The 57,671-nt window shown below is 35.9% G+C and carries 52 protein-coding genes, 1 tRNA gene and 1 pseudogene (1 of these 54 running past the window's edge); 29 read left to right on the top strand and 25 right to left on the bottom strand.

All coding sequences use genetic code 11. From position 1 onward, the window contains the following. Both DRF61_RS18430 and DRF61_RS18425 read right to left on the bottom strand, forming a co-directional pair. A protein-coding gene (locus DRF61_RS18430) for a peptidase domain-containing ABC transporter (protein WP_111959774.1) crosses the window boundary here: on the bottom strand, positions 1-195 show its beginning. It extends 2,007 nt beyond the left edge of the window; the window shows 195 of its 2,202 coding nt (coding positions 1-195); the start codon lies at positions 193-195; the stop codon falls past the left edge of the window. Next, the gene (locus DRF61_RS18425) at positions 188-1,576 is read right to left on the bottom strand and encodes a hypothetical protein (protein ID WP_111959772.1); all 1,389 of its coding nucleotides are present in this window, start codon (positions 1,574-1,576) and stop codon (positions 188-190) included. Before DRF61_RS18425 ends, DRF61_RS18430 begins: the two co-directional genes overlap by 8 nt. Before the next feature lie 20 nt (positions 1,577-1,596). Between DRF61_RS18425 and DRF61_RS18420 the strand changes: the two genes are divergently transcribed. From DRF61_RS18420 to DRF61_RS18385, 8 genes are all read left to right on the top strand, one after another. Beyond that, positions 1,597-3,006, top strand: coding sequence for a TolC family protein (locus DRF61_RS18420; RefSeq protein WP_111959770.1), 1,410 nt, complete (start codon positions 1,597-1,599; stop codon positions 3,004-3,006). Between the two features lie 188 nt (positions 3,007-3,194). Beyond that, positions 3,195-4,205, top strand: coding sequence for a hypothetical protein (locus DRF61_RS18415; protein WP_111959768.1), 1,011 nt, complete (start codon positions 3,195-3,197; stop codon positions 4,203-4,205). 99 nt (positions 4,206-4,304) lie between these two features. Beyond that, positions 4,305-4,781 carry a leucine-rich repeat domain-containing protein gene (locus DRF61_RS18410; protein ID WP_157963404.1) on the top strand — a complete coding sequence of 159 codons (477 nt, stop codon included), beginning with the start codon at positions 4,305-4,307 and terminating at the stop codon, positions 4,779-4,781. Positions 4,782-4,890: 109 nt separating this feature from the next. Continuing rightward, on the top strand, positions 4,891-5,745 hold the full coding sequence (locus tag DRF61_RS18405; protein WP_111959764.1) for a hypothetical protein: 855 nt from the start codon (positions 4,891-4,893) through the stop codon (positions 5,743-5,745). Between the two features lie 12 nt (positions 5,746-5,757). Beyond that, positions 5,758-6,627 (top strand): hypothetical protein, encoded by an 870-nt coding sequence (locus tag DRF61_RS18400; RefSeq protein WP_111959762.1) that lies wholly within the window; start codon positions 5,758-5,760, stop codon positions 6,625-6,627. An 18-nt stretch (positions 6,628-6,645) separates the two neighbouring features. Further along, positions 6,646-7,152: a hypothetical protein gene (locus DRF61_RS18395; protein WP_111959759.1), complete on the top strand. Its 507-nt coding sequence runs from the start codon at positions 6,646-6,648 to the stop codon at positions 7,150-7,152. 124 nt (positions 7,153-7,276) lie between these two features. Next, positions 7,277-7,960: a hypothetical protein gene (locus tag DRF61_RS18390; RefSeq protein WP_146897228.1), complete on the top strand. Its 684-nt coding sequence runs from the start codon at positions 7,277-7,279 to the stop codon at positions 7,958-7,960. A gap of 76 nt (positions 7,961-8,036) precedes the next feature. Continuing rightward, positions 8,037-8,447, top strand: coding sequence for a hypothetical protein (locus DRF61_RS18385; protein ID WP_146897231.1), 411 nt, complete (start codon positions 8,037-8,039; stop codon positions 8,445-8,447). Positions 8,448-9,241: 794 nt separating this feature from the next. On the opposite strand, the gene DRF61_RS18375 is transcribed toward DRF61_RS18385, so the two are convergent. The 4 genes from DRF61_RS18375 to DRF61_RS18360 form a co-directional block, all read right to left on the bottom strand. After that, entirely contained in the window at positions 9,242-10,342 is a 1,101-nt protein-coding gene (locus DRF61_RS18375; protein WP_111959751.1) for a serine hydrolase domain-containing protein, read from the bottom strand. Positions 10,343-10,530: 188 nt separating this feature from the next. Continuing rightward, the gene (locus DRF61_RS18370; protein WP_111959749.1) at positions 10,531-11,985 is read right to left on the bottom strand and encodes a lipopolysaccharide biosynthesis protein; all 1,455 of its coding nucleotides are present in this window, start codon (positions 11,983-11,985) and stop codon (positions 10,531-10,533) included. 138 nt (positions 11,986-12,123) lie between these two features. Further along, positions 12,124-13,359 (bottom strand): MutS-related protein, encoded by a 1,236-nt coding sequence (locus DRF61_RS18365; protein ID WP_111959747.1) that lies wholly within the window; start codon positions 13,357-13,359, stop codon positions 12,124-12,126. 166 nt (positions 13,360-13,525) lie between these two features. Beyond that, positions 13,526-14,548, bottom strand: coding sequence for a tetratricopeptide repeat protein (locus DRF61_RS18360; protein ID WP_111959745.1), 1,023 nt, complete (start codon positions 14,546-14,548; stop codon positions 13,526-13,528). Between the two features lie 309 nt (positions 14,549-14,857). Between DRF61_RS18360 and DRF61_RS18355 the strand changes: the two genes are divergently transcribed. Further along, positions 14,858-16,549: an NUMOD4 domain-containing protein gene (locus DRF61_RS18355; RefSeq protein ID WP_111959743.1), complete on the top strand. Its 1,692-nt coding sequence runs from the start codon at positions 14,858-14,860 to the stop codon at positions 16,547-16,549. A gap of 362 nt (positions 16,550-16,911) precedes the next feature. On the opposite strand, the gene DRF61_RS18350 is transcribed toward DRF61_RS18355, so the two are convergent. The 3 genes from DRF61_RS18350 to DRF61_RS18340 all read right to left on the bottom strand — a co-directional run bounded on the left by DRF61_RS18350 (position 16,912) and on the right by DRF61_RS18340 (position 19,156). After that, positions 16,912-18,135 carry a site-specific integrase gene (locus DRF61_RS18350; RefSeq protein ID WP_111959740.1) on the bottom strand — a complete coding sequence of 408 codons (1,224 nt, stop codon included), beginning with the start codon at positions 18,133-18,135 and terminating at the stop codon, positions 16,912-16,914. A 249-nt stretch (positions 18,136-18,384) separates the two neighbouring features. Then, a tRNA-Ser gene (locus tag DRF61_RS18345) sits at positions 18,385-18,469 on the bottom strand. A gap of 117 nt (positions 18,470-18,586) precedes the next feature. Next, complete coding sequence (locus DRF61_RS18340) at positions 18,587-19,156, bottom strand: DUF6624 domain-containing protein (RefSeq protein ID WP_111959738.1); 570 nt, start codon at positions 19,154-19,156, stop codon at positions 18,587-18,589. Positions 19,157-19,229: 73 nt separating this feature from the next. Here DRF61_RS18340 and DRF61_RS18335 point away from each other — a divergent pair, with 73 nt between their 5' ends. The 6 genes from DRF61_RS18335 to DRF61_RS18310 all read left to right on the top strand — a co-directional run bounded on the left by DRF61_RS18335 (position 19,230) and on the right by DRF61_RS18310 (position 25,708). Further along, complete coding sequence (locus tag DRF61_RS18335) at positions 19,230-20,156, top strand: sigma-70 family RNA polymerase sigma factor (protein ID WP_157963403.1); 927 nt, start codon at positions 19,230-19,232, stop codon at positions 20,154-20,156. Positions 20,157-20,233: 77 nt separating this feature from the next. Then, positions 20,234-20,818, top strand: coding sequence for an FMN-dependent NADH-azoreductase (locus DRF61_RS18330; RefSeq protein WP_111959734.1), 585 nt, complete (start codon positions 20,234-20,236; stop codon positions 20,816-20,818). Positions 20,819-20,820: 2 nt separating this feature from the next. Beyond that, on the top strand, positions 20,821-21,177 hold the full coding sequence (locus DRF61_RS18325; protein WP_111959732.1) for a nuclear transport factor 2 family protein: 357 nt from the start codon (positions 20,821-20,823) through the stop codon (positions 21,175-21,177). A gap of 213 nt (positions 21,178-21,390) precedes the next feature. Next, positions 21,391-24,201, top strand: a complete 2,811-nt coding sequence (locus tag DRF61_RS18320) for a TonB-dependent receptor (protein ID WP_111959730.1) — start codon at positions 21,391-21,393, stop codon at positions 24,199-24,201. Between the two features lie 4 nt (positions 24,202-24,205). Then, entirely contained in the window at positions 24,206-25,228 is a 1,023-nt protein-coding gene (locus DRF61_RS18315) for a phytase (RefSeq protein ID WP_111959930.1), read from the top strand. 279 nt (positions 25,229-25,507) lie between these two features. After that, entirely contained in the window at positions 25,508-25,708 is a 201-nt protein-coding gene (locus tag DRF61_RS18310) for a bacteriocin-like protein (protein ID WP_111959728.1), read from the top strand. A 149-nt stretch (positions 25,709-25,857) separates the two neighbouring features. On the opposite strand, the gene DRF61_RS18305 is transcribed toward DRF61_RS18310, so the two are convergent. From DRF61_RS18305 to DRF61_RS18270, 8 genes are all read right to left on the bottom strand, one after another. Next, positions 25,858-26,130 carry a hypothetical protein gene (locus DRF61_RS18305; RefSeq protein ID WP_111959726.1) on the bottom strand — a complete coding sequence of 91 codons (273 nt, stop codon included), beginning with the start codon at positions 26,128-26,130 and terminating at the stop codon, positions 25,858-25,860. 38 nt (positions 26,131-26,168) lie between these two features. Beyond that, positions 26,169-27,518 (bottom strand): S41 family peptidase, encoded by a 1,350-nt coding sequence (locus DRF61_RS18300; RefSeq protein WP_111959928.1) that lies wholly within the window; start codon positions 27,516-27,518, stop codon positions 26,169-26,171. Positions 27,519-27,532: 14 nt separating this feature from the next. Further along, on the bottom strand, positions 27,533-28,273 hold the full coding sequence (locus tag DRF61_RS18295) for a hypothetical protein (protein ID WP_228452725.1): 741 nt from the start codon (positions 28,271-28,273) through the stop codon (positions 27,533-27,535). A gap of 210 nt (positions 28,274-28,483) precedes the next feature. Continuing rightward, positions 28,484-29,410 carry a T9SS-dependent choice-of-anchor J family protein gene (locus tag DRF61_RS18290; protein WP_111959724.1) on the bottom strand — a complete coding sequence of 309 codons (927 nt, stop codon included), beginning with the start codon at positions 29,408-29,410 and terminating at the stop codon, positions 28,484-28,486. Positions 29,411-29,481: 71 nt separating this feature from the next. Beyond that, positions 29,482-30,795 carry a hypothetical protein gene (locus DRF61_RS18285; RefSeq protein ID WP_111959722.1) on the bottom strand — a complete coding sequence of 438 codons (1,314 nt, stop codon included), beginning with the start codon at positions 30,793-30,795 and terminating at the stop codon, positions 29,482-29,484. 50 nt (positions 30,796-30,845) lie between these two features. Further along, positions 30,846-31,061, bottom strand: coding sequence for a hypothetical protein (locus DRF61_RS18280; protein ID WP_111959720.1), 216 nt, complete (start codon positions 31,059-31,061; stop codon positions 30,846-30,848). Positions 31,062-31,097: 36 nt separating this feature from the next. Next, positions 31,098-34,406 (bottom strand): TonB-dependent receptor, encoded by a 3,309-nt coding sequence (locus tag DRF61_RS18275; protein WP_111959718.1) that lies wholly within the window; start codon positions 34,404-34,406, stop codon positions 31,098-31,100. Positions 34,407-34,461: 55 nt separating this feature from the next. Continuing rightward, entirely contained in the window at positions 34,462-35,406 is a 945-nt protein-coding gene (locus DRF61_RS18270) for a FecR family protein (RefSeq protein ID WP_228452727.1), read from the bottom strand. 241 nt (positions 35,407-35,647) lie between these two features. On the opposite strand from DRF61_RS18270, the gene DRF61_RS18265 reads away from it, so the two are divergent. Next, positions 35,648-36,274, top strand: coding sequence for an RNA polymerase sigma factor (locus DRF61_RS18265; protein WP_111959714.1), 627 nt, complete (start codon positions 35,648-35,650; stop codon positions 36,272-36,274). A 79-nt stretch (positions 36,275-36,353) separates the two neighbouring features. Here DRF61_RS18265 and DRF61_RS18260 read toward each other — a convergent pair whose 3' ends face one another. After that, positions 36,354-37,226: an AraC family transcriptional regulator gene (locus DRF61_RS18260; protein WP_111959712.1), complete on the bottom strand. Its 873-nt coding sequence runs from the start codon at positions 37,224-37,226 to the stop codon at positions 36,354-36,356. 73 nt (positions 37,227-37,299) lie between these two features. On the opposite strand from DRF61_RS18260, the gene DRF61_RS18255 reads away from it, so the two are divergent. Further along, complete coding sequence (locus tag DRF61_RS18255) at positions 37,300-38,682, top strand: MFS transporter (protein ID WP_111959710.1); 1,383 nt, start codon at positions 37,300-37,302, stop codon at positions 38,680-38,682. A gap of 49 nt (positions 38,683-38,731) precedes the next feature. After that, positions 38,732-39,118 carry a hypothetical protein gene (locus DRF61_RS18250; protein ID WP_111959708.1) on the top strand — a complete coding sequence of 129 codons (387 nt, stop codon included), beginning with the start codon at positions 38,732-38,734 and terminating at the stop codon, positions 39,116-39,118. 194 nt (positions 39,119-39,312) lie between these two features. On the opposite strand, the gene DRF61_RS18245 is transcribed toward DRF61_RS18250, so the two are convergent. Further along, positions 39,313-39,933 (bottom strand): helix-turn-helix transcriptional regulator, encoded by a 621-nt coding sequence (locus tag DRF61_RS18245; protein WP_111959706.1) that lies wholly within the window; start codon positions 39,931-39,933, stop codon positions 39,313-39,315. Positions 39,934-40,125: 192 nt separating this feature from the next. Here DRF61_RS18245 and DRF61_RS18240 point away from each other — a divergent pair, with 192 nt between their 5' ends. The 4 genes from DRF61_RS18240 (at position 40,126) to DRF61_RS18225 (ending at position 42,301) form a co-directional block, all read left to right on the top strand. After that, entirely contained in the window at positions 40,126-40,752 is a 627-nt protein-coding gene (locus DRF61_RS18240) for a superoxide dismutase (RefSeq protein WP_111959704.1), read from the top strand. A gap of 30 nt (positions 40,753-40,782) precedes the next feature. Further along, positions 40,783-41,283 (top strand): DUF2480 family protein, encoded by a 501-nt coding sequence (locus DRF61_RS18235; protein ID WP_111959702.1) that lies wholly within the window; start codon positions 40,783-40,785, stop codon positions 41,281-41,283. Positions 41,284-41,288: 5 nt separating this feature from the next. Continuing rightward, entirely contained in the window at positions 41,289-41,843 is a 555-nt protein-coding gene (locus DRF61_RS18230) for an NADPH-dependent FMN reductase (RefSeq protein WP_111959700.1), read from the top strand. Between the two features lie 110 nt (positions 41,844-41,953). Continuing rightward, positions 41,954-42,301, top strand: coding sequence for a 4Fe-4S dicluster domain-containing protein (locus DRF61_RS18225; protein ID WP_111959698.1), 348 nt, complete (start codon positions 41,954-41,956; stop codon positions 42,299-42,301). A gap of 93 nt (positions 42,302-42,394) precedes the next feature. Here the strand turns inward: DRF61_RS18225 and DRF61_RS18220 are convergent, their stop codons facing one another. Both DRF61_RS18220 and DRF61_RS18215 read right to left on the bottom strand, forming a co-directional pair. Next, entirely contained in the window at positions 42,395-43,330 is a 936-nt protein-coding gene (locus DRF61_RS18220; protein ID WP_111959696.1) for a ketopantoate reductase family protein, read from the bottom strand. A gap of 253 nt (positions 43,331-43,583) precedes the next feature. Beyond that, a complete protein-coding gene (locus tag DRF61_RS18215; RefSeq protein WP_111959694.1) occupies positions 43,584-44,165 on the bottom strand; it encodes a Crp/Fnr family transcriptional regulator in 582 nt (193 codons plus the stop codon). Between the two features lie 164 nt (positions 44,166-44,329). Between DRF61_RS18215 and DRF61_RS18210 the strand changes: the two genes are divergently transcribed. Then, a complete protein-coding gene (locus DRF61_RS18210) occupies positions 44,330-45,190 on the top strand; it encodes an NAD(P)-dependent oxidoreductase (RefSeq protein WP_111959692.1) in 861 nt (286 codons plus the stop codon). Positions 45,191-45,197: 7 nt separating this feature from the next. On the opposite strand, the gene DRF61_RS18205 is transcribed toward DRF61_RS18210, so the two are convergent. Next, entirely contained in the window at positions 45,198-45,560 is a 363-nt protein-coding gene (locus DRF61_RS18205) for a hypothetical protein (RefSeq protein ID WP_111959688.1), read from the bottom strand. Between the two features lie 13 nt (positions 45,561-45,573). Continuing rightward, the gene (locus DRF61_RS18200; RefSeq protein WP_111959686.1) at positions 45,574-46,569 is read right to left on the bottom strand and encodes an MsnO8 family LLM class oxidoreductase; all 996 of its coding nucleotides are present in this window, start codon (positions 46,567-46,569) and stop codon (positions 45,574-45,576) included. A 170-nt stretch (positions 46,570-46,739) separates the two neighbouring features. On the opposite strand from DRF61_RS18200, the gene DRF61_RS18195 reads away from it, so the two are divergent. The 3 genes from DRF61_RS18195 (at position 46,740) to DRF61_RS18185 (ending at position 52,002) form a co-directional block, all read left to right on the top strand. Beyond that, the gene (locus DRF61_RS18195) at positions 46,740-47,795 is read left to right on the top strand and encodes a helix-turn-helix domain-containing protein (protein WP_111959684.1); all 1,056 of its coding nucleotides are present in this window, start codon (positions 46,740-46,742) and stop codon (positions 47,793-47,795) included. Positions 47,796-47,943: 148 nt separating this feature from the next. Further along, positions 47,944-50,796: a TonB-dependent receptor gene (locus DRF61_RS18190; RefSeq protein ID WP_111959682.1), complete on the top strand. Its 2,853-nt coding sequence runs from the start codon at positions 47,944-47,946 to the stop codon at positions 50,794-50,796. 24 nt (positions 50,797-50,820) lie between these two features. Then, entirely contained in the window at positions 50,821-52,002 is a 1,182-nt protein-coding gene (locus tag DRF61_RS18185; protein WP_111959680.1) for a phosphatidylinositol-specific phospholipase C domain-containing protein, read from the top strand. A 64-nt stretch (positions 52,003-52,066) separates the two neighbouring features. Here DRF61_RS18185 and DRF61_RS18180 read toward each other — a convergent pair whose 3' ends face one another. Beyond that, positions 52,067-53,218, bottom strand: a complete 1,152-nt coding sequence (locus DRF61_RS18180) for a tetratricopeptide repeat protein (RefSeq protein ID WP_111959678.1) — start codon at positions 53,216-53,218, stop codon at positions 52,067-52,069. A 166-nt stretch (positions 53,219-53,384) separates the two neighbouring features. Here DRF61_RS18180 and DRF61_RS18175 point away from each other — a divergent pair, with 166 nt between their 5' ends. From DRF61_RS18175 to DRF61_RS18165, 3 genes are all read left to right on the top strand, one after another. Next, complete coding sequence (locus DRF61_RS18175; protein WP_111959676.1) at positions 53,385-54,143, top strand: helix-turn-helix domain-containing protein; 759 nt, start codon at positions 53,385-53,387, stop codon at positions 54,141-54,143. A 32-nt stretch (positions 54,144-54,175) separates the two neighbouring features. Further along, entirely contained in the window at positions 54,176-55,336 is a 1,161-nt protein-coding gene (locus DRF61_RS18170; RefSeq protein ID WP_111959674.1) for an FAD-dependent oxidoreductase, read from the top strand. Positions 55,337-55,577: 241 nt separating this feature from the next. Then, positions 55,578-55,955, top strand: a complete 378-nt coding sequence (locus tag DRF61_RS18165; protein ID WP_111959672.1) for a VOC family protein — start codon at positions 55,578-55,580, stop codon at positions 55,953-55,955. Between the two features lie 95 nt (positions 55,956-56,050). Here DRF61_RS18165 and DRF61_RS18160 read toward each other — a convergent pair. Then, positions 56,051-57,671 (bottom strand): annotated as a pseudogene (locus DRF61_RS18160) (DUF2723 domain-containing protein); the annotation flags it as partial.

The raw sequence follows: 57,671 nt of genomic DNA, 5'->3' as shown, positions 1-57,671 counted from the left end.
CAATGCTTTTAAACCGATTGTCTCTGCTGATTCACACAGATCATATATTGATATTCCTTCTTTCGTAACACCAGAGATTTCTCTTAGCTCATCTAGGTTGAAAAACTTTCCAAAATGCTTAGAAACTATTTGTAAACACGCAGCACCACAATCTCGAGCTTCTAATTGTGAAAAATGAGGGAATTTACTAAACATATCTAATATTAGTATTTCGTATTAATTCGATAATATGTACTTTTTCTGAGTCTTTTAAAAAAAACATTGAAAGCACATAATCAAAAACTTGCAATCTAATATATTTTGGCATTTGGTTTTGTAGAAAATTAAAATCAATATTATATTGATTTTCAGTATTTTCAAATGAGAGTTTCCGTGTCTTTTTCAACCGCATTATAAATTCTTTTTCTTTTTTTGCTATTTCATCAATTGTTCGGGAGTGGTCATTATTGACAGTTTTATAGAAGTAATAAATAGCGATTTCTTCTAGGGTCAAACTAATATTTTTTATCAGATATTTGATAAACTTCAGTGACTCACTTTTATCATATCTAATACCTTTGATTATTGGTTGAATGGATATAAAGAATTTTTGGCATTTCGAAAAATTACTTCCAAATTTTATCTGGTGGTTAAACGAAAAATTATAAGGGAAAAATACTTTTTTACCTACTAACAATCCTCTTAATTTATCCCCCAATATCTTTATATCATTAGAATATTTACTATCTACAATAAGATAAAATCCTCTATCTTCAATATTATTTGTATCAATAAAAAATGTATAGTAAGCTAGGTTATCGAGTGGGACATTTTGCAATAACTCATCACATTCGATTTCCGGTATGTAAAAAACCAGAGTACTTAGGTCACCCAAATTATCAATCAGATAATCATTATTATATTCATGTATAGCCGGAATATCTAATATATTTCTTAAATTTTCAAGTCCAAACAATTGCTCCTTTTTATTTCTTGATTGTTTAATTATCTTATTTATTTTTATAGCATATTCCAGATGATATTGATGTAAATATCTTGACTTATGTTTCGAAGTTAAAAAATTATATTTGCCGTCCTTTAACAATATAAAATCAATAATAAAGTTTATACAATTAGCAATACCCAAATACTCCTCCAGTAAAGGAAGATTATTTTTAAGTGAATCTATACACTCATTAATTTTAAAAATTCTATTACTAATTTTGTAACGAATTACATCTTTGTTATCCGGATAATCTTTGCAAATATATTGCTTAACGATTTGCAGTATTTTTATTTCGTCTTTTAGAATAAAGCCAGTTTCAAAAATTTCTTTATATATACCCTTGTTAAAATCTTTTGCTAGGATGTTAAAAATATCGTGTGCTGGAATTTTTATTACACTATATAGTTGATTTTGAAATTGAATGCTTGTTTTGGATACATATGAAAATTTCTCATCTACTACTAGGAGATCAATGTCAGTATGGTTATCCGTAGAAAATGAAGCACTCCCAAACAACATTACGCCACTACAGTGTGGGTAAAGTTCGTTGAGAAATTTATTAATTTTATCTAATATATCTTTTTTTTTCATCAATTTGTTACTTTTGCGCAATGAAAAGTTTTGCAAATTTAATTCTTATACTAATACCAACAATATTTTATTCTCAAAATCATCAAGATTCTTTATCAATTGATGATGTTATTGGCTTAGTTATTAAGAATAGTGAAAGGATAAAAAATATTGAATCTAATTATCAAATTAGAAACATTGATTTTGAAAATTATAAGAAATCGTTCCTTCCTCAAGTGACCTTAACAGCGAATTTACCTTACCAGAGATCAATTCAAGAAGTCCTTCAATTTAATGGTAGTACATCTTTAGTTGAAAGAAACTTCTTAAATCCTACCATTAATTTTACAACAAAACAAGTGGTACCTTTCACTGGCGGGGAAATTTCCTTAACTAACTCTATTTCTATGAATAATGATCTACAAAATAAGATCACAAATTATTCTAGTAACTGGGTTAGTTTGACCTATTCACAAACTATTAATGGCTTTAATCCGTACAGGTGGAACAAAAAAAAATACTTTTACAGCAGAAAATTGGACGATATAAATTATAGGAAGGAGATTGCAATGCTAAAGACGGAAGCTGTACAACTATTTTTTGATGCTTATGTTTTACAAAAAAAAATTGAATTGACAAAAAATAATCTTGTCAAGACAGAATCATTATTAAGGCAAATCGAAGAGAAAAAAAAGCTAGGAAGAGCATTAGGAATAGATGTTAATCAAATCGAAATTACTATTAATCAACTTACTCAGAAAGTTAAAAGTGATTCATTTGAATTAACAATGCAAATTTCTAAACTGAAAAATCTGCTAAACATCGAGACTCAGAAAGAATTAAATTTTAAAACAATAAATGATTTTGAATTAGTAATTCCAAAAGAAAAATTAATTAATTCTTTTTTGGAAAATAACTATGAAAATGAAGCCCAGCTTAAGCTACTGCTCGCAGACGAGAAAATTGATAAAACAAAAAAAGATGGCGCTGTAAATTTTTATATACAATTAGGGATAGGTTTAAATAGTTCTGCTGCTGAGTTTGAAAACCTTTATAATAAACCTATACAAAAACAAGCTCTAACGGTGGGAGCGTATATACCATTATTGAATTGGGGTATTCTCAACAATAAAAAGAAAATGGCTGAATTAGAGAAAGACATTTTAAAAAGAGAACTTAAAGAAACTAAGTTTAACGCAACTCAGCAAGCTGAAAACTTATATTACTATATAGAAAACCTAAATGATCAAATTAGGCTAGCAAAGCAGGAATATGGTTTACAAATTGAAACTAATGAATTGTTATTAAATCTATTAGCTTATGATAAACGAACGATTTATGACTATAAAAACCAATTATTTGAGTACGAAAAGAGTTTTCTGAATTATAATGAACTTTTGATAAATAAATATGTTTTAAAGATGAAGTTCAATGAAATTTTTTTGGAATAAATTTGGATATTATCTTTTTTTTTATAAATTCGCAAAAACATAAATGATTAAATGAAATGCTTTTATTTTTATAATTTTATTATCCCCTCTTATGGCCTTGCAAGGCATTACAACTATCTTTTTTCTATAAAAGCTTGTATTTGATATAAATACTTTATTGTATTTTACAATCATATAAATAACAAACAATGACACAAAGAAAGAAATTAAATTTGAAAGAATTAGAATTGCAACTTCCAGCAATTGAAACCAACGAAACAAAAATAATATTAGGTGGTAATGATTATGAAGATGGAATTTTTCACTTAATTAATGAGGATGGAGATACTATCGTTTATATAGTTGATTCTGGTGATAGTGCTCCTGTGGGTGGAAATAATGTGGGTGGAAATAACGCCAATGACGACGATAATGCAGGTGGTGATGATAATTATGTGGATCAAGGTGACCTTGATCATTACTATGATTATGATGGTGATGGTGATGGAATCGAAGATAATGCTGGAGATGGTGATAATAATATTGGAGAAAATCACAATATTCTAGATGGTTTAGACTTAAGTGAATTTAGTAACTTGGTTATTGATACTGGGAATCCTGCTTTTGATGAACAGGTTAAAGAATTAATTACCAGTAACAATGAGTTAGCCGACTTACTTGAAGATCTACTTGCAAATAGCAACCATCAAATTAAATTTGAAATAGCAGATTTAGGGAACGATCCTGTCAAATATACACTAGCAGACACTACTCACGATCCCGATAACCCTAATGGCTCATATATCATTACCTTTAACAGCAATTCTTTTGATGGAAATGGAAACTACATAATAGATGGAACAGGTTTAGCAACTGATGGCACAAACCTAGATAATTTATCACCTACTGAGGAACTTGTTGCAACCATTGCTCATGAATTACTACATGTTAAATATGAGGAAATGGTACGGAACGCATATGACCAAGGTGTAGCTAATGGGGAACAACTCGGACAAATTGCTAATGATCTGCAAGCTTTATATGGTGATGACTTTAGAGATGCCTATTTATATTTTGATGGCAACGAATGGCAGTGGCGTGATCTTACCGATGATGCTCAAAATGCTCTTCATAATCAATATTTACATGAATATATGCACGAACATGATTACGAATTTATTCAACATGTAATACAAGAATATAGAAATGATTTTCCATAAAAATGAAATATGTTACAAAGTAAGATTAAATGTTTAATATGTTCTTTTATATTTTCTGTCTTTATTTGCTGCTCTTTTCAGAGCCAAAAAAGGACAGAATTGAATTTATCAAATAGAAATCTAGATTCAATTCCAAATCTTTCAAAAAATTATAACATAATTAATCTTGACTTATCTGGTAATAATATAAACTTTTGGGACGAAAAAAAATTACCTCCTAATTTAAGAGTCTTGAATCTTTCGAACAACAAGATTAAGGGAGAGGTCAAAATTTCATCAAAGACCTTACCTAATTTGGTTTCTATAAATTTAGCATATAATAAAATTGAAAAATTCTATTCATATTCTTATAGCCTAGATACAATTAGAATAAACAATAATGAAATTACAAATTTATTAATATTTAATACTAATAAAAGTATATCTACTAAAAAGATAGATTATCTTGACATATCTTATAACAAAAAATTATCAAATGCTCTTAATTTTTCACCTTCTAATATAAAATATATCAAGCATGATGGGATTTTAAATGATAAAGAACTATATTATAAACTAATTCGTATCAGAAAGTAATATATTAGAATACAAAAGTAGAATAATATTGACTCTATAAATCTTTCACACAAAATTGTAAAATACTGTAAATCATAAGTACCAAAATTAAAATAACAAAAATGACAAAATGACACAAAGAAAGAAATTAAATTTAAAAGAATTAGAATTGCAACTTCCAGCAATTGAAACCAACGAGACAAAAATTATACTAGGTGGTAATGATTATGAAGATGGAATTTTCCATTTAATTAATGAAGACGGAGATACTATAGTATATATAGTTGAAAATTCTGATGGTGGCCCTATAGGAGGTGGAAATAATGTAGGTGGAAATGACGCAAATGGCGATGATAATAATGTGGATCAAGGTGATCTTGATCATTACTATGACTATGATTACGATGACGGAGGAGGTGATAATGCTGGAGATTGGGATGCTGATGATGGTGGAGCTGTAGGAGAGTTTCATGATGGAAGTTACTATATTTCGGATTTCAATAATCTTCCAGATACTGAAACACAAATCAATCAAAATGCTTGTGTTCAAACAGTTATGGAATACCTACATGAGTTTTTTACTGGTGTCGATGATCAAGGACCTTGGGAAACTTCAGTTATTGATTGGTATCAAGATCAATTTGGAACTAACCCTCTTTTAACTGGTATGTCTAGTGATAATATTCAAGCAACTTTAGACCATTTTTTCAATATAGATGTTTATACCACTCCAATTCTTGAAGACCAAATTAAAAATTCATTAGTTGAAGGACATCCATTTTTTGCCAGTATTGGCGTCGATGGTAACGATAATGGTTTTGACATAAATGACCCTGGTGATTGGGCACATGCTATTTGCATTGTCGGCTGGAACCCAGAACATAATTCATTTATATATTATGACCCAGCTGATGGTTCATACAAAGATACTTACACTTCACCAATTACTTATCTGGGTGGATATTCTATTAGTGGTTTAAAATAATTATTTGTATTGATGAAAGCTATTACACTTTTCTTTTCACTTTGTTTTTCCTTTTATTCATCGCAAAAATTTTATAAAATTTATGATTTTTATTTAAATGCAGAAGATTCCATCTTAATAAGAGAGAATAATTCTATATATATTTCTAATGATAAGGAAGGACAAACAATAAATCTATATAATTCGAATAAGAAAAAAATAGGTTTTTATAAAGGTATGGAAAAAGCAAATAGGCTCAATAGAATTATTGATAGTTTACAAAATAATATCAGATGCAAAAATATATCATTTATCAATCCTTCTTTTTCTTCAAAGATTGTATTAGAGGACATGTATATATTTTGTGAAAAGGATAATTCATACATTGACTTAGATGGAAATACTGTGAACTCTATAAATCATATTTTTTTAAAAAAATTTGGTTCATTAAAGGAATACAAAAAAATACAATCTTGTAATCCAGTGATTAATAATATTGTTCAAAATGATGGAAATACTGCTTATTTCATTGATTCAGTACAAGTAAAAAGCTCTGAAAGCTATTTCTTTGACACTAGTAAAATTATCTCAACTAAAATAATTAAAGACCCCATTAATATAAATGGGGTTCAATTTTCGAGTAGTGTTTATCTTACAAGTGATAAGTCTATAGAATTTGTTAATTTAAAATCCTTGAATGAAAATAAATTATCAAATGATATTTATACAGTTAATGACAAACTCATAGTTTGCCCAAATGAAACTAATATAGATAAAAATTCAATTTTGAATATTGAATCTAAGAAGTTATATGAATATAGTAACACTTGTATCGTAAATTTGATTAGTATAAGGACTAAAAGGCCTTTAAATGAAAAGAATAAGAATATCATAATAAAATAGTTTTATACACCTCTTCAAATGATTACTTTTTATAACCTTTTAGCTATTTTATTTTCGGTTATTAGTTTTTTTTGGGTATTCTTATCAATCTATAAGCAGTTTCGCCCTAACGCAATAGGTAGAAATAAGGATCCTTTTGCATTAGTTCCAATTTGGACTTTATTTTCTCCTAGACCAATGAAGAATTGTTGTCTTTTAGGCTACAGAGAAAAATTACCCGACAATTCTACATCCGAAATAATTATTGTCAATAATTTTACACCGCAATGGTACCTTTCTCTATGGTATGGACAAAGAAGGGATGTAAAGTTTATTATAGGAATTAGAAAGCAATTGATCCTACATAGAAAAACTAAAAATTTATTCATTAGGTCTGCCACATTTAAATTAATTAACAACTATCTTCTTCATTATGACAATCCAAACAAAATAAATGATAGACAATTACTTTACATTATAAAAGGAGGATATTTTTTAGGCAAAAAAGATAAATTATTATTTGTAACACCAATTAAAAGAAATTAGAGTAATGATTTATTTTTACTATTGCATTAGCATAATATCAGTTGGAATCTTTTTTGACACTATCCACTCTCTTTATTATTATAAACAATATTATTCAAAAACTGGAATCTTTAATTTACAATTGATGTTCAATAGAAAAGATAAAGGGTTCTTCATAAAAACAGTTTCTTTTTTAACTCCATTAATGGAGGATAAGCCTTTTTATTATATTCTAGTTGTAAGATTAGTATTATCAGCATTTTTGATAATATCTCCTAGCATTTTTTGTCCGATTATTTTTATAATATTCATTATCCAGTTGCTTTTTAATATTAGAAATAAGCTATCTCTTTCCGGTGCTGACCAAATGAGAACAATATTACTTTTTGGACTTTCAGTTATGTCCCTAAAATCCTCCTCCTTTTTCACTATTGGAATTTTGTTTATTATTTCACAATTATATATTTCTTATTTCTTTACAGGGTATAATAAATTGAAATCTGTATTATGGAGAAGAGGCAGCGCACTTATTTGGGTGTTAAATAGTTCCCTATTTGGCAATGACATCATTCAAAAAAAGCTTATTAGAATGGGAAAGAATATCAATAGAATATTATGCTGGGGGATTATTTTGTTTCAATTGCTTTTTCCAATATTTGCAAGCAATAGTGTCACTGTATTGTATATCTTGGCTGTTGGATTTTTATTTCATCTGTCCTTAGCAATTATCTCAAATCTTAACGATTTTTTCTGGACATATACCTCAACATATCCACTGGTTTATTATTTTGCAACAGAATTTAAGTTTTATGATTCTTTTTCTTACTAAATATTTATTTTACTCTATTTTGAGTTTATGGATAATTTTGACACTAATATTTCAGAACAAGTATTTACGGTCAATTGTGTTAAAATACTTTAAAAATGATTTCAATGTAATACCAGTTTGGACACTTTTTGCTCCAAATCCTATTTCTAACGATTATTATATTGTCTATAGAGACTACTATTCTGACAATACGATCTCCGATTTAAAAGTGTTTCAAAATAACTTCACTGTAATCCTACATGAGAGATTTGAGAAAGCAACATTAACTATGATATTTAATATTCTTAGAGGTAATAAAAAAAATTTAAATATCAATGATGAACAATTTTTATCTGAAAAACCCGAGTACAGAAAATTGAAATATATTCTCAAGAAACACAATCTTTCTAAAGGAGTATCAAGAAGACAGTTTTTGATTATAGATATGAATAAATCTAGAAAAACAGGGATCTTTAAACCCATAATTATTTCAAATATAAAATATTAATCATGCAGGAAGCCTTAGCTTTAAGCTTAATATTTATTTGCTTATATTTAGTTCTAGATTCTATTGAGATTATTATCAACAGGCACTTATACGGATTTGACAGCCCAATTTCTACCAATAGTTTCTCACTTAGAAAAATTTACAGGAAAAAGAAGGTAATAAATATTCTATATAACAAGAAAATACTAATATTAATTACAGTTTCTCGAATTGTAATTTGCTTTTTACTTATCATTAATCTTTTCATTAAAAATAAATTATATTCTGGTGAAAGTTTACTATTATTTCTTTTAATAGTTTTTGAATTATATCTACGATTACGTTGTCAAAATAGGCTTTCTTCCTCAGAACATATAATTCTATTTAACTTGTTTTGCTTTACTGGTTATTTTTTATTTCATGATCAAACAGTCTTTCATTTTATATCACTATTCTCGATTATTTCTTATACCTCCAACGGCATTCAAAAGGTATCATCCGTAAAATGGCGTAGTGGAATTGGATTGAAAAAAATATTAAAAACTAATATCTATGGTAGTGATGTATTAGTTAATATGTTTGGAGAAAATAAGTTTGTATATTTTATATTATCGTGGTTCATAATAATATTTCAGCTTACATTTAGTCTATATCTCATTAATACTCAATTTTGCACTGTATATCTTTCATGCGGAATATTATTCCATTTATTTCTCGCAATTTTCATGAAGCTAAGGGACTTTTTTCTTGCTTTTTTATCAAGTTATCCTTTACTTTTATTCACATTCTCTGAAATTCATAATATTTCCTTTAAACTAATCTTTTTTAATTTTTTTTAAATCTTCAATATATGTATATGCTATCTCAGTTATCAAATCTTCTAACGGAGGCTCCTGATTATTTATAAGTATTGAGATAACCAGATTATACTTAGGATACACTCTGAGAATAGCCCTTGAACCATTTTCTAACCCATTGTGACCTAAAAAAGAATTACCATACATATCTTTAGTAGATATAATTCCTAGTCCATAACCAGTTTTACTTCCTGAAAACAAAACTTGTTGCTTAGTCATAATTTGCAATGGTCTAATATTATTAAAAACTAGGTTAGGCTGAAAAAAAAGATTTCCTAAATGTATTAGATCTTCCGAAGTAGATAGATGGCATCCCTGAGCGTACTTTAATTTACAATCCATATACGGAGCCTGTTGGATAAGCCCATTTTTTTTTAGGTAAAAATTTGTAATATCAGGGCTGAATAAGCCTGTATCAGGAATAGTATTAGTCATATTTAATTTATTAAGGATATACTCTTCCTGACATTCAACTATCGTCTTGTGGCATTTTTTCTCAATTATTAAGCCCAATACTTTATAACCATAATTACTATACGAAAACTGGACTCCTGGTTTACTATCCAAGTCATCATCTTTCAAGCTTTGATATAAATCATCTTCGCTATATGTATTATAACTATCCCATCTTTCTTTACTAGGGTTTCTCTTTAACCCTGAAAGGTGACCTGCAAGCTGTCTTAGTGAAAAATTATATTTGTCATGTGGAAGATTGTCCAAATAAAAATGAATTGAATTGTCTATATTTAGGGAGTCTAATTCATTTAACTTCATTAATGTAAGGGCAGTAATAATCTTTGTGACACTTGCTATTCTAAATTTTGTTGAAGACGGATTTACTTTAATTTTCTTCTCTAAATCTGCAAAGCCTACACCTTCCGATAAAATAAATTTCCCACTATATGAAATAGAAATAGCCATTCCTGGAATATCGTTCTGTTTGCAAAACAGTTCAATTTTTTTCTTACTTATTGCAGTTGCCTTGTCAAGATAATTTTGTGCAACTGCATTTAAGGGACACAACAAAATGAGATTAAACAAAAATAGAAACTTTTTCATAAATTATGTTTTTTCTTAAAATAAAATTAATCAAGTTATACATTACACATCCATACTAATGATATCGGTATTAATTTTAAATACATTTCATTAAGATACAAATTTCATGATTAATTTATAAAATTTTACATTTGCAACTGATAGTTTTTTATAACCTCACATTTAAAAGTTGGGGAACTTTTGTGGGGTTATTTTTTAAAATAATTTTTAACACTTGTAAAAAGTTGGCGTTCAAAAAATATAAATAGTATATATAACAGAAACAAAATATTCCCATCAATAATATTCCCATTCAATAAATAATAAGAAATATATGACATTGCTATTCCTAAGCAGATATATGTAATACAAGTCTTTATCTCATATGGTATCGGATAATACTTTTGGCCTAAAAAGTAAGAAATTGTCATCATTATTAAGTATGAGGCAAATGTAGCCCAAGTACTAGCCCAGTAACCATATGAGGGAATAAAAAAGTAATTAATACTTATGGTTACTATTGCCCCAATAATTGAAATATATGCACCAAATCTAGTTTTGTCAGAAAGTTTATACCAAATAGAAAGATTTAAGTATATACCTAAAAATACAGCTGCAATCAAAACAATTGGAACAATAGGTAACCCAACATAAAAAGAGGAGTTTCGTATATACTGTTCTGAAATCCAGTTGAGGTTAACACATAATCCTAAAAATATCACACAGTTCACAATAATAAACCATGTCATTAGCTTGGAGTATGTTTGAGCAGAGTTCTCATTTTTTGCATGTGAAAAGAAAAAGGGTTCTACGCCAAGTAGATACGCCTGTCTAAATAAAGTAATAAATGTTACTAACTTACATACGGTACCATAAATTGCCATTTGAATTACATTCTCTCCACTAGGCAAGAGGTATTTTAGAAACTGTCTATCCATTGTTTCATTAACAACCCCAGATAAACCAGCAAGCATTATAGGCCAGGAATAGGATAACATTTCTTTCCATAAATTAAAATCAAACTCTTTTATATTTATCTTTTTAAACTCACCAAATAATAGGGTTAAAGAAAATATACTGGCTATTAGGTTAGCTATAAAAACATAACCAATTCCGAACTTTTGGTCATAGTGAAATCCAAATAGCCCATTAGAAAATTTCGGAAACAAAACAATAAAGAAAATAACAAATAAAAAATTCATAACTGCATTCACAGTTTTGACTAATGTATATTTTTTTGATCTTCCTTCTTTTCTAAGAATTACAAAAGGCATGGCACATATTCCATCTACACCTAATATAATTAGCATTATTACTAAAAAACTAACCTGATCCGGTGTTTTAAATGCTATTGCTAATGATTGCCTAAAAAATAAAGAAATAATAATGAAAAATAACGAAGCTCCAATAACACTTAAGGAAGCTGTCGATATTAGCTTTCTAGAACTAATATCTTTTTGAGCAAAACGAAAAAAAGAGGTTTCCATTCCGTGTGTTAGCAAAACAATTATGATACCCGCCACAGAATAAAAATCTACAAATGGAGCTATTGCACTAGGGCCAAACCTTTGAGATATAAATGGAGATATAATAAATGGGAATAGCTTGACTAAAACTGTACTAAAACCATAAGTTGCGGTTTGATAAAATAATTTTTTAAACAATTTTTCTTCCTGTTTTTAATAAAAAAACCTATTTAATTTACTGGACTTTCAATGAAATATTTTTACTAAAATAAAAAAATATTAATGGCCAGTTGAAATTTACTTAGACTAAATGTTTCTAAGATTGATAATATTTGATTATATGCATTCATTTAAAAGTTCATTCAAGCCATATTGATCAAATAATAGTTTTCCTATTTCAAGTTTAGACCAGCCTTCTTTTAACTTATAAGTAAATGACAGTTCATTATTTTCTAAAAAACATTCTAAATAAAGTAATAAGGCATTCTCATTTTCAGTTAAATGGCCTTCGATAAGGTTTAAATGCGTAGAAAAAATAAAGAGAGAGTTTTTAAATTTTGATAAGCCATTTATTGTATTTACAGTAATCTGAGCAGCATCATTTATATTTGTGCCACTAAAAATCTCATCAAATACAACAAAACAGTTTTTAGATTTTAATTCTAATAAAACATTCTTTACATTTATAATTTCCTGAGCAAAATGACTATAACCTTCTTTGAGGTTATCGTTAACAGAAAAATACAGGAAAATACTGTCATAAAAAGGAATATTACAGTATTTGACCGGAACGGCAATTCCCAAGTGAGCAAGTAGAACAATAATACTAATCGACTTCATTGTAGTAGATTTTCCGGACATATTGGCTCCTGTAAAAACAACAATAGTTTTACCTTTTACATCTACTGTATTTTTAACAGCATTGGCAAGATCTAAATGGTAGAAATTTTCAATTGTAAAAATATTTTCAGAATTGAATTGTGGAAATACCAAATTATTCAACTTAATTCCTTTCGCAATACTAGAATATACATCAAACATGTAAAAAAAATCCCAGAATAAATCAAAATTGCCCTTATCAATTTCGGGTGCAATTTTGACTAAAATATTCTTTCTTTGCTTAAAATCAAGTTTTTTATTATAAAACTCATTGATGGGCAGCGAGTTGATGAACACAATCATTTTTTCTATCTCATAAGAATACTCTAGACAAGTTTCTTTCATTTGGAAATTTCTCAATAATAATCCGAAGTGATAAAAGAAGTCTATTAACAAAGAAATATTAGTATTTATCTCTTTAAAATACTCACGGTATTTAATACTTGTGAAATAATTGTATTGGCTGACATCAATTTCATCCAAAAATTTTTGAATTGCAGAAACTCTATTTTCTTTGATTTCATAGCTATTAATAATTTGAAAATTATCCAGAAATAGTTTTAGTTTTTGTTGGACATATAGGGTCTGCTTTTTGTTAAATGATTTTTGATTGAAAAATGATATTAAATATTGCTTGGATTTTCTTGTCTGAGTGAAGTTAAAATGGGTTATTATTTCAGCAATGTTTTCCATGATTCATCTATGTTATATTTGTAAAACTATGTAATTAATTAAATCTAAAGCATGTTTAAAAAAATCCTAAATTATTAGGGGTATTATTTTTTGTATTTTTTCTTTCAACCAGACAGCTAAACAGAGCCGAGAATATCAGAATAATAAACAGAATTGTTTCGTTTTTTTAATCGGATTCAAGTGTTTTAATAAAATCTTCGATCAACCTATAAATTTTTTTATCGTAAACCTTGACCGCATTTTCATATGTCTGATCTTCTGTAAGCTGAAGAAGTTTTTCTTTATCATATTGTATTAAATATTCAATAAATGCTCCTGCAATCGGATACATAATACTTTCTTCAGCTCTTCTGTTATTCTGCCATATTTCTTTAATATTGGCAGGATCTTTTCGATATGCCTCTTTTGCCGCTTCCAGCCTGTTATTTCCCTGCTGGTCAAAGTAAACTCCTATGCCTTCATTGATAAATATTACCTTCTTCTGTTCCGGGTTTTTCCAAAAGCTGATATTATGAGCAATTTCATGTCCAGGAGACTGGTTGAGCCTGTTATGAGAAATACAGAATTGGGCAAACGTAAAGCCCAAGTTTGTTTTCAGATAAGAGTTATAGCTTTCCTCCGTGTCCCATACAAAGAAATCTATTTTTTTGGGAAGTACCGAATTGAAGAAATTATTAATCTTTTCAAAAGCCTTTTGTCTTGAAACAATAATATTTTGCATTTTTTCTGCCGAAACTGACTGTTGAAAATGAAAAATAATATTTTGCGTTTCTTTTATTTTCCAGTCATCATATATCTGATCCAGACCTGTAACTAGTCCAAATTTCAACAGCTCATTTTTCAATACTTCATTTTTAGAGTCCTTAATCAACTGGTCATATATTCTTTTTGCCTCTTTTGTATTTCCTAAACCATAATTAGTTTTAAGGGATTCTATTAAGAATTTTTCATCACTGCTGCTCATCTTTGCCAATAATGTACTCGCTTCCGGATAATCACATTTTGAATTGTAGATTTTTAGAAGCATCAATTGGGTGTTAAAATCCTCTGGTGAGGATATAAGAATTTTCTGAGCAAGTTTAATGGCATTGTCATATTCCTTTTTACTGTAAAGATCTTTAAGATTGGCTTCCTGTGACAATCCAAGAGTAAAATACACTAAAAATAAAATAATGTTGATTTTTTTCATTTTTCATTTAGTTTTACTGCTAAGCTAATAAAAAAGAAACTAAAAAAATTTCGTAGTATAAAAATTTTCAGGAATGAATAAGTATCACAAAATTTTAAGTAATTCTGCAAACAGAAAAATACAAACGTTTGAATGTACAATATAATCATAATATATAAAGGCAAATTTAAGTCTATCAAGTCATATTTGCCCCTGTATCTTATTGCATTTTAACATGTAGCTACTAGAGATATTTTTGATTTTATAAAATTTCGTGTTAAATTAGTTACTAGATTATATTAAAACAATATACGATAGAATTTCCATTTTATGAAATTACCTACTGATTTAGGAGATGAATATGTAAACAAAGTCCTTTCCAATCTTTCTCTGGAAAATCTTCCAGGTGAAAAATGGAAGGAGATTGAAGGTTTTGAAAATTATGCTATTTCTAATTATGGACGTATAAAAAGCCTGGAACGTTGGGCAATAAACCCGGCGGGAGTAAAGCGGAAAATTCGGGATAGTATTAAGAAGCCAAATGTCTTTAGATATTTTAATAAACATTTAAAGACTCATTTTTATAATGTGAGGAGTGTTTTATCTATTGAAGGGAAAAAGTATGGAAAATCAGTAGCCCGTTTAGTGTATTATCATTTTGTTAAAAAATTTGATATGGATGATCTTTCATTTCGTATATCTTTTAAAGATAATAATCAGTTTAATGTATATTTTAGAAATCTGGAGAAGTTAACTATAAGTAAGCTGCATCGGAAATCAATGAATACAGGTAGAGGAAAAAGAGGAAATTATAAACAGGCAGTCAGCCAATACACAGTTGATGGTGATTTTGTTGCCAGCTATGCAAATATTTACGCAGCAAGTGAAGCTTTAAGAATTCGTCCTACTTATATTCTACCTGTCATCAATAAAAAAAGGACTACAGCCGGAAAATTTCGATGGTTTGTAAAAGATTACGTCCCCTCTAAAGAAGATTTTATACCGGGAAGAAAAAGAAAACCGGAAAAAATCTTCAATGCAACTCTTTGGAAAAAGCTTGGGCAGCCACCTATTAATCCGAGTAATCCACCCGCCTGTATGAATTTATTCCTAAAAGATCTTTCCGGTGAAAGGTGGAAACCAGTTCCCAACCTAGAGCGGCATTTTGCCATTTCCAATAAAGGAAGAATAAAGCGGTTAAATACCTGGACAGAGAACAGAAATAAAACATTTTGGGGAGAGCATATCACGTCACTCTCTGTACTCAAATCCAATAGTAATTATCTCTATGCTCAACTAAGTTGTAATGGAAGAAAATATTGTTTACCAATTACCCGATTACTTTATTATTGTTTTGTAGAAGAATTTGATCTTAAAGATAAAAATCTGGTAATTGTAAACAGTAGTATTCCTCAATGGGATATAGATATTTCGAACCTTACTTTGAAACCTTTTAATGAGATCCTTAAGGAAAGAAATAAAGAGTATGCTACTAAAGTGAGAACAGTACTTAATTCAAAAAAAGCATTCAATGACTCTCTTTGGGAAAAGTTAGGTAAACCCCGGATTAATAAGAAGAATCCACCAGCTATTTTCAATTTATCTCTAAGTGATTTACCGGATGAACAATGGAAAGCAGTACCAGGTTTTGATGGTAAATATACTATTTCCAATAAAGGGAGGGTAAAACGATTGAGTGGATGGGGAGTAGGTACTCATTTTTATGGAGAAGATCAGATTCTTTCCCTCAACCTAACGAGTGATAAGTCTTCTTATCTTTATTTTAAGGTTCATAAGAAGGAAGATAAAGCTCAAAAAATGCTTCTACGCATACTTTATTATTGTTTTATTGAAGAATTCGATCTGAATAACAGAACACTTCGGGTGGTCAATGAAAATGAACCTCTATGGAATATAGATCTTTCAAAGTTATCATTACGCTCTATGGCAGATGCATTTAATAAAAAGAATATTAAAATAGAAACTCGAGCATTCAAAAAATCACTAAACAATAGGATATAGAACATCGAGCAGAAGTCACACAATTTTAAATACCACCCATTTCTAATCTTGCATAAAACTTTGATATATATTCATTAAAATACAAAATAAGTTATTATCTTTGATTTGTAAAATGAATCAAAAACCTACATTTTCAAAGTGAGTAATTCGGTGAGTAGCTAGGGACTCAGCTTTAAAAAATGTTGATAAATAAAGAGGTTTAAAGAGACGGTTCGAATCCCTCCAAGAAGAGCCCAAAAATCCTTATCAAGCAATAATAAATTATATTCGGTCAATATATTTTTGATTTATCATTTGTCAAATTGATGCATTTTCTCTTACATAAGTGTGACCATTTAAGTGATTATAATATTGTAGTTTTGTTAAAGAATCTTATCAAGGAGTTTTTGTTTTAAAGAAATCATATCTTCACTCACCTTACTATCCAGAATCTTGGCATAATGCTGAGTTGTTCTCATATTTTTGTGACCAAGCATTTTACTCACACTTTCGATGGAAACTCCATTTGATAGGGTAACTGTGGTCGCAAAGGTGTGACGTGCTATATGATAGGTCAATTCTTTATTAATACCACATAAATCAGCAATTTCTTTCAAGTAAGCATTCATTTTTTGGTTGCTAAGAACAGGAAGCAACCTACCACTATTTATACAAGCCGGATGATTTTTATAATTTTCAATAATCTTTTCGGCTTGGGCAAGCAGCGGTATATTAGAAGTCGTTTTCGTTTTTTCGCGATTCGTATAGATCCATTTACTTCCGTCAAGTCCTATACCAATATTTTGAGCAGTTAATTTTTTGGTGTCAATATAAGCTAACCCAGTAAAACAGCTAAACAAAAAAATATCCCTTACCACTGATAACCTCTCATTATTGAAATTTTTAGAAGAAATAGCTGACATCTCAGATTCATTAAGAAAGACTCTTGTTACTTCCTTAATTTTAGAATGATAGTTTACAAACGGATCTTTCTGAATCCATCCATTAGCAATACAAATCCTGATAACCTTTCCGAAATTCCTGATATATTTTACTGCTGAATTGTTATTGCATAGTCTTTCTGTTCGCAGGAACAGTTCAAAATCATTAAGAAAAGCATAATCAATTTTTTGAATATCAATATCCGAAATTTTATATTTCCAACGTATAAACTCCTTAGTATGGCTCAGGCAGGTTTTATAACGGGTTAAAGTTCCTTTTGCAAACTCTTTTCCAACTAGCTTTTCTATCCTGTCATTATGATCCTGAAAAATAGGAATCAACATTCGATTCTTCTGATCTCTTCCCAAGAGCTTGTTTTTAAGAACGTCACAGCTAATTATCTCTTTTTCCCGTATCAATTCGTAATACGTATCATAAACTTTCTGCTCAAATGTTTTAAGGTAAAAGTTGAGGGATTTGGATTCTTCTGAAGATCCCTTTACACTTTGAGCCTGGGAATTCCATTTCGAAGGCTGCACGGTACGCTTTGTACTGATCTCCGAAATTTTACCGTCAATAGTAATTCTCATGTAGATAGGTGCTTCTCCCTGAGCGTTCATTTTAGCTTTTTTGATATAAAAAAGCAAATTGAATGTCTTGTTCATAATATCGGTTTTAATAATTCCAAATTAATCTGATCATAAACCTGTCACAAGATGTTCAATTTCTGAACAGGCCGATGAACAGGCTATTTCCCAACTTTTCAGTGACCTGTTGTTTACCTTTTTATTAGGTCACTGAATAGGTCACTTTCAGATTGTGATTATTTAGCTCTTTTTGGAACCGACATAAAACAAAAAATGCTGTAAAACATCTATTTTACAGCATTTTGTACTATTTTGTTTGAATAGTTGCGGAGAGAGAGGGATTCGAACCCCCGGACCTGTTACAGTCAATAGTTTTCAAGACTATCGCAATCGACCACTCTGCCATCTCTCCTAATAACAGTAGTACTACCGTTTTCAGTGGTGCAAATATATAAAGTTTTTTGAAACTGACAAAATATTTTTTGGCTCTTAATAAAATATTGCACTCTATGAAGCAATTTTTTAATCATTAAGGTGCTAATATCCATCCCATTTTTATTCTCCATTCCGTATAACCAACTTGTTTTGCATCTATCTCAGCAATCTTTTCTATACCCGGAATCCTATTGATTTCTTCCTGGGAAAAAGGTTTCAAATTGACTTTCAGGCGTTCTTCATTCAGTTTATTTTTATTTTCTACCGGATATGGTAGTCTTTCTTCGGTAAGCTGTGTCCCGTATTTTTGAGGCTTGCTTTGAAAAACCTGAATTCTGTCATGCAGATAAGCAATGTTTAAAGGATTCACACCACTTTTGTTTTCAATCATCATTTTATAACATTCTTTCATAAATGCAGGCTCACTAATAGAATGCTGAATAATAAGCCATGCAGCCTCACTGGCCTTATCCCCCACTTTTGAGATCGTAGGAAAGCCTATCTTCCTAATGATTTCCCGAAGCTTTTCCGCATTTTGCCTGTGAATCTGTTCCATTTCAGGATGATAGCCGCCGGAAAGCTTTCCCTCAGAAGCCAGTTTCTCCCTAACCGACAGATCTTTTTCAGCCAGCTCTATTAATTCTTTAGAACATACTTCATTCATATCTTTAATTTTAATGAATCTATTTCAGGTCTGTTTTCATTCAGGATTGCAAATTGCCGAAAAAATTCCAAATATGTTAACTGTAAGAGTTCATTTCATTAAAAAATCTAACATTTCTGAAAAGAACTGTCACGTTTTATTCATTAAGTTTGTCTTCAAAAGAAATATCATGCAGGAAAATTACAGCAAACTGCTTACCTATGCTTACAACATCACAGGTTCTTATGAAGATTCGCAGGATCTTGTACAGGATGTGATAGAAAAATATATTTCTTTAGATAAATCCGGGGTAAGAAATGAGGTTAACTACCTGATTAAAAGTACAGTTAACCACGCCATCAATTTTAAAAACAGGCACAGTAAAAAAATGATTTACGGTGAATGGCTTCCGGAACCACTGTCGTTTGACAATGCAGAGAATAAACTGATCAAGGAGCAAACGGCACGTTACACACTCCTTGTCCTTCTAGAAAAGCTCAATCCCAAGGAAAGAGCTGTATATATTTTAAAAGAAGCTTTCGATTATTCTCACCAGGAAATTGCTGAAACTCTGGATATTTCCATTGATAATTCACGCCAGCTGCTGAGCCGTGCAGGAAAACAGCTGCAGAACATAAAATATGCTCCCGATACTGCAGATTCCAATGCTCCCGATATACTCCACAGATATCAGAAGGCACTGAGCGAAGGAAATATTCCCATGATCGAAGAACTTCTGAGAGATGACATCAGGCTTTCTGCAGACGGCGGAAAACGTATCCGCGTCATCAAAGCTGTGGAAACCGGCAAACCGGCAACAGCATCTCTTCTTGCTTATGTACAACAGCAGTTTCTTTCAGGGAAATCTTTCACTTTTAATGTTTTCAATCATCAGCCCGCTTTGTGCTTCTGGCAGGGAGAACGTATGTATAACTGCCATATTCTGGATATCGATGAACATGGGCTGATCAGGGAAATCTATTCTATTGTAGATCCTGAAAAATTGAAAAAAATTAATTAGTTTAAGGTTAAATTTTTCAGCTTTCTAACCATCTTTGTCACGTTTTGAAAATCAGGTGTGTCTTTAAAGAAAAAAGTATGAACACACTTCTCCGAATCGACAGCAGCCTTCGGCTTAAAGATTCCTATTCACGCCGTATGGGTGATTATTTTGTAAAACAGTGGATCCTGAAACATCCGGATGGATTGGTTATCGAAAGAGATACGGCAAAAAAAATGACACCTCACCTCACCCAACAGACTTTTGATGCATTTCTGAATGAAAATCTTTACACCGAAGATCTTCTTCTATCCGACAGATTGATTGATGAACTTTACAAAAGCAGTGAGATCCTGATCACCTGTCCTATGTATAATTACGGGATTCCTTCTTCTTTGAAAGCTTATTTTGACCTTGTAATCAGGACTAAGAAAACGTTTACCTATGACAATGGTATCAAAGGACTGCTTTCAGGTAAAAAAGCACATCTCATTTCGGTCATGGGTGGCATTCACTCATTACCCGGAGGTATGAATCCTCTTGAGACTCATTTAACCAGCATCTTAAATCATCTTGGCATTACTGATATCAGTTATTTTCCTTTGGAAAGCACAGCGGTTCCGGATCGGATTTCAGAGAAGGCAGAATTATTGGAAACCGCAATTTTTAATTATTTAAATTAATTATGGAAGAGATCAGACAAGCTATAGAAAAGTTTATCAAAGGTGGTGATACTTATGATGCTGACCTTTTAGAACAGGTTCTTCATCAAAACTACCAAAACATACAGGATGGATTTTTTGACCAACCTGGAATTTTCGTCTTTTCTAAAGAAGAATATATCCAGCTGGTCCGTGATAAGGTTTTTGGAGGAAAGCCCAGAACGGTTATTTACCGTTCCCTGGAACAGAAAAACAATATTGCATACGCCCAGGTTTCCCTGGAAAGTCCAATTCTCCGGTTTTCCTCACTTATTACGTGCGTTCTTGAGCAGAAAAAATGGCAGGTAATAGGCAACATTCCAACAATAGAGCAGAAATAAATAAAAAGCTGTATCAAAAAGCTCATCACAATGTTTTTGATGCAGTTTTTTGATTAAAAAAAATTAATAGTATTTGTTTTATCGTTTCACCGTAAAACATTTCCAACCTTATGCATCAACTGTTCATAAATCCTTAAAACAATCGTAATCTATAGTTCAGGGTATTTCCCAAACAGACGTTTAATTTTGTTCAGACCTAATATACAGTTAAAAGTGAAGAAAATTTTTACCTCCGTTTTATTTTGTGCATCCATTTTTTTCTATGCACAAACCGGTACTGTTTCCGGAAATATCAATGATGATTCCAAATTATCTCTGCCGGGTGCCAAAATCTCCCTGGCTCCGGGAAATATCTATACAACTTCGGACGATCATGGTAACTTTGTTTTCCTGAATGTCCCTGCAGGAAACTATACCATGACAGTAGATTATCTGGGCTATGGAACCAGCGAATATAATGTAACAGTTGAGTCTGACAAAAATACAAAGCAGAATATTATTTTTGCAAGAAAAGAAACAGCGATTGCAGAAGTAGTCGTGAGCGGATCCACCCTGAAAAACCAGGCGAGAGCATTAAATAAGCAGAAAAACAATGCCAATATCACCAATGTGATCTCATCCGACCAGATCGGACGTTTTCCTGATGCCAATATTGGTGATGCTTTGAAACGTGTTCCCGGAATCACAATACAGAACGATCAGGGAGAAGCCCGAAACCTTATCATCAGAGGTCTGGCACCTAACCTTAATTCCGTTACCTTAAACGGTGACAGAATTCCGTCTGCCGAGGGTGACAACAGAAATGTTCAGATGGACCTGATTCCTTCGGATATGATCTCTACTATCGAAGTTAATAAAACCCTTACTCCCGATATGGATGCTGATGCTATCGGTGGTTCGGTCAACCTTATCACAAGGGCTTCACCTAATGGACAGAGAATTACTGCAACGCTGGCCGGAGGTTACAATCCTATTCGTGAAAAAGGCAATTATACAGCCGGATTTGTATACGGAAACCGTTTTATAAATAAAAAGCTGGGTGCCGTTTTCAGCTTTTCCTATAACAATAATAATTTTGGCTCAGATAATATCGAACCGACATGGAGCCTGGCAGATGATGCCGCACAAACTGCCTATATCAGCAAAATGGGGGTCCGTTATTATAATGAGCACCGTATAAGACATAGTTTTGATCTGAATATGGATTATGAATTCAATTCCAAAAACAAGATCTATGCTTCTGCTATGTATAATTTCAGAACGGACAAAGAGAACAGATTTGCTTTAGGCTATAAAGTAAAACCGGTCTATAGTGATGATGAAACCGAAATTACAGGCTGGAAAGGCAGCATCACAAGGCAGAATAAAGGTGGAGATGCGGATAATGACAATACGCGTCTGGAAAGACAGAAAGTGCAGAACTATGCTTTAAGAGGGGAACATCTTCTGGGTTCAAAAATCGATCTTGACTGGTCCATGAACTATGCAACAGCAAGTGAAAAGAAACCTCATGAGCGCCATATAGAGTTTGAAAATGGAAAAATGAATTTCTCTTCAGATCTCAGCGATCCTGAAAGGCCGATAATTACTCCCCTTTCTGCCGACAATTTAGGTGTTTATAAGTTAAGTGATCTTTCAGATTCCAACAGTTTTACACAGGAAAAGGAATTTGGGGCAAAGGTCAATGTCCGTTTTCCGTTTTCTGTGATGGAAAACCAGAAAGGCAGACTTCGTGCAGGTTTACGTCTCCGTTTAAAGGAAAAGGAACGGAATAATGACTATTATGCTTTTGAACCTTTGAATGATATGGGAAGCCTGTTATCTGTTCCTACTGTTCATTTTGACGGTCAAAACTTTCAGCCGGGAAATTATGTCCCAGGAACTTTCGTGGATCCGTCATACATGGGTAATCTGGATCTGTTCAATCCCAATTTATTTAAAGGTGAGCTGAAGCCTGAAGAATTTCTTTCAAGTAATTATACGGCCAAAGAAAATATCTATGCCGGATACATCAGATGGGACCAGGATTTCAGTGATACATTTTCAATGATCGCAGGAGCCCGTATTGAAACTACAAAAATTGACTATACCGGAAATTATGTGCTGGATGAGGAAAGTCTGGCAGGAAAGATCAACCGTACGAACACTTATACCAATCTGCTTCCCAATTTGTCTTTCAAATATGTTCCTGTTCAGGATCTTATATTGCGTGCGGCATTTACAACAGCCTTGGCCCGTCCGAATTATTATTCACTGGTTCCTTACCTTAACGTTATTTCCGGGGATGAAACCATTTCGGCAGGAAATCCGGATTTGAAGGCAACGTATGCTTATAATTTCGATTTTATGGCAGAGAAATACTTTAAATCGGTCGGAATACTTTCGGGAGGTGTTTTTTATAAGAACCTTAAGGATTTTATTTATACTTATTCGAGAAGAAACTATACATCTGGTGATTTTTCGAATGATTTTGCAGGACAATCCAATCCTATTCCTGCCGGAGAAAATAACTGGAGCTTTACACAGCAGCGTAATGGTGACAATGTAGACATTTATGGTTTTGAAGTGGCCCTTCAACGTCAGCTTGACTTTATTCCGGGAGCATTCTGGAAAGGTCTGGGAGTGTATGTTAATTATACGTATACCAAATCAAAAGCGAAAGGAATCACAAATGAAGATGGTGTGGAAAGAACAGATGTAGGACTTCCGGGAGCTGCCCCGCATATGTTCAACGGATCTCTTTCGTGGGAAAATAAACGTTTCTCAGCAAGGGTTTCTATGAATTACGCATCTGATTATATTGATGAACTGGGTGGAAAATCATTTGAAGACCGTTATTATGACAGGCAGATTTTCCTTGATGCCAATGCATCTTATAAAATTACAAGCCAGCTCAGAGTTTTTGCCGAAGCCAATAATCTGACGAACCAGCCGTTACGGTATTATCAGGGAATCCAGAGCAGAACTGCACAGGTGGAATATTACAAACCGAGATTTACTTTAGGATTGAAATTTGATTTTTAAACGTATGAAAAAGTTACCATTTAGTATAGCGATATCAGTTTTACCTTTTGTGGTGAGCTGCAGCACGCAAAATTTAGGAAAAAATATAAAACCTTCTGTTATTACAGAAACGGTAGTTCATGATACCGACGATCCTGCCATCTGGATCAATCCTGCGGATTCTTCAAAAAGCATTATTATCGGAACAGATAAGGACACTGATGGCGGACTGTATGCCTTTGACCTGAATGGAAAAATCATCAATAAAGTTTCAGGATTGAAACGCCCGAACAATGTAGATATTGAATACGGCTTTATGCTGAACGGAAAGAAAACCGATATTGCCGCTGTTACAGAAAGGGAAACCAATACGGTAAGGCTTTACAGTCTTCCTGACCTGAAGGCAGTGGGTGAATTTACAGTATTTGATGGTGAAACGGAACGCGATCCGATGGGAATTTCTATGTACCGGAACCCTGTATCAGGAGAAATACATGCTGTTGTGGGAAGAAAATCCGGCCCGGCTGACGGTTATCTTTGGCAGTATAAGCTTTCTGAAAAAGAGGGAAAAATAACGGGTGAAGTTATCCGCAAGTTTGGAAAATATAGTGGTCTGAAGGAGATTGAAAGTATCGCCGTAGATGATGAAATGGGCTATATTTATTATTCTGACGAGCAGTTCGGGGTGCATCAGTATTATGCAGATCCGGCCAAAGGAAATGAGGAGCTTCTTGTTTTCGGAAAAGGTGATTTTGCATCTGATGTGGAAGGAATTTCCATCTATCCTACTTCAGAAAAAACAGGATATATTCTGGTTTCCAACCAGCAGAAAGATACTTTTAACGTGTATCTGAGAGAAGATCCCGCCAAGGGAAGAATTGCTGAAATTCCTGTTTCCACCAGTGAAAGTGACGGTTCAGAGGTAACGAATGTTAATCTTGGACACAATTTCCCAAAGGGAGTCTTTGTCGCCATGAGCAATGGCCGGGTTTTTCACTTTTACGACTGGAGGGCGATTGAAGAAAAAATTACGGCAGCCGGCAAATGAAAATTCTGAATTGAAATAGGATATTTCACATAGCTACATGATAAAGCACTGCATTTGTAGTGCTTTGTTAATAGTAGCAGTAAAGAAATTCCATCTCCTGTATATTCCTGACAATTATTATCTTAAAGAATTCACTCCTTTATAAAACAGATGCATTTGATGATGAAGTATTTTCATATCAATTTAGTTTCCGTATTAAAAAAATCACTAATTTGGGATAACTAAAAGCGGAATCTGAAAAACTTATAAAAGAGTAAGAAAAACTAAAAATTTTAATTCATGAAAAATCTTAAAAAAATTTCAAGAGAAGGTTTAAAATCAGTAAAGGGAGGTACTAAAGAAGGATGTCCGGGACCTGGATCACCATTATACCATCCTTATGCTACACAAGAACAATGTGAAACTGCTACAGGAAAAACGTGCTTTTATTCAGAAGAAAGCTATTGCTTCCCGGCGGGATGGAATGCAGATTTACTTTAATTTCTCCTTAGACCAGTCCTGAAATAATGATCATATAATTATAAGGACATAAATAATAATGGAACCAGAGTAAAAATGTTTTTGCTCTGGTTTTATTTATTTGAAGTTTTAAGCTCAACCATACATACAGCTTTCAATGATTCACATAATCACCTTTGTTTTACTTTTCTTTTCAATTCTTTGACCCTCAAAGTCAGCTGTTTTCTCAGATCATTGTGATACTGTCTGTAATTTTTTATGCTTCTTTCCAGCTGCCTCTTTTGAGCCAGATAATCTTCATATAACTCACTTAGTTCAGAGACCTTAGAAATCATGTCGGAAGGCTGGATATCCGGGTCCCCGGCTGCTTTTTTCAGCAAGCCACGATAATATTCCATACGGTCTGTAAGGCTGCTGTGAAATTTTGGTTCTATTCCCTGCATGGCTGTTGGTTTTATGTATTAAAAAATTAAAAAAATGTTCACTTTCCGATGGCTGCAGAAGGCGTATCACTCTGAAATAAAATCTTAACACTTTTGTCCAAAGTATTCTTGCCTGCTGATTTTGAATAAATATTGTTCAGCGCGGATGAAATCAAGTTTTCTTCCGGGTCTCCCAACGGAAGCAGTGGCAGCGAAGCATATTCACCGGCTGCAATCTGCGGAGGAATCCCATTGCTGTAAGCTCCTTCCCCATCCGCATTGAAAACCTTATAAATAACCGGATGAAGCTGCCACGATATTTTTTTGGGTTTCCTCTTGTCTTCCACCATAAATCCGGCCATATCTTTACCCAATGTCACACCTCCCACCTGAATAACCTGCATATAAGGTTTAAGGTTATTGATGACAATCTCCGAAGCAGATGCCGTACTGGTCGAGGTAAGAATATAAACTTTGCCCAATCCGAGGGCATTTGCACGCAGGGTATTGAAATCAAGCGCATTGGAATCGTAGCTTATCTGCTGGGCAAATGTCCGTTTGACTTCACCTCCGTTTTTGTTTCCTTTGTAAATAATAAATGGGGAGGACGAGGAAATTCCGGAAGGGATCAATGAGCACAGAGCCGCTGCTGAAGCGACTGATCCTCCATAATTATAGCGGATATCTATGATGAGCTCCTGTATTCCGGCTGCTTTGAATGCGGCAAACTTCTGATTCAAAGCAGAAGTCATTCCGTCCGGGAAATCATAGATATAAAGATAGCCTGTCTTTTTATCGTTTTTTTCAAATATTTTAGATTCCAGAGGCTGTTCAAAAGAATACCCGTAATAGACCGTGATGTTTTTTTCATTTGCAACAGTGCCATTTTCCCACTTCCCAACCGTTAATTCTATGACCGTCTGCTCTTTAATTGATGACGTCAATTCTTCGGCATTGGCTGCAGTAATCGCTTTACCGTTGATCTTCGTGATCATCATCCCTCTTTCCAAACCGGAATTGAATGCCGGGGAGTTCTTCATAACAAGTTTTACGGTGGTTACAACGCTTCCATTAGCCAACTGTATGACGGCATAATCAAAGCCATACATATTCCGGACAGAACGCGGATAAGAAGAAGGGTCCTGAGTATCTACAGCAAATGAAAAACGGTCTTGTGAAGATAAAAGGCTCTTAAAAAAGTCCTTCACCGGTAGGTGGTAATCCGGTTTGGCAGGCATCTGATCTGCCCAGTAATAATACCTTCTCATGCTGTCCTGCACCCATTGGTTTACAGATTCCCTGCTCCCTTCCGGGAAACGCGGAACGCCCTCATCATCATTACGATTGCATGATAAGATAAAGATAGACATTGCCGCGAGCAGCAGCAGAAAACTAAAATATTTCTTCATAGAATTGCCCATCATTAAAGATAATCAGCCACGTCAATCTCTCCTTTAACAGTGAGAGCACCATTTTCCATTTTTTCCTGAAGAACGATAAGATTGGCTCCCATATCCTGTTTTATTTTCACTTTAATGATTTCAGTTCCCGTATACGGCACAGAGCTATCCGGTTTATACAGTTCAAGGTAGACAGGTGCTGTATTACTGAAAAAATTATAGATCTTTACCTCAGTAAAATTTTTCTTTCCAATATTGTCAAATTCGGCAAGCACTGCCCCGTTTTCTCTTTTCAGAACCCCTTTCACATTGGAAAGTGAACTCCCAGAGTATTCACCAAGATTGGGAAAAATGAATTCAAAGCCTACTTTCCCAAGATTGATCTGCGGTTTAACAGCGGATGCCTGAAGAAAAATCCCCGGAAGATTGAAAAAATTCAGGGTTTTATAATCACTGATATTGTCGTAAGTAATATTGTAATGGGCAATTTCGGTACCCGTTTCATTGTTGTAGATCCCAAGCCTGTCCGTTTCTCCTTCATCCAGAACAAAATCAAGTCTGGTCTCTATTTTATTGGTATAAGAGGTATTCCCATCAATAGATATAGGCGTTCCGTTCAGTCTCAGCTGAATAACATCCGGCTTGGAATATCCTTTGATATTCACCTCAGCGGGCTTCTGTGATTTATCAAACGGCTGCATCACGCTGCTGTCTGAACAGGAAATAAGTAATGTAAAAAGTATGAATGCAATGAACTTATTCATTTATATTATTTTAAATTAAAAAATCTAACTCAGAAAATATTGTCCCGCCCGGTGAAAGTACGGGACAACATGATAATTATAAAAAAACTAAGTTGGATATGTTTATGATCAAACGGTTTTGCGGGGAAGCATTAAACCTGTTTGATCTATTAAGTTTTCATGGTTAATTCCTGCAGAATACTCTGAAGGCTGGGTGGATAAACGTTATGGTTATTTTTTGATAAACTTCAGTTTTTCCGTTGTTTTTCCGTCAGAAACTTCAGCAATGTACATTCCGGCCTGCAATGATGATACATTGAGAGATCTGCTGTATGACGCTGAAAGTACTTTCTGCCCGGCTACATTATAAATAGAAACCGCCGTCATATTTTCTTTAAAACCTGGATTTAATTGGAGCTGAAGGAATTCCTTTACCGGATTTTCTTCAATTTTCGTTACATTTTCTTTCTTCTTTATATCTTTTGTGCCTAAAAATGTGGAAGCATAAATCGCCATTTCATCGATATTGATATTCTGGAGATTATTACCGCTTGGCTTTCTGTTAGACCATATTCCTATATAAATCTTTTTGCCTGCAAAGGCTGAAAGATCAACAATACTTTCGTTAAACTGAGTCAGATCATTAGGAAAAGGATTCGCCACAGTTCCTGCAATGACGCTGTAAGGACTTGGAATATCATTTCCTCCTGCATCTACTGTCATAGCCTGGAAATCGGCCAATTCCGGAACCGGTTTCTGAGAGGTACTTACATAGATAAAAAGATCACGCCCTACATTGAAATGGGTTGTTCTCTGTCTTCCGATATAAGCGGCCAGGCTGATTGTTCCTGATGCGCCCTGCAGATCAATCGGCGGCGAAATAATCCAGTCGTTTTCAGTAGCAAAACCTGCAACATTTCCAGTTGGAACCAGGCTTACTGAATATCGGAGAACTCCTGCGGTTCCATAAGTAAGGGCATTGGTCCCGTTAAAATAAATATTCTGTCCCTGAACCCATCCGTTTCCATTATTGTTCAGATCATGAGCAGTCCATCCCTGAAGATCAGCAGGGGTATCAAAAGAATTGCTCCATACCAGAGACTGCGCAGCCGCCGCCTGTGAAAGCAATACAACAGATAATAAAAATAATTTTTTCATAATACAGATTATTAGAGATTTAAAAAAATAAAAGCAGGGAAAGACTTGGGATGCTTCCCCTGCATTTAAAATTATTCTACAATAGAGAAGTTATATTTCGTCCAAGTTCCCTGGAAGTCTCCACAGTTTCTAGGTGCCACGTTCCATGGTCCTACGTTGAAGAATGGCTGAGTCATTCCCCAAGCTGAAGCTGTACTTCCTACCAGTAGGTTGGCAGCAGGGATTCCCGCAGTTCCTGTACCTGTAACAGAAGTTGTAAATCCGTGTACTTTGATTGTGTTTAAAGTAGAAGCTGAAGACAGTTCAGAACCTGTTCCTTCTACTTTGATTCCTGTAGGATATCCTGTTACTACAGCATTATTCAACGTTAATTTTCCTGCTCTTCTGATGTGGATACCATTTTCATATAGTGGTCCGGAAGGCGTAGATGAAGAATATAACACATTAGTACGAGATCCTACGATAGTAAGATTATTGATCACAGGATTTGTAATAAGCGGTGTAGCTGTACCCGTTGAGTTGTTATCCAGCTCAATACCGTTGGTATCGGAAACACCACCACTAAGACTGTGTGTAGAATTGTTGTCTGCCAAAGCAAGTGCACAAGTGATAGTTCCTGTGTATCCGTTGTCAAAATCAAAGTTATCATCATCCGGAGCAAAAGAAACAAGATTAGATGCATTCACAGTACCTCCGAAGAATTCGAAAGAGTCATCTTTCCCGTAAGATACCTGGATGTGATCTAAAGTAGTCCCGTTTCCTACAGCTCCCAAAGTAAGACCGTTGATCTCATTTCCTGAGTTTGGAGCTAAAAGATCGAATCCTGCAAATTCAATACGAACATACTTCAAGATTCCTGCGTTGTGAGCAGCATTGGTACCTCCGTAATAAAAATCAGAACCTGTTAATCCTTCGATAGTTTTCGTATCAGGTGTATTTGCAGGTGCATCTCCTAAAACAATCACACCACCAAAGTCACCAGGAGCACCCGTTGTATTTTCGTCTCCATCTAACAGTTTATAACTTGTAAAAATAATCGGCTGTGTTGCTGTACCGGTAGCATCTATTTTACCAGTTTTAGAAATCACAAGAACTCCTGTAGGGGTATTCGTAGTGTTTGGTTTTGCTTTAATGAAAGTTCCCGGCTGGATAGTTAATTTAGCACCATTTTTTACGGTAACGATACCGTTGATTTCTACTACTCCGCTCCAGGTAGTGTTTGTAGTGATGTCACCACTTACAGAGGTTACCGGAAGTGAAGAAGCTGTAATATATTCAGCAGAAGCAGACTGCATTTCGAATGGTGTAGAAGAATCCGCTAAGTGATCATTTTGACAAGCAGTAAGAGATAATGCTGCAGCAGCAATTAAAGTTAGTTTTTTCATTGTTATAATTTTTAGTAGATCCAGTAATGTTATTTTTATAACCGGAAATTTTAATATTTAGGAATATCCGCCTCTATATTCCTGCGATTTGGTTTTATTTTCACCCTGCATTCCAGGAGGAGCTGTCCTGCCGGGGTTTCCCTGCTTATCCGCTGCTGTCCGGAAAAAAACAACGGCGTCCGGTTTTTATCTGACCCGGTACTGCTGTGCGCATCATCAGTATTGATCCGGCTCGTGTTCAGGATTCCGAAACCTGTACATTGCATCAATGAGCTCTTTTATTCTGTTTTTTATAATGTCTTTTAAAATGTATAATTCACGCTTAAGCCGAATATCCTTCCGCTATAAGCCCGGAATGTAATCTTGTCGATATCTTTGTCATATTTGTCAGTGGCTCCCGGCAAAAGCTTCCACGCCTCCCTGTCTGTAGATATGTTGCTACCTCCGGATCCATTCGGCACTGAATAAGAATTGAAATTGTTATAAAACTCTTTTACCCTGTTGAAAAGGTTTCTGACATTAAACTTTACTTCCAGATTTTTGTCTCTCAGAAATTTATAAGAAAGCTGGGCGTCTGCTACGGCATAAGGGCGCTGTATTTCTTCCCCGTTATAATCATATCCTACCGTGATGTACTGATCTCCTTTGGCATTGTATAAAAAGCTGGCACCTAAACGGCCTCCATCATAGGTCATGCCTAAATTGTAGGCATAAGGAGTCTGTCCGTACAGTGGTCTTTCCACTTCATAGGTTTCTCCATTGTCTCCTGTCTTATACTGATCTTTAAAAGCAATTACTTTTGTCGTGTTATAAGTAAAGTTTCCGCTTATAAAAAGTTTTTCCAGCAGGGATTCTTCAGCAATAAACCCCAGATTTTTTCGTACTTCCACTTCTACTCCTTTCAGCTTTGCATTTTTAGAGTTTCCGTTGTAGAGGAAGAGGTTTCCTTCGTTCGAAAGACGTCCTTCACGCTCAATAGGCCTGTCGATATCTTTGTAATATAGTCCGGCAGAGAATATTTCTCCAAGACCAGGAAACCATTCAAATTTAAAATCATAGTTTTTCACTACCGATGAGGTCATTTCCGTATTATAAATCAAGCCGTTGGCTACCGGATCAAAGTAAGGAAGCCCCGTTCTCTCATTGAATTGTGGACGGATTACCGTTTTATTGTAGGCAAGCCTTACATTGATTTTATTGGTAGGACTGTATGTAAAATTTACGGAAGGCATCCACTGCCACGGTTTATCATCTATCGGCTCTTTTTTAACCGTTTGATTATCTGAAAGATCTAATTGCTGAGAAATAAGGTCATACTTAAAATATTCTGCGCGGACTCCCCAAACCAATCTGAACATATTTTTCCAACGGTTATCAAGCATGACATAAAATGCATTCTGGGTTACTTTTCCTTCATACCTGTCATTTTTGTACAGGGGTCTGGTTTGCCAGCCTATTCCTCCCGGAACATATTTAGAACCGTCAAACCACTGGGCCAAAGAACCATGCATGGTGATAAAGTTTTTTTCACTGTTTGGAACATCCCTGTTTTCATCCACCCTTAAAAAGAATTTCTCCTGCTGATTGGTATTATTTTTTATAACCCCTGCATATCCTAACTTAATATCATTTTTAAAATTTCCTTTGTCTATATTCCATTTAAGCGAAGCTCCATAGTTATAATCCGTTTCTTTATTGGCGATATATCCTCTGTAGAAATTAGATCCCGAATTATAAATCCTGTGATAGTTAAGAATCTCGCTGCCAATGAAATCGTAAAGACTCAGATACTGGGTGTAGTCTTTGGTGTCAGATTTCACCCCTGTTCTTGCAGCAAACCAGTTGATTTCGGCATTTCCAACTTTGTGGTTTCCCTCAAGCTTGTTCTGTAAAAGCGTCTGGTAGATGGGATAATTGGTATTATCGGTATAAGGCTTGTCCAGATCCTTGATCTGTGAAGGATTATTATTGGGAATAATCCCGTTATAGAAATAATTATAGGATGCTTCGGCATTGGCAGCCATTCCGCTCCCTCCTGTATATTCATTCCAGCCGGTTATTCTGGTCAGCGTATTATCATAAATATGGGTGTAGGAATTACGGAAGGAGATTCTGTTTTTTCCCAGCTGTAATCCAAAATTCAGCATTCCTGCTAACGTCGAGTTGTAATTGTATGATGCTCCTTTATTTTTGAAATTGTAAAAAACAATAGGATCTGTTCCATTCGCCTGCCAGTTGGGATCGTAGGGTGCTGTGGTGTCCAGCCAGTTTCCCCTTCCTGTATGATCGATGTCTAACTTATTTTGTTCATTTCTTACCGTAAATGCTCCGGCAAAACCCCATTTATTATTATTTTTAAGGGCAAATGATCTTCCCAATGCTACTTGTACATTGGATCCCATATCTCCTGTGGTACTGAAGGTGGAAAAATTATCGTTTGTGAATCTTTTAGACTGCTCAAAAAACAAAGGATTATTCCAGTCTGTAGCTTCAAGTCCTTTGGGAAAATCTCTTGTACCATCATCATACCCGAAATAATCATATTTCCCACGTTTACGGGTCAGGAATTCTTTAAACGCCGACTGGTCATTATAGGAAGTCCCTACACTTACCGTGGTAAAGTTTTCATTGGGAATATCTTTGGTTCTTACCTCAACATAACCTCCTGCAAAGCTGGCATTCATATCCGGTGTTGCTGTTTTACTTACTACAATGCTTTCCACCATGGCGGTAGGAATAATATCAAATGAAAAATTCTGGTTGTAGGCTTCTGTACTCGGAAGGTTGATTCCGTCCATAGCTGCTGTATTCCAGCGTTCTCCCATAGACCGAACCACTACATATTTGTTGTCTATGGTCGTTATTCCTGTTACTCTTTTAAGGGTTCCACCTACGTCATTATCCGGTGTTTTGGCGATCTGCTCGGCGGAGATCCCGTCACTCATCTGGGCAGCTTTTTTCTGTTGGGCGAGAAGTCCGGCCTGCGTATCTGCTTTTCGGGTGCCGGTAATCACCACTTCCCGGATGTCCGTTATTTTGTCCGGAGCCTGCTTCATGGCAAATGAGACCGTATTGGTTTCATTAGTATTGACTGAAAGTTTTTCTACCCGAAGCGGACTGTATTTTGATGCTTTTACGGTTAAAGTATATATTCCTGAAGGCAGATCTACCACGAAATCTCCGTTATTATCTGTAAGTACAGTCTTTTTAGCAACTGTTACTTCAGCTCCGGCCACAGGATTTCCTACTTCATCCACAATCTTTCCGGTAATCCTTCCGTCTCCCGTTACCGAAATACCAGTTCCCTCATATTTTATTGAAATAAGATCTCCACGAAGGCGGAATGCTACCGGAAGGCCGTTTGTAATATCTTTAAGACAGTTATTGACAGAAGTATTTTCACATTTTACGCCTTTTACCTTCAGCTCTTTAATATCTATTTTAGAATAGGCCAGCCTCATTCCTGTTTTTCCGGCAAAATCTTCCAGAACCTCAATAAGAGGCCTGCTTGCAGGTACTGAAAATGATACTTTCTGAACCAGTTCCTGAGCTTCAGTTGCTACCGTAAAGAATACTGCCGCAACGGTAAGACCGCATTTCAATCTTTTCATATGTTCAATTTCTCTTTTAATAATTTATTTTCTTTTAGTGTTAATCTATGGTAGGTTATTTCTTCAGGGTGTATATATGATCTTCTTTGTGTACTTCAAGGCCCAATATAAAGGCCAGCGCTTCCATATTTTCATCGGCTGTACCTCCTGTGAAATCTGCTGTTATCTTCTTTTCTGCAGTTTCTTTAGGATATACGATCCTGATCTTGTAATTATTCTGCATCACATCTGCCACCTCTTTAAAGGAAACATCGTTGAAGCTTAATGACAACAGTTCTGCTTTCTGTTTTCCTAATTTTTTTTCTGTTATAAGTGAAATCACGGCTGCGGTATGGGCTATCCCGAAATTGGTCCATTTCTGGTTAGGCTTCAGGTAAGAAACCGGGACTCCGGCATAGGAAACAGCAACTTTACCTTCATAAAGCTGTACAGATTTGTCATTCCCGGATTGTGAAATTTTAAAAACAGTTCCCAGAACTTTGGTACTGAAACCATCTGCATGTACAATGAAGGGGTGAGTCTTTGATTTTGCTACAGAAAATATGGCATCCCCTTTCAGATACACTATTCTAGTGGAAGCAGGAAACGATTTATCTACTGTGAGTTCTGCACCGTTCAACAATGTAACCACAGAACCGTCTGCCAGGTAAACTTTACGGTTTTCCGAGCCCGAAGTATAGGTATCAGGTTTAAAGAATGCAGTATATAGGATTCCTCCTAAAGACAACAGAAGTATAATTGCAGCCGCAGCTGTGTATACATATTTTTTTAATGAATAGAGAGGAGCTGTCTGGACGGGCTTAATAAAATACAGTTCGAGTGCAGATAAAACCCTTTCTTTGGATTCCTTCATATGGATTCTGTCCAGGTCTTTTTCTGTCCGGATTTCCCACTGACTCAAAATTTCTTTTTCTTTTTCAGAGATTTCCCCCTCGGAAACTTCCCTTTGCCAGAGCTTAAAAACAAAAGCTGCAGTATTCTTATTTTTTTGGCTTTTCATAAAATATTTCATGTATTCACAGATACTTCTATCTATAAGACTGTGAAAATGAAAAACTTCCCCAGGCGGTTCTTAATATTGTATTCACATTAAAACCAACTTGTTAACATTTTTAACCCATTCTACTGCTTTCTCAACATTTGATTCACATTTAGGGGATATCTTTCAGAAATAATTAATCTTAGAATCCCCAAAGTTCATAAAAAGTTAATTTTCCTTTAGGTAATTTTGTACCAACGATATGATGCTTACAGACTATACGATATTAAAGAAGATAAAATCAGGTGACCGTCCTGCATTCATGCTGTTCTATGAGCGGTATTGGGACAGTCTTTACCGTTTTGTTTTCACGAGGACGAGAGATAAAGAGATGTCTGAAGAATTGCTGCAGAACCTCTGGATAAAAATACTTGAAGACACCACTTCCATACAGACCGACGATACTGAAAGTGCAAAAGGCTACCTCCTGCGTTATCTTCATTACAGAATTATTGATCATTATAACAGTTCTAAAAAGGTCCCGTCTACCATTAGTATTGATGAATTTGACCCTACAGGCGAGATGAATATATCTGATACGGAATATTTTGAAATTCTTGAAGAAAACGAGATCTCTGCTTTATTATCTATGATTGATGAGGTGGTTTCACAGCTTCCCACGACGGAACAGAGCGTGTATGATATGAGAATCAGAAGAAATATGTCTGTTGATGAAACAGCAGAAGCTCTCGGCATCAGCAATAAGACGGTAAGTAATAAATTAAGCAAAGCTTTGGGGGAAATAAGAGAGCAGCTGAACCCGGAATACCAGTCTTCTAAAAAACTAGTATCTATCCTGATGCTGATGGAAATACTAACGAAGTATTGAATTGGGGAATGGAAGCGGATGCCTGAAGAAGGAAGTTAAGCCATAGCACTTCTTTTTTCTTATTTTTCCCTCTTTCAGACTAAATTCCCTCCTGATCGGGTTTAACCAAAAGAATTTTTCTGTATTCTTTAGGCGTCATATTCCTGTGCTTCTTGAAGAGCCTTGACACATGGCTTTCATCACTGAACTGGAGTTCATACGCGATTTCGCTCAATCGGACACTGCTGTATTTCAAATAGGTTTCTACCAGTTTCAGGCGGTAATCCAGCAGATAATCCTGATAGGAAATTCCTGTATGCTGCTTGAAGTATTCCCCGAAATAATTCTTTGAAATCCCGAAATGATCTGCTATGGAATGTATCCTGGTCTTCTCTTTATCTTTTACATGCTCCTGAATATAGGTAATGATTTTCATGATGGAGAAAGCTTTTACGTTCTGCTGTAGATCTGAGGTTTCGCTGTCAATGATATTCCGTGCTATAATATTCAACAGGATAGAAATACAGTTACGGATAATCAGATAGTCATCAGTTTTACGCTTATGCTCTCTGGTAATTTGTATAATGAGGGTTTCAGCAAAACGTTCATCATCCTTATTCCGGAATACACATCCTGCCCTTGCATGATAATTATTGCTTATATATTGGAGTTTATAAAGGTTTTCGCAGCTTTCTATACGGTCAGCTTCCAGTCTTATTTTATCTATAAACTCAATCGGGCATTCTATAACGATCAATTGGGCATCATTGCTTTCAAAATGGTACAGCTGATGCTGGGGAATAATAAAAAGCTTCGATTCCCCGAATGTAATAGTTCGTTCGTCATACGTGAGTGTTCCACAACCCTTCAGAACATACACCAGTGAAAGAAAAGCTTTTGTTTTGAGAGCTATTCCTTCGCTGCAAAACCTGATTTCCTTTACATCAATGTGTTCAACCTGTAACATTTTCATGTTTGAATACTTATTTTTCCTCCAAAAGTACAATTTTACAGGTACAATAAGCGGCTAATTTTGCAGAAAAAATATGAACATCTATCCCAAACGATGGCAGGCGCTTGGCTACCTCACAGCAGGAGCCTTTCTTTCGCCTCTCGATTATTTTATAGTCAATATGGCACTTCCCTCCATTAAAAAAACTTTTAGTGCCAGTGATCATCAGCTACAAATGGTAGTTGCCATTTACGGGCTTACTTATGCTGCGCTTGTGGTTTGTGGGGGACGTCTGGGCGACTTATATGGCCGCAAAAAAATATTTACTTTGGGATTATATCTCTTTTTACTTTCTTCTCTTGCCTGTGCTTTCTCTCCAAATATTACACTTCTTATTATTTCACGGATGTTTCAGGGAGTTGGCGCTTCTTTTCTGGCCCCTCAGGTTCTGGCATCTATAAGGGTTTTATTCAACAGCAGCGAGCAGCCTAAGGCAGTCAGTATATTCAGTTCCGTATTCGGTTTGGCTTCTGTTGCAGGACAATTGTTAGGTGGATTTCTGCTTAATCTTCACTGGATAACATTTTCATGGGAAACGGTATTTTTAGTCAATGTTCCCGTTACGCTGCTTTGTATCGTAGGTATCCATTATACCATGGAGAATAACCGAGAAGAAAAAAGACAAAAAATTGATTATGCCGGCGCGCTATTGCTAATCACCTCATTATTAATGTTTATATGTCCTATTATTTTTGGACGGAAATACCAGTGGGCATGGTGGATTTTTGCGATTCTACTATCAGGACTTTTACTGTTGATGGCGTTTTACAGATATGAAGTTAAATCATTGCGTAAGAACAGGCCTGTATTGATAGACCCTACTCTTTTGCAGTACCACCCGTTTGTTCTTTGTCTCCTGATTATTTTCTTTTACAATTTCACATCAGGACTGTTTATCTGCTATCCGTATTATTTGCAGCAGTTCCTGAATTGGAACCCGGTAGATACAGGTCTTGCTATTATTCCCTACGGAATGGCTTTTTTTATCGGACCATTGCTTATTTCCAAAGTAAAATATTCTTCACATATCATGGTTTACATTGGTTTGGGATTATTGATTTCAGGGTTCTCTTTAGCCTCAATATTCATTTATCTTCAGGAAAAACCTTCAATAAAAATGGATATCAGCTTATTTTTGGCCGGGCTGGGTCATGGTATTATCATGCCTGTGATGATGCGGGACGCTATTGCATTAATAGACAGAGAAAAGGCAGGTCAGGCCTCAGGGTTGATCAGTATCAGCATACAGATCGGGAGTGTAACCGGTGGTACCATTATCGGAACTGTGTTTTTCAGCACAATTGAAACTCTGGGATTCCCGAAAGCCTTTGCCCTGGCTATTTTAATGATTGCAATCTTTCAGGTCGCAGGAATTTTCATCAATAAGAAGCTTTTGAAGCATAAAACATTATATTGAGTAGATTATATGTCATTTTTTTAATAACAATAATTATATATTTAAACTTATGAATAACACAGAAAAAATCATTACAGAAATCAATGGATTTCACAGAGATATTGAAGCTTGGTTTCGTGGAGAACAAGATCAAAACAGGCTTTACAAAAAGCTTCTGTCGGGATTTGATGCAGATTTCAGAATGGTTACAGGAAACGGCGATACTGTGACTTTGGCTACATTTTCAGAATGGCTTCCGGGAGCATACGGTAAATTTCCGGAACGCAGCATTGTCATTGAAAATATTGATGTTCAAATTACAGAAAGCCATGGACTGTCTTCGTACATTGAGATCCAGACAACCGGATCTGTAGTGACACGGCGGAAGTCATCAGCTGTCTTTGTGATACGGGAGGAAAAAGTATTCTGGCTTCATCTTATTAAGAATTGGATCTGATTTTTTAGGACGGGATTCTTGATTTTAGATTTTGGCTAAAGCCAGATGATCAAGGCATTTTTTTTGTAAGCGGGCTAAAGCCCGCTCCTATTGAATTTTAATAACAAGATCTTTTATCTTTTATCTTTTATCTTTTATCTTTTATCTTTTATCTTTTATCTTTTATCTTTTATCTTTTATCTTTTATCTAAAAATCACTCACTAATTTTATACACACACCGCTGTCCACCGGAAAGAATATGACTTACTCTTTCCACCTGATATTCTTTGCCGATCAGGTTCCGGAAGTTGGAAAGCTCTGCCCGGCAGAATCCCTGACATTCGGTGGCAGCGGCACATATCGGGCAGTGGTTTTCGATGAGGAAATACTCATTGCCTTCTTTCGTCCATTCTGCCATATAGCCTTCTTCACTTCGGGCCTGTACCAGCACTTCTAACCGTTGTTCTAAGGATTCTGCTTTTACCAAAGCTTTTTCATAGCGTTCGTACGTATTTTTTTCTCTGTCATTGATCAGCAGATCCAATGCGTTTTCTCCCAACAAATTTTTTACAGACCTCAGGATCTGTACAGTTACGTCGGCATGGGAATCCGGAAACTGCGACAAACCTTTTTCCGTAAGAGTATAGTAGGTTGAAGGTCGTCCGACCCCTTCACTTTTTGCGACAGGCCGGATGAGTCCTTCCACAGCAAGATTCAGTAAATGCTTTCTTGCACCTTCTTTTGTTATGGAAAGCTCTTTAGAGATCAGAAGCGATGTCGCCTCCCCTCTCATTTTTAAGAACATCAGGATTCGGTCTGCTGCCGGCTTCTTCATTTTACAATAATTTAGTTGTTTTATTTTATACAACAAATATAGTCATTTTCTATAATCTTTAGTTTTATATATTAAATTACAGCTATTCAAGTGTTTAAAGTAAAATACGCTCATTCAATAAAACAACAATAAAGTTGTTTTATTGAAATATATGATTACCTTTGGAATACATTAATTAAAAAAATAAAAGCAATGAGCACATTTACACTACCTCAGCTTCCTTATGCTTACGATGCACTGGAACCATTTATAGATAAAGAAACAATGACCATTCATCATCAGCGTCACCATCAGGCTTATGTGGATAATCTGAATGCAGCTTTGAAGGCGTCGGATGAAACTTCAGACGATCTGGATTCCATCCTTCAAAGAATCAGTGAATACAGCCCTGCCGTAAGAAATAACGGTGGCGGACATTTCAACCACTCATTATTTTGGGAAATTCTCTCTCCACAACCTCAGTTAAACCCTGAAGGAAAACTGGCAGAGGTTATCATCTCCACTTTTGGAAGCCTTGAAAACCTTAAGGCTGAAATGAAAAAAGCAGGTCTTGGACAGTTTGGATCCGGATGGGTATGGCTGTTTGTAAAATTTAACGGTTCGCTGGCTGTGGCCTCTACTCCCAACCAGGATAACCCGATGATGGATATCCAACAGGTCAACAGAGGTTTTCCGATTCTTGGAATTGACGTATGGGAACATGCTTATTATTTAGCTTACCAGAATAAAAGAGCGGATTATCTGGATTCATTCTGGTCTGTTTTAAATTGGTCAGCCGTAGAGAAAAAATACGAAGAAGCTCTTTCAAAAATTAAATAACTAACTTTAATATTGATTACAAAATCAATTATGGATCAGAAAATATTCATCAATAAAGCAGAAGCCTCCGGAATCATTGCCCTTGATCTCTCAGACTACAGACCAACTACAGAAATTATGGAACTGGATATCAAAGATCATCTTTTCATGGGAATGATTGTAAAGGAAAAGGAATTTAAGGAATCCATTGCTGCCGTAGACTTTTCTGTATACAACGAAAAAGCTGTAGCAATTATTTGTTCTACGGATGCTATTATTCCGCCCTGGGCATTGATGATGTTAATGGAAAAACTATCTCCTTATGCCATTTATGCAGATTTAAATAATACAGAAACGGTTCTGCTGGATCTTTGGAAACGCCGCCTTATGTATGCAGATCTGAGATCATATAAAAATCAGAAAGTTGTTGTCCGGGCAAAAGCTGATCATGATCCTTCTCTGTACTTATTGGCAGCCGGACTTTTGAAACCTTTGGTCAAAACTTTGATGTATGGTGAAATAGGTCTTCCGAAAGTAATCTTTAAAAGTTAAAAGCAATGAAAGCACTTATATTAAACGGTTCTTTAGAAAAAAGACCTGAATCTACTTCCGGACGAATTTCCCGATACTTTGCAGAAAGGCTGGAGCAATCAGGCTTCCAGACAGAGATCTTTACATTGGCAGATTCGGGAATTCCACTTTTTGACACTGCCCTTACTAAAACTCCTTTGGCTGTAGAACGCATGTGCCAGCTATTTCTGGAGGCAGATATTCACTTCTGGTTAGCTCCGCTTTATCACGGCAGTATTCCGGGAGTAATGAAAAACTGTCTGGACTGGCTTGAAGTTACAGCCAATCATTATCAGCCTTATCTCACGGATAAAACGGTTGGCCTGGTTTGCTGGGCAGATGGCCTGCAGGCTATGCAGGGCATCAATACTATGGATGCGGTTGCAAAATCTCTGCGGGCATGGCCTCTTCCTTTCAGCATACCTATTATCAGATCAGCATTATTTGATCCGGAAGATCCGGCAAAAATATCTTCTTTATATTCTGCTAAATTTGATCAGATGATCGGCATTGCAACTACCAAGAGAATAGGAAAGATATAGTAAAAATTATAACCCATTGCTATTTCATTTAAGTTATGTTTAGACGGAGATTTCTCGGACCATAACAAGTCAGGAGAAATCTCTTTTAAATCTTTTTAAAAAAATATAATATGGCTATTACAATAACCGATGACTGCATTAACTGCGGAGCCTGTGAACCCGAATGTCCTAATTCAGCAATCTATGAAGGTGCTGTTGACTGGAGGTGGCAGGATAAAACAAAGCTTTCCGGAAAAGTAATCTTTCCGGATGGAGCGGAAACAGATGCAGGAGCTTACCAACAGGCTTATTCGGACGACGTTTACTATATAGTTCCGGGAAAATGTACAGAATGTAAAGGATTTCATGAGGAGCCGCAGTGTAAAACGGTATGCCCGGTAGATTGCTGTGTAGATGATCCTGAGCACCGTGAAACCGATGACATTTTATTCAGCCGCAAAAAATTCCTTCACTCTTAAGATAAGTGAACACATTAATTAGAAACCAATATAAAAGCGGGAATAAACCCGCTTTCATTTTATGACTTGTTTTTAGAAACAAAATATCTCAGCTTATAAGGCTTTTATTTCATTATAAATTTTCTGTGTGACAGGCGTTTCAATACTCAATTCTTTTCCGAAATTCAAAACGGCACCCCCTAATAATTCAAGTTCATTATTTTCTTTTCCGGAGTTGACGTCAAGTTGTAGAGATGTCGGAGTTTCAAAAGGAAATGTAGCTGCTTTTTCAAATGTTTTCTGAATAATATCTTCATCCAGAGCAATTCTTTTTTTGTCAGCGATCCTTTTAATTTCTTTCATGATTTCGGAAGCTTCAGTTCTCTGATTTTCATCTGTGCATACCATTCCAATGGAAGAATTATGTTTAGCTGTCACCAGTCCGAAACTGGCAATGAAAATATATTTCGTCCAAATATCTGCCAGTGAATTATCTTTAAAATCAAAATCAATTTTACTTTCTTTCAATATATCAACAATCCAATCCACATCCGCAGAAAAATGTTCAGGATCTCTTCCTACAATCATTTTCCCTGCTTTTCCTTTATGCTCTACAATTCCTTTTTCTTTGATATGGGAAGCTACATAGAGACAAGTCGGCAGAATAACGTTATCAGGAATTATTTTTCTAATTCTTTCGTAAATATCCGCACCATTCATCATGGGAAGCAGTACTGTTTCGCTGCTGATCACCTCTTTAAGCTGCTGGCAAATATTTTCCAGGTCATATTCTTTTACACAGATCAATAGTAAGTCTGCATTTTTCACATCACTGATATTCTGCTCTATGGCATCAGGATAAGTATGATCTACAGGGTGCTCAGGCGAGAGAAGAACCAGTCCTTTTTCTTTTACCTTCTGATAGGTTTCTCCTCTTGCTACAAAACTGACTTTATATTTTTTGGAAGACTCATTTTCCTGGTTGATTTTAAAACCGAAATATCCGCCTACTCCACCCAATCCAAGCACCGCAATATGTTTTTTGCTCATAAATTTATTTTTAACAAAGATGAGATCCAAATTCTAATATATCACTTGACAAATGAAAAGAAATTAGATTTCAGACATGAGACCTGAGACCTGAGACTTTTATTAATATTAGAAAATGTCAATCGTTAATTTTGCTTTGCAAGTGAATAGTAAATGATAAAGTCAAGGAACCAGCAACGTTATTTTAACCAGCAACTCAATACACTCCTATACTCTCAAACCCAAAAACCCTCCAATTCTAAAACCTGTACGGTTACATTTTATGAATATCTCTTCTGATGCGGCTTAATGAGCTGTCTTTAATTCCCAGGTAAGAAGCGATGATCTTCAGAGGAACAAACTGGAAAATATCGGGATGCTTTTTCATCAGATTAAAATATCTGGTGGAAGCTTTCTGGCTGGCCATTTCGATCAACCGGTCGTGAATGCTGTAATAATTAAGAACAAAAAGAAGCCTACTGAATTCTCTGAATTCCGGGATGTTATGAAAGTTGTGCTGTACATTTTCCAAACCTGTTTCCCAAAAAGAACATGCAGTAATGGTTTGGTATATTTCTTTCGCAGGCTGCTGTCTGAAAAACGACAGAAAGTCGTTGACAAAACAGGGCGCTGCATAAATATTAGTGGTAATTTCTTCGTTGTCCTCATTAAGGATAAAGGAACGGACATAGCCTTTTTCCAGGAAAAATGTTTTGGTACTGATCTCATCTTTATTCAACAAAACTTCATTCGCTTTGAGTTCAAAGTGACTGAATGTCTCTGTGATTTTTCCAACCACTTCTTCTTTGATGTCAAATAAGGAATGGAAATAATTATTAATCGGGGACTTATTCATTATAATAAAGTACTGCAGTAAGGATCAAAATTAAGCAAAATCCGGAACAGTTCCTTTATGAATCAGTTTTATCAATAAACCGTATCGATACAATGTGTGTGACAACTGAAAAAAATTAAAGAGATTTGTATCTTCGAATATTCAACATTCAAAAATTATTAATATTGAAAACTCAGCCCATTATTGCAGTTCTGTTCCCTGGAGATATGGGAACCCAAATAGCAAAAGCACTTATAAACCACAACTTTAAAGTTATCACTGCAGGAGAAGGAAGGTCGGAAAGAACATTACAGAATATAAAAGAATTAGGAATTATTGATACTCATTCTCTTCAGGATACTGTTGAGCAGGCTGATGTTATCCTTTCGCTTACCAGCCCGGAAGGAAGCCTGAAAGTAGCAGAAAGTATTATTTTCTGTCTGGAAAAAGCTTCAAACTGCCCTCTCTATGTCGATTTAAACTCTAATACTCCAGCTCTTGCCGCTACTATTGAGCAACTATTCTTGTCAATAGATATTCCATTCGTGAATGGAGCAGTAATGGGAGCTTCCAAAGATATTCCTGACCATGCTGTGTTGGTGGTGAGCGGTATGTACGGAAATTTGTTTATCAATCTGTTTGCTCCTGTTTTTAAAATAAAAGATGCCGGTGAAAAAACAGAGGCAGCATCAGCATACAAACTCCTATTTTCTATGGTGAATAAAGGAATGAACGCCCTGTTTTTTGAAACCATGACTGCAGCAGCCCATTTCGGTATCCTGGATGAACTGAACGAAAGTCTTCAGGAATTCCTTCCGGGAACCTATCAGGACCTCATGAAAACAACGCCTACCTATCCTCAGCACATTGTGAGAAGAATTGATGAAATGAAAGGTCTGGCCGAAATGCTGGAAAGTGAAAATCTCCCTAACATCATTGCTTCCGGAACTGCGCAAACCTTTGAAAGGGTTTTAGAATCTGGTATTTTTGAAAATGAAAAACCTGAAGGAGTCATAGAAACGCTGCAGAATTTTAAAAAACTATAGTTGAGATTTAGAATTCTTCCCAGCCTTCATTCTGCGGGTCATATTTTGCAAATTCACCCGTATCTGTAAACTCAGATGCAGTCATTCCTACTTCAAAAATGGAACTTTCACTCAAATTTGCATTGAAATAAAGGCCTTTATCGGTAAGTAAGGCATTTCCAAAATCTTCATCAGAATGGCTGAAATGAATTCCCGTTTCATCTTCTCTTACCAATGCATATTTATACTTTAAAAGGCGTTCTTTCAATCCCGCTATCTGTTCTCCCGTGAATGGAACAAGATTTTCTTCACGGTCAAAAAAGCTGTCGTCATCGGCGGCCTTCTCTTTTTCTTTTGTTTCAATGCTGAATAACTGGATATTATAGCTCATGAGGGATATGTGATTATACGTTTGCCAATATAATACTTTTATAGGTATCTATACGGTCTGTTTCTTTAAACATATTACAGAGAATGATTAATTCATCCGTACCATACTCGTCCGCTTTTTCCCGGAGCCTCGCTGAAATATTTCCCGGTGTATCTGTAATGATATGATCCAGGATTTTAAAAAATTCTTCTTCATCTTCACTTCCCAATATTCTCTGTTCAACTGTTTCTGAGGGAAGAAGTGCTTCCGGCGCCTGTATATGCCTTGCCTGCAGAAACTGATAAGCCATTCCGTAGGCATTGTATTGAGCTGATTTCAGATCTTCTGCTACAGATACCGCAACAGCCACCTGGAGCGAAGGAACCGGACTGTACTGGTTTCTATCGAATTCGCTTAAATAAGTTTCGGTACTTTTCGTCCCCTGATCATTTCTCATAAAATCAGCATATGAATACCCCACGCCATGTTGAGCTGCTTCCCTGGCAGATTGAATTCCGGAGCCAAGCCATAGGATTTCAGGCAGGTGAGTAAGGCCTTTTGGCTGGGCAATAAGCTCTTCATAGACTCCCTTCTCTTCTTTAATGTATTGTATGATCTCTTCAAGTTTAGTTTCCTGACTGGATAAAACAACGGGGCGGTGGTTATTCAATGCGGATACGGCATCTTTTAATCCTCCCGGAGCTTTCCCCAAACCCAGGACAAACCGTTCCGGATAAAGACTTTCCAGCATTTTGGCCCATTCTGCGATCTTGTAGGCCGAATAATTTTTCATCATGATCCCTCCGGTTCCTACTTTGATTCGTTCAGTTTTGCTTAATATGATGGCAGACAGAATTTCAGGACTTGAACTTCCATACGCTTCCACCCCGTGATGTTCGGAATAGATGACACTATGAAATCCTGCTTTATCAGCAAACAGCGCCAGATCAATGCTGTTCTTCAATGCCTGTAGTGAACTGCCCCCTTCAATGGTCGGAGATTGGTCCAGGATCCCTAATTTCAATTTCATGCCTGCTGTTTACTTTTAATTTAAAACTACATATTTATCTATTGAACACTTATACTTTTGAAGATGAACATGAGTTCCTGAAAACTTTTTATAAAAATACCAAAAATTTAATGATCTGTTAAAAGCATCCTTCCTGTTTATTGATAATTTTGGACAGATTTAAACTGGCTATGTTGTACATTTTAATGGTTGTTATCCTGCAGGCTGTAATTACGCTGGCTGTCTTACTCTGTCTTGCCAAGAACAGAAAGTCTTTTCACAATATGCTATTGCTCTACATTGTGACCGTAGTAGTGGATATGGGCTATGAATATTTCATCATCCAAAGATTCGGATATGAATCTATTCTTTATGAAATACCGGGCAGTCTGAGAGTTTTTAAGGGTTTGATATTTCTGTACATTACTTTTTATCTGATTAATTTCAAACACCGGGACAAACTGAAATACCTGCTCTACCCTTTCTCTCTGATCGTTCTCATCCATACCTTTGGATTGTCAGCAAAGCTATTCGGTTACAAAGAAGGAGATCTGATTATTAACTTGTACTCAAAGTATTTTGCCAATTATTATATTCATTATTGGACAGGAAGTCTTTTCATCTGTATTGTTCTATTGTCCCAGTATCAAAAAAAGATCGAAAACCCTTTTATAAAAAAATTCCGGCTATTTTTATCTTTTGTGTTAGGGAGTGTTTTGGTTTTCTGGTCAAGCTACAAATTAGGGCTGGATATTCTTCTGTTTCAAAAAATGTATAACCTTTCATTTTTAATCCAGTTTGCCTGGATATTGTACGTTTATATTTTAACGTACCACGAACAGCAGAAAAAAGACACCCTTATAGTCCCTGAAGAGCCTCTTTTTAAGGAAAAATACCAATACAAGGATCTTTCTAAAATAGATTTTGAGAAGGTAAAATCTTCTATAGAGGAATTTTATGACAAAAGCATTATCTATCTGGATGAAGACTTTACCCTGGAGCAGCTTTCACAGTATTTATCTATTTCCAGAACCGATCTTACCATTACGTTCAGCCAATATCTTTCTTCCAACTTTCATGAATATACCAACCGTAACCGTGTTTTACAGTTCAAACGCATGCAGGAAGAAGAGCCTGATTCCAATGTTACGGATCTAGCCTACCAATGCGGATTTAAGTCCAAGTCTACCTTTTACAAATATTTCAAAAAAGAGTTCAACTGCCTGCCAACAGATCATGTTTTATAACGTCCAAATGCTATATTACAATTATTTAACAAATACAAATATCTAAAAATCAACACATTAAATAATGTTCAAATCTAAACAAGTCTGTTAAAATTTAAATGAACTGAATTCTTTCTCAGGGAAAACATCTTTGTGCAAAATTTATAAAATGTTACGAAGAAGATTTTTTTTAACCACTGCAGCTGGCTTTTTTCTGGGAGGCCTTACGATGGCCCAAACCACAGTGCATGGTGTTGTGGCTGATCAGCAGGGAAACCTGCCTAATGCTTTAATCTATATAGAAAATAAAGCAGAAAAAATAACGTCGAATACGGACGGGTCTTTTGTATTAAGCAATATTCCTGACGGAAATTACAGACTGATTATTGAATATTCAGGTTACGAAAGTATATATTTACCTTTTATAGTCGCTGATAAGAAGGCGGTTGATCTGGGCTTAATCAGCCTAGGCGAAAAAAAAGCGAAAGAGAATGCCATTCAGGAAGTAGTGGTCACCAGCGCTTATAAAGCGTCACAGGCCCGGGCTATTACCATGAAGAAAAACTCTAACACCATTACGGAAGTTCTGAGTGCAGATGCTATCGGGAAATTACCGGACCGTAATGCTGCAGATGCGGTACAGCGCATGCAGGGAGTCTCCATTGAAAGGGATATGGGGGAAGGGCGTTTTGTTGCCGTGAGAGGTACTCCGGTTCAATGGACTTCTTCCACATTGAATGGCAGCAGAATGCCGAGCGCAAGTGGTGATAATGCCAACAGAGGAGTCCAGATGGATATCTTCCCTTCTGAGCTTATACAAAGTGTACGTTTATCTAAAGCACTGACTCCTGATCTTGATGGCGACGCTATCGGCGGAAATGTGGATTTCATTACAAAAACATCCCCCAACAAAGAAACACTGGCCATAAGTACTGCTACCGGATATGTAAATATGTCCAAATCTCCAACGTTTAACTCTTCCATCGTTTATGGAAACAAAATTACAGAAAAGCTGAAATTCATTTCCTCTGCGGTGATATGGCAACGGTCTAGTGCTATAGACCAAATGCGGAATATTTTCAATTATGGTTTGGCAGATCAGACCGCATCTTATTCCATCAATCAGTTACAGCTTCGTGATTATCTGGCAGACAGAAGAACTTTGGGGTTCAATTACGCAATGGACTATGACATCAACAGTAAAAATAAATTGTACTTCAAAGGGCTGTACAGTCAGTACAAAGACGGACAGTCTGTGCGGGAAACCTATTTTAATTTTGACTCTAAGAATGTAACACTTCAGGCAAGACATGCCGATTATCTTACCGATTTATATTCCATGCAGGTGGGTGGGAACCATCAGATTGGCCAGCGCTTAGAAATAGACTGGTCTTTGTCTAAAGCCAGATCAAGTTTTAAATTTAATTCTCCGGAAAATTTAGAAGACCATGACAGAGGCTACCCGATCATCAATTTTGTGCAGCCTATGACCTATGGAAACCTGGCTTCTGATGGCAGAAAATACTTTGCCATGGATGCTCCAGGCGGAACGGGTGATCCGGCAGACTTTACCTTACCTCATAATCAGAGCCCGGTTTCTGCCAACCAGCTAAAACTGAATCAGGTGATCCTCAGCCAGAATCGTAACAGCGAAACCGATCTTCGGGGTCAGGTGGATCTGAAATATACCGTTTCGGAGCATTTTAAACTTCAATTCGGAACAAAATTCAATAATAAAGAAAAAGTAGTTGATGCTGCGGTATTGGTTTGGATGCCGAAATCAGCACTGGGTATTCCGGGATCTCCGTTAAGCTATATGAGCCAGTTTGAACAGACACCTTTTCCATTTAAAGGAGGTTTTATGAATCCTATCGGTAATCCTTATCAGTCAGTCATGATCAACCAGATCACTAATGGACAGATCGACCAATTTTATAATCCCGCTACTCAAAATATTCTGGGACTGCAGCAGGTAAGCGGAAAGAACAGCAATTCCAACATGACCAGCTCCTACAGAGGAACAGAAAATGTGTGGGCCACCTATGTAATGGGCACATGGCGGGTCAATGAGAACTTTCAGCTGGTGGGCGGTGTAAGAAATGAATATAATGATATTTCCTTCTACGGCAAGAAAGTAGTTTCCGATAAGTCCGGAACTGTGGCAGAAGATATTAAAGACGGGAAAAAATACAACCTATTTCTGCCTATGATCAATATGAAATGGAAATTAACTAAAGATCGAATACTGAGAGCCGCATACACCAGATCTTTTGCCAGACCTGATTTTAATGACCTCAACCCGGGAACTATTGTCAATGATCTGTCCAATACTGTTGTCCAGGGAAATACTCAGCTGAACCCCACTTTTTCCAATAATTTCGATCTGATGTTTGAAAACTATTTCGGAAAACTTGACCTTGTCACCGCCGGAGCTTTTTATAAGGACATTACCGATCTGATCTACAAAGACCAGTCTATCCTTAACATCAATGGACTTCCATACACCTTTACCACTCCTAAAAATTTAGAAGGGGCAAAACTATACGGCTTCGAAATCGGAATCTCCAAACGATTTGAAAGGCTTCCCGGATTTCTGAAACATCTTGGTTTTGAAGGAAACTATACCTATATCAATTCCGAAATGAAAATGCCCGTCTATGAAAACGGAAAACAGACCGGAACCATGAAAACGACCATTCCCAATCAGGCCAAGCATATTTTTAATACCATATTATTTTTCGAAACCAGTAAGCTCATGCTCCGTCTGGCTGGAAATTATAAGGGAGATTACGTCAGCGAAATAAGAACAGCTGCCGGTCCCGATCATTATCAGCATTTTGATAAAAACTTTACGGTAGATGCTTCTACGTCGTACAGCATCAATAAAAATATCAGACTGTTTGTAGAACTGAATAATATTTTCAACGAGCCCAACCGGTATTATATGGGAGAAAAATCCAGAGTTGAGAACCTCTCCTATTCCGGAATAAGAGGCCAGCTTGGTGTTAATTTCAATTTTTAATAATACAAAATAATTATCCACTTTATGAAAAAGTATATGTATACTGCTGCAGTAGCTGCAGCCTCACTATTCCATGCCCAGGAAAAATGTAAAAACATCAGAATTAACCAGATACAGGTACTGGGAACTCATAATTCCTATGCAGAACCGGTAGATCCCAAAGTATTGGATCTTGCAGCGCCTATTATCAAGAATCTGATGGCAAAATACAGTTCAGGAATGTCCTCTGAGCAGAAAGCTAAATTCCAGGAATACCATCCTAACGGAATGGATTTTACAGAGGCCCTCAATTATAATCATCCCGGTTTTACAGAGCAGCTTAATGCCAATCTCCGCGGCCTTGAGCTGGATGTTTACTATGATCCGGACGGCAACCGCTTTAATCATCCGGCATCCTACCGCGTCTTACAGGAGAAAGGCGTAAAAGATCTGGCACCGCACAATACCAAAGACCTGGACCAACCCGGATTTAAGCTTCTGCATATGGCAGATATTGATTTCAGATCGCATTATCCGACGTTAAAAGATGCCCTTAAGGAACTTCGGAAATGGTCGGATCAGCATCCTCAGCACACTACCCTATTTATTATGGTGGAAGCCAAGGACTCCGGATTTCCTATTTTCCCCAATTCTACCCAGGTTTTACCTTTTACCCAAAAAGCTTATGATGATCTGGATCAGGAAATTTTACAGTATCTGGGGAAAGATAAGATCATTACTCCTAAAGAAGTACAGGGCAAGTTTCCTACACTGCGGGAGGCTGTCGTTCATAATAACTGGCCAAAAGCAGAAGACAGCAGAGGAAAATTCATATTCATGCTGTTACCGGGAAGTGCAGGAACTCAGTCTACTAAAAACAGTCCTTATCTTATTGACGGTTCTCTGGAAAAAAGACTAATGTTCATGGAAAGTGAGCCGGAGGACAGTTTTGCAGCCTTTATTTTAAAAGATAATGCAATTGTACGGCAGCAGGACATTCAGGCTCTGGTGAAGCAGGGATTTATGGTACGAACAAGGGCTGATATTGAAACCTATGAAGCCAAGGTCAATGACCTTACCCGATCAAAAGCAGCCTTCAGCAGCGGTGCACAGGTTGTTTCTACAGATTTTTTCCGGCCCGGAAATGTTTATGGAACGTCTTATTTTGTAAAACCTCCCCAGGACAAAGATTATATCCTGAATCCTATCAATGCGGACTGTCGCTAAACCTAATGAAGCATCTTCAAAATTATATTTGAGGATGCTTTTTATTTATCAACCAAGATAGGTTCTACTTTATTGCCACTTCTTTTGGATGTGTTAACGATGTGATCCTTGCCTTCGCATAACTAATCTGTTCTTTTTCTTTCTCAGAATCCGGTTTATTTTTCAGATACAGATTATAGTAAGTTACTGCATTTTTAGCCTGTTTCAGGTTGAGGTCATACAAAAGGCCCAGACGATAGTAGATATTGTTACTGTTTTTAAACATCAGGCCTCTTTTGTAGGCTTCCAGAGCATCTGAAAAACGATTTTTGGATTCATAAATTCCTCCCAAAGCGGTATAATAAAGTGCTGTATGATCAGAAATACCCTCATCAATGGTCTTTTCAGCATATATGGCAGCCTGATCATATTCCTTAAGCTCACGGTAACTTAAAGCCATGAAATACAGAGTCCCTTCATTCTGAACACCAAGATCTTCCAAGGTTTTAAAAAGTGCTATACACCTTTGATAATCTTTTAAATAAAAATAAGCCTGTCCCATTTCATTGATCACGTTGACATCTGTATTTTTTTTCAGAAGATTTTCTCCGGTTTCAACAACCTCTTTGTATTTGCCCAACAGGTTAACTATCGGAAGTTGGGCCTGCTGCAACGTAAAATTATCTTTATCTGCACCAATAGCTGTTTCAAGGACATCATAAGCCTGCTGATATTGTTTGATTTCCCGGTAAGCCACAGCAAGATCGTAAGCAATATCCGGCTCTGTACGGTTTAAGGCATTTGCTTTTTTGAGGTATTGTAATTTGGACTCAGGAGTATCTCCCAAACCAGCTAACTGTTTGTACGCACTGAAATTAAGGCTGTCCAGCTGAATAATTTTCAAAAGATACGCTTTAGCATTCGCTGCATTCCCTCTCTTGGAATTGATACTGGCCAGGCTGAATAAAACCGGAAGACTTCCCGGTTCTACAGCATTGACCTTTAGATAGTTTTTCTCTGCTTCCGGAAGTTTTCCGGACATCATATTGCAATATGCCATCTGCGTCAGAGCTTTTACATCTTTTGTATCTTCAGGATATACACTCTGCAGATATTGGGCAGCTTCAGCATAACGCTGTGATTCATAATATTCAAGAAGTTTTTCCTTATCAATCATCTGAGCATTGATCCCTGAAATGGTAAAAATAAAGAAGCATATAAAGATTGGGAATTTCATTATTGTGATTTATAACTAAATTATCAGTTATTTGGATATTTTCCAAATTTTAGACTAAAATTATTCACAAAATAAAGATTTATACAGAATTGAGTTAAAATTGATCACTTAAGTCCAATTTCTTGTAATTTAGTTTTTTGAAAAATTATAACAGAAGTATACTTCTATGGACAACGAATTCTACTGTAAATTTATTCAACCGGACCCATCACTGGACAGCTTTGTAGAAAATATAGGGATGTTTCATAATCCTGCAGTTGAAGCAAAAGAAGTGGTTATACTCCCTGACGGAAGGGTCGATTTATTTTTTATGCGATCCGGCCCGAATGAATCGTTCAATGTTTTTCTCATCGGATTGGAAACTGCACCTGAGCAGAGAAGTATTCCTTCCGGCACGTTTGCTTTTGCCGTCAGTTTCCGTCCTCTTGCCGTGGAATATATCCTCCACACTTCCATTGCAGACCTGATCAACAGTGGTAAGAATCTTCCTGATGATTTTTGGAATCTGAATGATGATAATCTTAAAAATCTTGAAACATTTACTCTAAAAATAACAGAAAAAATAACAGAACTACTGCCGCAAACCGTTGATGAAAGAAAGCACAGGCTTTTTGACCTCATCTATGCATCAAACGGCGAAATGAGCGTGAAAGAACTTTCAGAGAAAACAGGCTGGAGCAGCAGACAAATCAACCGTTACTTCAATCAGCAGTTCGGACTTTCTTTAAAAGCCTACTGCAGTATTCTGCGTTTCAGAGCCTCTTTAGGCCATATTGCGGAAGGCAAGCTATTTCCTGAACTTAATTTTACAGATCAGACGCATTTCATCAAAGAAATCAAGAAATTTTCAGGGGTTGTCCCAAAGGAATTGTCCAGGAACAAAAATGACCGATTTATACTATTATCCGTATTGAAACAAAAATAATTTTGCATCAGTAAAATTAAAATTACAATACAATGTTAGTAGAAAATAAATCAATAGCCATAATAGGTGCCGGTCCGGGAGGATTGACGCTGGCAAGACTTTTACAGCTTAAAAATGCCAATGTAAAGGTATATGAAAGGGATCTTAATAAAAACGCCCGGGTTCAGGGTTCTCCGCTTGATATGCATGAAGGATCGGGAATGGATGCCATCCGAAATGCTGGTCTCCTGGATGAATTTAAAAAGAATTACCGTCCCGGAGCAGACAAAATGCTGATCGTAAATGAACACGCAGAAATCATATTCACCGACCACGAAACAAAACCTGATGAAGATTTTGGTAACAAGCATTTCCGTCCGGAAATAGACCGCGGACCATTGAGAAACATGCTTCTGGAATCTCTGGAACCTGAAACAGTGATCTGGGACAGTCATTTTATTGCGATGGAACCTAAAAATGGAGGCTGGCAGCTGCAATTCAAGAACGGTTTTTCGGCCTATGCGGATATTGTCATTGCTGCCGACGGTGCCAATTCTAAGATCCGCCCTTATCTTACAGACCTGAAACCCATCTATTCAGGAATTTTAATGCTTGAAGGCAATGTATATAATGCAGAAAAAACGGCTCCGCATATCAAAGAACTGATCAGGGACGGAAAGATAATGGCTTTTGGAACTCATAAAAATCTGCTTATGGGCCAGAAAGGAAGTGGCGATCTTGGATTTTATGCAAGTTTCAGAACCAATGAAAACTGGGCTAAGGAAAGCGGTCTGGATTTCTCTGATCAAATGCAAATACTGGAATGGTTTAAAAAAGAATATGCTGAATGGAGCAGCATCTGGTACGAGCTTTTCGAAAATGCCTCTGTCCCTTTTATTCCGCGTCCTATTTATTCTATGCCTCTGGATCAGTCATGGGAAACAAAACCCAATCTCACCCTGCTTGGAGATGCAGCCCATGTAATGCCTCCGTTTGCAGGAGAAGGAGCCAATATGGCAATGCTGGATGCATTGGAACTGAGTGAATGTCTGACATCGGATCGGTTCACTACTCTGGAGGAAGCCATCAGTCATTATGAAATTCAGATGCGCAAAAGAGCTGCTGAAGCCACAAAAGATTCCCTGGAAAATGGTGACAGAATGCATTCCAAAACGGCATTAGATGATATGCTGGAATTTTTCAGCAGTCATTAAAATAAATTAATTTTTCCGGGCTTTTAAAGATCGGAGACTTCTAGCTCATCAAAGTCTTTGACCTCTGAAAGAGCCATCAGTCCGAGACATTATTTTTTCAGCTATTTCAGTCAGTGAGCATGCGCTTTATGAATTTTAATTCAGAAGAATATTCCGGTAAAAAGTTTTACATATATTTGAAATCAGGGAAAGCATCAATCGTTTTCCATAATAAATATATTCTAACAACTAAAAAACAGACATGAAAAAAGTAACAGGAATCGGAGGTATCCTTTTCAAATCGAAGGATCCAAATGCAATAAATGAATGGTATAAAACCCATCTCGGCCTTGAAACAACTCCCTACGGAACCAGTTTTGAATGGCGTGAAAGTGAAGATACTTCTAAAAAGGGACTTACACAATGGGCTCCTTTTACAGAAACTACCAAATATTTTGAACCTTCTACGAAAGATTTCATGATCAATTACAGAGTGGAAAATCTGGAGGCATTGGCAGAGGAATTAAAAAAGGAAAACGTTACGATTCTGGACACTATCGAAACTTATGATTACGGAAAATTCCTGCATATTCTGGATCTGGAAGGAAACAAGATTCAATTGTGGGAGCCGATTGATTAGTTGTTGTTTAAATTCGTTTAAGAACAAATGATCATATATAAAATTAAAAGTCCGGTATAGTCCGGACTTTTTCTTTGTTAAGTTTTTTAAGGCATCTATTGGGTCACTTTGATCATTGCCCGGGTAATCTGATCTTCTTTTTCTTTTGAATAGGTAGAATCAAAAGGTTGCATCACATCGAACAAATATTGATAGAAAGGAGTGATCTTTTGTACATTTTCAGATTCCTTTATCGCCTTTTCTTTACCCATCTGCTGAAGATCTTTGAGGAAAGTATTGAATTTCTTATCAATCGGTTCTATAGATTTTACCAGGTAAGCATATGCCTTTTCATTCTGTCCCAATTTCTTATAAGCATCTGTAACCGCTGATACCACCATCGAGTACTCCATTGGCTTCACTCTCATCTGCTTGGCTGACTGTCTCTGAAATGTTGGGGAAAGACTCAGATAGTAATCGTACTCTTCAAAGATCTCTTTTTTCAGGATTTCTGCCAGCTGCAGACCTTTCTTCTCCTGTCCTGCAATGATATATCCGGTGACCATAGAGCTTAATGAGCGGGGATCATTGTATTTTTCAGCAGGAATTTCTTTTGAGGCAAGGTCTAATAATTCTATAGCTTTAGCTTTCTGTCCTTTTAATGCCAATGCTGAAGCGGCCCTTCCAGCCGTCATTCTGTAGCCCATAATGTTTGAGGTAGCTGCTTCATCATAATGAATACCCAGGTCTTTAAAATTGCCCCATCTGAAGTTTTTCACAACATTATAAAGTGAGTTGACCTCTACCCTGCCCATATCACCATCCAGGTTTGGAGCTGTATGAATAGGCACTAATTTGTAGCTGAAACCTTCAAACTGAAGATATTCGTCAAGATAAAAGATATTCTCGCTGTCGTAGATTCCTCCTGATGAGAAGTTGATGGGACGTTTCCAGTCGAAATTGGCCAGCATATCCAGCATGATCAGGTTGTTTTTATAAAGCGTGTTTCCTTTATAGGTAATCATGATCTGGTTCACCACATCCGGAAGATCTGCCTGGGTGATAATTCCTGCTTTTAAAGCATTTTCTTTGTTAACCGGAAGAATGAATTTGTTTACCGGAAGAATATTATATTTCTCAAACTTTTCTTCCCCGAAGTACATTTTTAAAAGCTCATCTTTTTCGGGAGATTTGAATTTGATAAAGTCAACAGCCTCTTTCAATGTCAGTGAATCCTGTGTAAGGTATTTTCTGAAGGCTCCGAATTGCGTATCAGGGACCCCCTGTTCTTTCAGCATAGAGAAAACTCCTTCCCAGTCTTCTTTCTTCATCATGTAGATCTGGTCGTTTACACCGTCTCTGTAGTCCTCGTGAGTCAGTTCACTTGGAATTCCTGCCGCATTGTATGTTTTTCTCTTTACCTGATCAATATACCATGGAGTCGCCAGCAAGGTGAAATTTACGGTTTTTACATCATCGCGGAACCGCTCTGTTTCCTGAATAGCCCACACAGGGAAGGTATCGTTGTCGCCATAGATAAAAATGATATCATCTTTAGACAGTGATTTCAGGAATGAATAGGCATAGTCACGCGCTGCTGATTTTTTGCTGCGGTCATGCGGCGTATAGTTCTGGAATCCCATCATAAAAGGGACACCCAATAAAACTACTCCCAAAGCAATGTTTGCTCCGTTTGATTTTATCTTAGACTGGATAAACCATAAGATAGCTCCGGCT

Source organism: Chryseobacterium lathyri (assembly GCF_003290185.1).
GTDB classification, from domain to species: domain Bacteria; phylum Bacteroidota; class Bacteroidia; order Flavobacteriales; family Weeksellaceae; genus Chryseobacterium; species Chryseobacterium lathyri.
This window is presented reverse-complemented; position numbering and strand designations above follow the sequence as displayed.

Coding starts and splice junctions, on each gene's coding strand:
- DRF61_RS18240 (WP_111959704.1), top strand. CDS start 40,126: ATGAGCACATTTACACTACCTCAGCTTCCTTATGCTTACGATGCACTG.
- DRF61_RS18205 (WP_111959688.1), bottom strand. CDS start 45,560: ATGAGCTATAATATCCAGTTATTCAGCATTGAAACAAAAGAAAAAGAG.
- DRF61_RS18355 (WP_111959743.1), top strand. CDS start 14,858: ATGAAATTACCTACTGATTTAGGAGATGAATATGTAAACAAAGTCCTT.
- DRF61_RS18390 (WP_146897228.1), top strand. CDS start 7,277: ATGTTCAATAGAAAAGATAAAGGGTTCTTCATAAAAACAGTTTCTTTT.
- DRF61_RS18185 (WP_111959680.1), top strand. CDS start 50,821: ATGAAAAAGTATATGTATACTGCTGCAGTAGCTGCAGCCTCACTATTC.
- DRF61_RS18290 (WP_111959724.1), bottom strand. CDS start 29,410: ATGAAAAAATTATTTTTATTATCTGTTGTATTGCTTTCACAGGCGGCG.
- DRF61_RS18225 (WP_111959698.1), top strand. CDS start 41,954: ATGGCTATTACAATAACCGATGACTGCATTAACTGCGGAGCCTGTGAA.
- DRF61_RS18275 (WP_111959718.1), bottom strand. CDS start 34,406: ATGAAAAGATTGAAATGCGGTCTTACCGTTGCGGCAGTATTCTTTACG.
- DRF61_RS18170 (WP_111959674.1), top strand. CDS start 54,176: ATGTTAGTAGAAAATAAATCAATAGCCATAATAGGTGCCGGTCCGGGA.
- DRF61_RS18395 (WP_111959759.1), top strand. CDS start 6,646: ATGATTACTTTTTATAACCTTTTAGCTATTTTATTTTCGGTTATTAGT.
- DRF61_RS18235 (WP_111959702.1), top strand. CDS start 40,783: ATGGATCAGAAAATATTCATCAATAAAGCAGAAGCCTCCGGAATCATT.
- DRF61_RS18375 (WP_111959751.1), bottom strand. CDS start 10,342: ATGAAAAAGTTTCTATTTTTGTTTAATCTCATTTTGTTGTGTCCCTTA.
- DRF61_RS18260 (WP_111959712.1), bottom strand. CDS start 37,226: ATGAAAATGTTACAGGTTGAACACATTGATGTAAAGGAAATCAGGTTT.
- DRF61_RS18325 (WP_111959732.1), top strand. CDS start 20,821: ATGGAAGAGATCAGACAAGCTATAGAAAAGTTTATCAAAGGTGGTGAT.
- DRF61_RS18190 (WP_111959682.1), top strand. CDS start 47,944: ATGTTACGAAGAAGATTTTTTTTAACCACTGCAGCTGGCTTTTTTCTG.
- DRF61_RS18220 (WP_111959696.1), bottom strand. CDS start 43,330: ATGAGCAAAAAACATATTGCGGTGCTTGGATTGGGTGGAGTAGGCGGA.
- DRF61_RS18195 (WP_111959684.1), top strand. CDS start 46,740: ATGTTGTACATTTTAATGGTTGTTATCCTGCAGGCTGTAATTACGCTG.
- DRF61_RS18365 (WP_111959747.1), bottom strand. CDS start 13,359: ATGGAAAACATTGCTGAAATAATAACCCATTTTAACTTCACTCAGACA.
- DRF61_RS18405 (WP_111959764.1), top strand. CDS start 4,891: ATGACACAAAGAAAGAAATTAAATTTAAAAGAATTAGAATTGCAACTT.
- DRF61_RS18285 (WP_111959722.1), bottom strand. CDS start 30,795: ATGAAAAAACTAACTTTAATTGCTGCTGCAGCATTATCTCTTACTGCT.
- DRF61_RS18255 (WP_111959710.1), top strand. CDS start 37,300: ATGAACATCTATCCCAAACGATGGCAGGCGCTTGGCTACCTCACAGCA.
- DRF61_RS18215 (WP_111959694.1), bottom strand. CDS start 44,165: ATGAATAAGTCCCCGATTAATAATTATTTCCATTCCTTATTTGACATC.
- DRF61_RS18265 (WP_111959714.1), top strand. CDS start 35,648: ATGATGCTTACAGACTATACGATATTAAAGAAGATAAAATCAGGTGAC.
- DRF61_RS18270 (WP_228452727.1), bottom strand. CDS start 35,406: ATGAAAAGCCAAAAAAATAAGAATACTGCAGCTTTTGTTTTTAAGCTC.
- DRF61_RS18350 (WP_111959740.1), bottom strand. CDS start 18,135: ATGAACAAGACATTCAATTTGCTTTTTTATATCAAAAAAGCTAAAATG.
- DRF61_RS18340 (WP_111959738.1), bottom strand. CDS start 19,156: ATGAATGAAGTATGTTCTAAAGAATTAATAGAGCTGGCTGAAAAAGAT.
- DRF61_RS18415 (WP_111959768.1), top strand. CDS start 3,195: ATGACACAAAGAAAGAAATTAAATTTGAAAGAATTAGAATTGCAACTT.
- DRF61_RS18165 (WP_111959672.1), top strand. CDS start 55,578: ATGAAAAAAGTAACAGGAATCGGAGGTATCCTTTTCAAATCGAAGGAT.
- DRF61_RS18180 (WP_111959678.1), bottom strand. CDS start 53,218: ATGAAATTCCCAATCTTTATATGCTTCTTTATTTTTACCATTTCAGGG.
- DRF61_RS18425 (WP_111959772.1), bottom strand. CDS start 1,576: ATGAAAAAAAAAGATATATTAGATAAAATTAATAAATTTCTCAACGAA.
- DRF61_RS18295 (WP_228452725.1), bottom strand. CDS start 28,273: ATGAATAAGTTCATTGCATTCATACTTTTTACATTACTTATTTCCTGT.
- DRF61_RS18335 (WP_157963403.1), top strand. CDS start 19,230: ATGTTAACTGTAAGAGTTCATTTCATTAAAAAATCTAACATTTCTGAA.
- DRF61_RS18245 (WP_111959706.1), bottom strand. CDS start 39,933: ATGAAGAAGCCGGCAGCAGACCGAATCCTGATGTTCTTAAAAATGAGA.
- DRF61_RS18360 (WP_111959745.1), bottom strand. CDS start 14,548: ATGAAAAAAATCAACATTATTTTATTTTTAGTGTATTTTACTCTTGGA.
- DRF61_RS18280 (WP_111959720.1), bottom strand. CDS start 31,061: ATGCAATGTACAGGTTTCGGAATCCTGAACACGAGCCGGATCAATACT.
- DRF61_RS18250 (WP_111959708.1), top strand. CDS start 38,732: ATGAATAACACAGAAAAAATCATTACAGAAATCAATGGATTTCACAGA.
- DRF61_RS18200 (WP_111959686.1), bottom strand. CDS start 46,569: ATGAAATTGAAATTAGGGATCCTGGACCAATCTCCGACCATTGAAGGG.
- DRF61_RS18315 (WP_111959930.1), top strand. CDS start 24,206: ATGAAAAAGTTACCATTTAGTATAGCGATATCAGTTTTACCTTTTGTG.
- DRF61_RS18175 (WP_111959676.1), top strand. CDS start 53,385: ATGGACAACGAATTCTACTGTAAATTTATTCAACCGGACCCATCACTG.
- DRF61_RS18330 (WP_111959734.1), top strand. CDS start 20,234: ATGAACACACTTCTCCGAATCGACAGCAGCCTTCGGCTTAAAGATTCC.
- DRF61_RS18230 (WP_111959700.1), top strand. CDS start 41,289: ATGAAAGCACTTATATTAAACGGTTCTTTAGAAAAAAGACCTGAATCT.
- DRF61_RS18310 (WP_111959728.1), top strand. CDS start 25,508: ATGAAAAATCTTAAAAAAATTTCAAGAGAAGGTTTAAAATCAGTAAAG.
- DRF61_RS18400 (WP_111959762.1), top strand. CDS start 5,758: ATGAAAGCTATTACACTTTTCTTTTCACTTTGTTTTTCCTTTTATTCA.
- DRF61_RS18305 (WP_111959726.1), bottom strand. CDS start 26,130: ATGCAGGGAATAGAACCAAAATTTCACAGCAGCCTTACAGACCGTATG.
- DRF61_RS18420 (WP_111959770.1), top strand. CDS start 1,597: ATGAAAAGTTTTGCAAATTTAATTCTTATACTAATACCAACAATATTT.
- DRF61_RS18300 (WP_111959928.1), bottom strand. CDS start 27,518: ATGAAGAAATATTTTAGTTTTCTGCTGCTGCTCGCGGCAATGTCTATC.